A 55919-nucleotide genomic window follows, 5' to 3' on the forward strand; every position below is an offset into this window, starting at 1 on the left:
GTGCGGTGGCAGTGGGGGATTGTGGCAAATGCGCGCGCATTCGCCAGGCGCGTTCGCAATTGTCAACGCGCGCATAGCGATTCCGCGCGCCCCTGGCAAACGCGCGCGCGTTCGCGAAGACTGCTGGGCGGACAACACTGGGCCGCAACGAGGCGATCAGAATCCGCAGGTCTCCTCGGACTTACCTCCGGCGCACTCGCTGTCGACACTGCTGTGAAGCCCGGCCTGATCGACATTCGCGGCGGCGACGCATCGTTCGCGCCGCCTTCGAGCTCTGACCGTCGCAGCCTTCACCGAACTTGTCGGTGGGTTCGTGTTTCATGACGATCCATGAACAAGGTCCTGCGTGCGACGCTCGTCAGTGCGGTCGTCATCACCACCGTCATCGGAATTGCGTCCTTCGTGCTCAGTTTCGCTGCACTGTGGGATCTGGCCACGATGGCAGGTGTCCCACGCTCGCTGTCCTGGCTGTGGCCAGTGATCGTCGACGGCACCATCCTGCAGGCCACGATCTCCGTCATCGCGCTGGCCCAATTCGAGGATCAACGCAGTGGTCGACGCTTCTTCTGGGGTGTGTTGATCACGGCAGCTCTGGTGAGTATCGGCGCAAATGCCATGCACGCCTTCATCTCCGACGCCGGCACACTGCATCCGGCCTTGTCGGCAGCGATCGCGACCGTCGCGCCGGTCAGCTTGTTGGCCGCAACCCACGGACTCGGCATCCTCGTCCGAATACCGGCGGAACTGCCGAAGTTCACAGACGAAGAACCCGCCCCCGAAGAGGTGGCAATCGCGGTCCCGAAAGCCGAACCCGTGACACCAGCGCCCGAATTCCCCACCCCCGAGATACCGACCCCTGCGCAGATGGCGCGCACCGAGCCGGTCCGCACAGACCCGATCCGAACCGAGCCGGTCCGCACCGAACACCGCCCGCCGGAATCCCCGGTCACCTCGGTGCGCACGGTCGAGCCACTCGACGAGGTCGATCGCTGGATTCTCGACGAGGAACGGGTGGACGATCTCTATCCCGTCGACGCCCCGTGACGCCCGGTGGCACCATCGAAGGATGAGTACACACTTGCCGAGATCCGTCGTTCCCGAGAAGCCGAAGCCGGGCCAGGAGTCCGTCTGGGATTACCCCCGTCCGCCCAAGCTCGAAGCCTCGAATCGTTCCCTCGTCGTTCGGCTCGGCGGCCAGGTGATCGCCCGCACCACTGCCGCTTACCGCGTGCTCGAGACGAGCCATCCGCCCACCTGGTACATCTCGCCTGCAGACGTCGTTCCGGGCGCGCTGACCCCCTCGGCGGCGCGCTCGACGCACTGCGAGTGGAAAGGCGCAGCGACGTACTGGGACGTCCACGGCGGAGACGCTGTCGCAGAGGCTGCCGGGTGGAGCTACGAGAACCCCACCCCTCGGTTCGCCGAGATCGCGGGTTACCTGGCGTTCTCGCCCAGCCGCCTCGAATGCGAGATCGACGGCGAAGCGGTCCGACCACAGGAAGGCGGGTTCTACGAGGGCTGGATCACCGACGACGTCGTCGGTCCGTTCAAGGGAATCCCGGGCTCCTACGGGTGGTGACGCCCTAACCGACCGGCAACTCGGCGCGGGGGATGATCTGAATCGAACTCGCCGCGCCGGGGTCGCTGCCGGTCACCAGCACGTCGCCGTTCCGCGGATCGACCGCCACCGAGTTGGCCTGCGTCACCGTCGGAACATCGCCCAGGATTCGCGGAGCTGCGGGATCGGATACATCGACCACCCGCAGTACGTTCGACGCGGTCAGCGTCACGAACAGCAACCGACGTTCGAGATCCACGGCGAGCCCGTACGGGTTACCCGGTGCGTCGATCGATGCGATCTGACGAATGCCGCCGGCATCGTCGACCGACGCGAGCAGGACCGCACCACCGTCGGTGTCGGCGAACCCGGCCACCGTCTGATTCACCGTCACCGCGTGGGTGAGCTTGACGCCGATCGGAGCCTGCGACACCTCCTGCTGCGTCGCGCCGTCGTAGACCCACACACCGTTGCCCTGCACGTCCGCGACGGCCGCGAACGGACCGAGAGCGGCAGCACCACCGGGCTGGACAGGGCCCGGCGGTAGCTCCGACACGATCGCCCCGTCGCGCAGGAAGATCACTCCGCCACCCATCTCGTTGGTGGCCACGACGGTGCCGTCGGAGGTCTGCACCGCATCGTGTGGCTGACGACCGACACCGGTGGCCGTCGACAGAATCGCGCCGTCGGCGAGCGAGATCTCGAGCAGCTCGTCACTGCCCTCGAGCGGAACCAACACCGGGCCGTCGGGACCGGCCAGTGAAAGATGTCGCGGCGCACCCGTCGTCGAGACCATCTGGCGCACGGCACCGGTGGCCGCGTCGAACAGCACCACGCCGTCGGGCTCCCGCACCCCGGCAGCAGCGATCCCGGACGATCCCACCGCGACACCTTCGGGAGCACCCGCAAGAGGAACGACGGTACCGATCGGGTCGGCCGCATCCGGGGCCTGTGCGGGCTCGGCCGCCGGAGTGGCTGCCTCAGTGGTCGGTTCGGTCGAGGATTCGGCCGCAGAGCAACCGGCGACGAGCAGGCAGACAGTGGCCGCCGCGACCAGGCGCGCCCTCATCGGCGGTACTGCTCGAAGTGCAGGGCGTCGTCCAGTGGACGGCGGCTACGCCAACCGAAGCGTTCCAAATCGGGTACCTCCTGAAACGATTGGACCGGACCGACGCACAGCCAGGCGATCGGGCGGACCGGTGCGGGGATGTCGAGCAGTTCGGTCAGGTACGCCTCGTCGTAGAACGAGACCCAGCCGACGCCGACGTTCTCGGCTATCGCTGCGAGCCAGAGGTTTTCGATGGCGAGGACGGCGGAGAACAGTCCGGTGTCGTCGACGGTGTCGCGACCGAGGACGTGCCGACCTCCACGGTCGGGATCGTAGGTGACCACCACCCCGGTTCCGCTGGTCTCGATTCCCTCGATTCTGATGGGGTCGAACGTCTTTCGTCGTTCGGCGTCGAGCTTGTCCGCAAAATCCTGTCGGCAGCCGGCCACGTGGGCCGCGAATGCGCTCAGAGTATCGGGCTTACGGACGACCACGAAGTCCCAGGGCTGGGTGTTGCCCACGCTCGGGGCTTGATGCGCCGCTCCGAGGATTCGTCGCAGAACCTCGTCGTCGACGACGGTTCCGTCGAACTCGGCGCGGACGTCGCGGCGAGATCGAATCGCGGCATACACCGACAGGGCTGCTTCGGTCATGATATCCGTTCTCCTGTAGCAGTATTCAGATGCGCGTTCAGTTCGGCGACGAGGGTAGGGAGTCGGTCTGCCGAGGTGGGGCGGCCGAGGTGGTAACCCTGCGCTCGTCCGCACCGTAGTTCGCGCAACGCCGTCATCGTCACCTCGTCCTCCACTCCCTCTGCCGTCACCGACAATCCCAGCGTACGGGCGAGCTCGACTGTCGATCGCACGATGGCGGCATGCGCCGGGTTGTGCGCCATGCCGCCGATGAACGTGCGATCGATTTTCAGCTCCTGTACCGGCAATCGCTCGATGTAGGCGAGCGAGCTGTAACCGGTTCCGTAATCGTCGATGGCGACCTGCACGCCCATCGCATGCAGTATCGACAGCGTCTCGGTCGCGCCGATCGGGTCGGTCATCGCCGAGGTCTCGGTCACCTCGACGGTCAATCGGCGCGGTGGACAATCGAATTCCTTCAGCGCTGTACACACTTGGTCGATGAGGGTGTCGTCGAACAGGTTTCGGGTCGAGATGTTGACGGCGATGCTCAGCTCGAGCCCATCGGTCATCCACTTCCTTCGTTGGGCGAGGGCCTGGGTGAGGACGTAGCTCGTCAACGGCCGGATCAGTCCGGTGCGTTCGGCGGTGGGCAGGAATGTGCTGGGGGACAGGACGGTGCCGTTCGGATGATGCCACCGCAGCAGTGCTTCCACGCCGACGACGGTCATCGTCGTGAGGTCGATCTGCGGCTGATAGTGCAGTTGCAGTTGATCCGTCTCCAGTGCCGTGGTGAGTTCGCCGAGCATGATGAGCTGCTCGCTCTTGTCCCGGTCCATCGACCGGTCGTAGTACGCGACGCGAGACTGGGCGGCTTTCGCGGCCTGGACGGCGAGGTCGGCGCGCTGTACGAGGCGATCGGGTGTCGTTTCGTCCTCACCGTCGCCGAGAGAATTCGACGCGACTCCGACGCTCGCTTCGATCAGCAGGGTCATGTTCCCCACCTCGAAGGGCGTGGCGAACAGGAGCTGAATCCGGTGCGCCAACGCGGCCGGATCCATCGACTCCGATGCTCCACACAGGGCGAACTCGTCACCGGCCAAGCGCGCCAACAGAATCGAGTCGTCGGCGACGCCTCGCAGTCGCTCGGCGACCACCACGAGGACCTGGTCGCCGAGGCCGCGTCCGAAGGTGTCGTTGATCTCCTTGAATCGGTCGATGTCGACGGTGAGCAAGGTCGACTCACCCGCATTGCCCCAGAGTCGATGCTCGAGGGCGCGTAGGTTGGCCAGTCCGGTGAGGTGATCGGTATCGGCGACGGCACGAAGCTGGACGGTCTGAGTGTGCAACAACCGCAGCAGATCGGTGATGCGGAGCATCACCAGGACCACCAGAGCGAGAGCACAGAGCAGCACCGCCCATCCCCACTGGGCGATCGGCTCGTCGCGAACGACCTCGATGAACATCACGATCGGCGCAGTCAGGGTGGCCGCGGTCAGCACGACGACCGTGGGAGTGGTGAACGACGCCATCAGGTGGGCGTCGGATTCGATGTTCGGGTTGGTGATGCGCCGCATGGACGGGTGAAGGGCGGCGACCCCGATGAGGACGTAGGACATGATCCATCCGACGTCGAACACAGACCTGTCGGACGAGGAATCGGAGACGATCGCGAAGTTGTTCACGGTGTCGGTGACCACTAGCAGCGCTACGGCCACGGTGAGGAGCCGGTAGGACAGGGTCCGCCACTGCCGTGAGCCGACGAAGTGGGCCAGCAGTCCCAGCAGAAAGATGTCCATCGCGGGGTACGCGACGTCGACCAGGCCTGCGGTTCCGGAGATGCCGCCTCCGCCGAGCGACGGCTGCACGGCGAACACCCAGGTGAGCAGTCCGAACGCAACCATGATGATGGCGCTGTTTGCCACGTGGCCGCGTTCGCTCGGTCGCCACTTGTGGCGAGCGAGAAGGAACAGGCCGAAACCGTAGACCGGATAGCCGACGAGGTAGATCGCGTCCGCCGGCGACGGGTAGGGGACACTGCCCTGGGTGATGTGGATCCACTCGTAGACGATGTCGCCGATCACCCACAGGGCGGTGCCCATGGCGATGGCCAGCCAGGCCGAACGGTTGCGGGGCCGGTGCATCCTGGTGCCGACGACGGTGGCGGCAACGGCGGAGGCTCCGACGAGTGCGAAGACCGACTGGCCCCAGACGGTGGTCGGGACGACGAAGTAAGCGGCGCAGCCGACTGCGCCGAGCGCTGCGTACCACCGCCACCAGGCCGTCACGATTTTCTCCAGCCGTTCACGCCGATCCGACGGCTTCAACAATGTCACACGGACGTGATGTAGGTCACCTGCGCTGCGCGTCCAGTGACAGAAGTATGCCTCAGCGCTACGCTCGGTAAGCGGTACGAAACTGTTTCGATTCGATAAGGCGGCACAGATGAGCGTCGACGCCCCACGTCGGTCGAGGGTGAGTGTGGAGCGCGAGGGCGAATTTCTCGACGCCGCACTACTGTGCCTCGGCGAGGTCGGTTACGACTCGCTGTCGATGGACCTGGTTGCCGAGCGAGCGCAGTGCAGCAAGGCCACCCTCTACCGGAGATGGTCGAGCAAGGCCGAGATGGTGGTCGCGGCCATCGAATCGGTCGGCCCGCCCCCGTTCGTCGGCATCGATACGGGAGACCTTCGCGGAGATCTGCTCGAGTTGATGAATCGGGTGTCCGAGGGGGCAGAGCACGATCAACGTTTCGCCGCGGCGATCCACCACGCGGTGATGGTCGACGAACAGTTGGCGGCAGCGGTGCGGAGAACGTTCCTCGAACCCGAGGCCAGATTCCTCGAGTCGGTCGTCGTGCGCGCGGTGCAGCGGGGGGAATTGTCGAGCAGGCCGAGATCGGCAGACTTTCTGCAGTACATGGTGTTCAGCGCAATCATGACTGGCCCATTGACCGACGCCAAGCCTTTGGATTCGGAATACCGAACGCGAATAATCGACGAAGTAATTCTGCCGTCACTTCGCTCGACGACCGATTGACGACGTTTGTACGGAATGCGCACGTAATCGATTGCCCCGCAACATAATTGAAAAATTCGACCGACCGACGTCCGAGTGGGACGCCGGGTCGTGTGCGTTCGAAATTCGATCGCTGCCAGCGAATGAACGGCTGAATTGGCAGGAAACTGCCAGCTTCTGAGGTGGAATTTCCGTCGCAGCTGTCTCTAGGGTTAACGGCATCCGAACAAACGGTAAACAGCATCGGTTGCGGATGTCGGCGCGCGGGTCACGTGCTCCCGGTGACCGGTGCGGAATTCGACTCGACTCGATCGGAATGCAATGAATTTCAACATTCAAGACCTGAGCGGAACGTTCTCGACGTTCGACATCGTGGTGTCCCTGACACTGTCGTTCGTCCTGTCGGCGATCATCGGCTGGGTCTACCGACTCACCCACAAGAACGTGTCGTACAGCCAGTCCTACGTACAGACCCTCGTCACGGTAGGCATGGTCATCAGCTTGATCATGCTGGTCGTCGGATCGAACGTGGCACGTGCTTTCGCGCTCGTCGGCGCGCTGTCCGTCGTCCGATTCCGCAACGCCATCAAGGAAACTCGCGACGTCGGGTTCATCTTCCTCGTGATGGCGATCGGCATGGCCACGGGGACTCGCTTCTACGTACTGGCGATTGCGGCCACGTTTGCGATCTGCCTGGTGATGGTGGTGATGAGCAAGTTCAACTGGTTCAAACTCGATGTCCAGCGCCAGGTCGTCAAGGTGCAAGTGCCGCCCGACGCCGACTACACCGATCTCGTCGAAGACGTACTGATCAAGTACTGCAAGGAGTTCGAGCTGGTCAGTACCGAATCGGTGCGATCGGGTGCATTGACCGAGCTCTATTACACGGCCCAACTCAGATCCGGCAAGAAACCCGGCGAGTTGATCGCTGCTCTCAGTGAGGTCAACACAGGGCAACGGGTCTCGGTACTCACCGGATACGACCAGACGGACATCTGATCGTGACCGACCCGAACACGAACTTTCCCTCGGCCCCGACAACCCTGCGAAGGAGGCTCGTCCACCGAGTACCGCGGACGGTGCGGCAGCACTGGAAAATTGCTGCCACCCTGCTGGTGTTCGTCGTGGTGATGGCGACCGTGTTCGGGTCGACCCGGATCCGCCCGTACATCACCGGTGATGCAACCGTGATCGCCTCCGAGATCACCGAGAACGTCCAGGGCACGGTCGATCTGTTCGATCCCACTGTGTCGCACTCCATTTCGATCGACGTTGACGTCGGCGACTACCAGACACTGAAGGACTCCTTCCAGAACGAAGGGGTCAAGGAGTCGGTACCCGCAGACATCACCATCGACGGAACCCTGATCGCCGACGTCGGTATCAGGTTGAAGGGCAATTCCACGCTGGCCACTCTCAGCAGCGACGACGGCTCGATGCCCGGGCGCGGCGGAGGTACTGCCGGGACATCCGGTCGACCAGCACCTGCAGACGGTGCAGCCATGCCCGAGGGTGCAGCCATGCCGGAAGGTGGGGCCATGCCGGAGGGTGCGGCCATGCTGGAAGGTGGGGCCATGCCCGGCGGTGCTGGGATGAATATGTTCGGGGAGCCGCTCAGTTTCGATGCGCCCGAGGATCTTCCGTTTCTGATCGACTTCGCGGAGTATTCCGAGGGGCGGGCCTATCAGGGTCACACGACGCTGTCGCTTCGGCCGTATACGCCCGCTTTGAACGAGTCGGTGTCTCTTGCGATCACCGAGGCCTCGGGTCAGGCGACCCAGGACTTCACCTACACCACGTATTCGGTGAACGACTCGGCCGAGACGACGCGGCTGGTCGTCGTCGCTCCCGACGACGACTACGCCAACTCCCTGGAGGACGGCGACGGGGTGCTGTACAAGGTCGGTGCCGAAGCCAGTTTCACGTACGAGGGAGACGATCAGACGACGTACGCCGAGCAGTACACCCAGATCAACGCTCTCGGCACCGCGGACCTGCAACCGATCATCACGCTGTTGAAGTGGCTCGACGGTGCCGATCAGGCCGAGTTCGATGCGCATCTGGCCGACTATGTCGATGTCGACTCACTGGCGAATTACCTTGCCCTGCAGAACTTGCTGGGCAACGGCGACGACATGGGCGGCCCGGGAAAGAACTTCTACCTGTACTACGACCTGGACTCGAAGACGTTCTCGGTCGTGTCGTGGGATCTGAATCTGGCTCTGAACTCAGATTCCACCGCCGGTGCGAACGACGCGGTGTCGATGATGCCCGGTGGCGGCGGGGCAGGTGGCGGCGGGATGCCGCAGATGCCCGAGGGGTTCACACCGCCGGAGGGAATGGAGATTCCGGAAGGCGGGGGGATGCCCGAGGGCGGCCCGATGTTGGGTAATTCGCTCAAGGACATGTTCCTGGACTCGACCGAATTCACCGACGAGTACGACGCTGCCTTCCGCACCATCTACGACGAGCTGTGGGCGAGCGGCCGAGTGCTCGACATCGTCGACGAGGTCACCGCATCCATTCCGACGTCGGCGGCGCTCACTCGGGAGGAGATCGACGCCGAGGCTGCGGAATTGAAGTCACGGCTGCAGATTCGCACCGATGCACTCGCCGACGATCCTGTCGTGACGGGATCGTCGTGATGTCTCGGCGGTCAGCGCAGGGTCAGGGTGTCTGCCGGGGAAACTTCGCGGCGAGGATCGCGCAGCGGCAAGCCGTTGATCAGGACCATTCCCTCCATCACGAAGGAGGCGGCCTGCGACAGCGTGCGCGCAGTGCCGGTGGCGACCAGCAACTCGGGAACAGAAGTTCGACCGTTCATGAACCGATGCTGCTCCCGCGCGGTGACCGCCGACGCTCGATCTCGTGGCGGGTAGGCGACGGTCGGATGAACACTCGGAGACGACGCGTGGGCATGATTCTCGCGGGGTGCGGGGTCCTCGCGTCGTGTTCTGCAACCGAGCTCGCGGCTGTCGAACCCACGACCGCAACAGCACCGTTCGAAATTTGGTGCACCCCCACCGACTCGGGCCTGTCCGAGTTGTCGGGCCTGGCGTGGAGGGGCGACACCGGCTACGCCATCGGAGACCGCGGCAGCGACGATCGGCTGGCGGTGCTCGACCGTGCCTGCGAGGTGACCGGGTGGGTCGACGTCGGAGTCGAGACGGTCGACGTCGAGGACATGGCCGTCGACAGCGCGGGGATCGTGTGGCTCGCCGACACCGGTGACAACGACAGCGACCGGGAGAGCGTCACGTTGATCGGCGTCGACGTGGCCACCGACCGGCGCACCTCGATCACGATGCGCTACCTCGACGGCGCACACGACGTCGAGGCGTTCGCTCTGACGCCCACCGGGCAACCGGTGCTGATCACCAAGGTCTCGGGCGGTGCGGCCGCGTCGATCTACAGCAGTGACGAAACCATCGACACCACAACGACATCCATCGATCTGGTCCGTTCCGGAACGGTGTCTGCGACTGCGCCGGACGGGTCGAGCAGACCGATCACCGGTGCAGCCGTCGATGCCGACGCCACAGTGGGGGCACTGCGAACCAAGAAGGATCTGTTCGTCTTCGAAATCGCCGACGGTGATGTGCCCGCGGCATTCTCGGGCGCTCCCGCCCGTGTTGTCGAGGGACCCGATCAACCACAGGGGGAGGCCGTCGCCTACACCGACGCGGGTGAACTGCTGCTCGCGTCCGAGGCCGACGGAGCCACCGAACTACCCCCGATCGTGTTCGCGGAGCCGAACTGAACGCGGCGTCGCCCGACCATGCACACCCACCGAAGGAAGGTTCGATCCATGAATCTGTTCGACAAATTTCGACCCAAGGCCGCTTTGGAGAAGCAGGGTGCGTCGCCGGAGGACCTCAACACCGAGCCCACCGGTTACCAGCAGACCGCCAGCAAGCTGCACTCGTTCAATCGGTACGAGATCAAGTATTTCGTTGCCGAGGCCGACGTCGCTCAGGTCCGTGAAGAACTGACGGCACGGATGGACACCGACCCGTTCTCGCCCAAGGGTGGCTACCCGGTCACCTCGCTGTACTACGACACCACCGATCTGCGGTTCTACTGGGAGAAGATCGAGGGCCTGAAGTTCAGGCGCAAGGTGCGGGTACGGCTGTACGGGGCGCCGTCCGAGTGCACCGACGACACGCCGGTGCAGATCGAGATCAAGCAGCGCGTCAACAGGGTCACCCAGAAGCGCCGAATCTCGTTGCCCTACGACGTTTCTCAGCGGTGGCTCAACGGCCGCGAGGAGATAGAATGCGATCCCAGTCAACGCCCGTTCGTCAACGAGGTCAGCACGTTGATCGCCAATCTGGATCTGCGTCCGATGGTCACCACCGGTTATCTGCGCGAGGCGTACATCGGTCGTGAGGCCGACCTCGGTCTACGGGTGACGATCGATCACAAGGTGCACGGTCGGGATCGCGACTTCCGATTCGATTCCGGTGCCCAGAACCGCTTCATCATCCCGCCCAAGCTCGCGATCCTGGAGATCAAGGCCAACGAACGAGTGCCGTACTGGGTGACCGACATGACGGCACGGATGAACATGTCCGTCATCCGAGTCTCGAAGTACTGCCAGTCGATCGAGGCGTTCGAGATGGCACCTCGATCACGCGCCGGTGCGCCCGAACTGGTCCTGCCCGCCGATGCCGACCACCGCGTGCCGTCGGATCTGCTCGAGCCCTACGCCGGCGCTCGCCGGTAGCCGCACCCTTCAGGAGACGAAAGATGTTCGCACGCTTCAAACCCAAGTCCGTTCTGTTCTACGACCTGTTCAACTCCTCGGCTCAGCTGTTGGCCACCGGAGCGAAGACGTTGACCGAACTGCTCGAATCCGCACCGGAAATCGATGCGGTGGCGCGGCGCATGGTCGATCTCGAGCACGAAGCCGACAGCGTCACCCACGATCTGTTCCGCACCTTGAACTCGAGCTTCATCACCCCGTTCGATCGCACCGACATCTACGTCCTCGGCTCGAGCCTCGACGACGTGATGGACCACATGGAAGCGGCGACACATCTGCTCTCGCTGTACCGAATCGACGAACTGACCCCGCACATGCACGACATGATCGACATCCTCGACCGGTCGGCCAAGGTCACGGCGGATGCAATGCCGAGGCTGGCGTCGATGAAGGATCTCGAGCGCTACTGGATCGAGATCAACGAGCTCGAGAACCGGGCCGATCATGCCTATCGGACTTTTCTGGCGGATCTGTTCGACGGTCGATTCGACGCATTGACCGTGATGAAGCTCAAGGGAGTGGGCGACGAACTCGAAGATGCCGCAGACGCTTTCGAGACGGTAGCGCACGTCATCGAATCCATCGTGCTGAAAGAGACGTGAGTGCGCGGTGGTAGCACTGGTTCTGGTCATCACCCTCGCGATGGCGTTCACCTTCACCAACGGCTTTCACGATTCGGCCAATGCCATCGCGACGTCGGTGTCCACTCGCGCACTCACCCTGCGGACGGCGCTCGTCATGGCCGCGGTGGGGAATCTGCTCGGTTCCTTCTTCGGTGCGAAGGTCGCGTCGACGGTGGGGGAGGGAATCATCGCCCTCGACGTCGGATCCGACGCGTTGCTCGTGGTCGGGTGCGCCCTGGTCGGTGCCATCGGCTGGAATCTGATCACCTGGTGGTACGGGTTGCCGTCCTCGTCCTCGCACGCGTTGGTCGGCGGCATGGTGGGAGCTGCACTGGCCGGCGGAATGACGGTGCTGTGGGGAGGCGTCGCGACCAAGGTGATCCTCCCGATGATCGTTTCTCCTGCAGTCGGTTTCGTGCTCGGAAGCGCCGCGATGGTGGCCATTCTGTGGATGTTCCGACGATCGTCTCCCAGTGCCACCAGCCGCGGATTCCGCCGGGCACAGACGTGCTCGGCAGCGGCCATGGCTTTCGGACACGGCATGCAGGATGCAGCGAAGACGATGGGCATCGTGGTGCTGGCGTTGGTCGTATCGGGCAATCAGGCCGACTACACGATTCCTCTGTGGTGCTACTTCCTCACCGCGACGGTGCTGGCGGTCGGAACGGCGACCGGTGGGATGCGGATCATGCGCACCCTCGGCCGCAAGATCATCGAACTCGACCCACCCCAGGGGTTCGCCGCGGAGGCGACGGCGTCGTCCGTGCTGTACGTGGCATCGATCGGACTGGGAGCGCCGGTGTCGACCACCCACGTCATCTCGTCGGCGATCATGGGCGTCGGGGCAACCAAGCGTACGACGGCCGTGCGCTGGGGGACGGCGGGAAACATGCTCGCAGCGTGGGTGACGACGCTGCCCGCGGCCGCTGCCGTCGCCGCACTGACCTACGTGGTAGCGGGGGTGATTCTGTGAAGCGGGGAGCGGGTCGGATATCGATGGGCGCTGCACTCTGCCTGATGGCACTGAGCGCAGGCTGCAGTTACGAGATGACGTCGACCGAGACCGGCACCGGCATCTCGCGTGACGTGCAGGAGGCCAGGGACGGATTTCTCGAAACTCCGGGAATGAGCGAACTGTTCGACGACCTGTACGGGCAGGGCATCGGCACCACCGTCAACGAGGTGTTCGCACTGGGCATCTACATTCCGGGTTTCTGCGAGACCCGCGCTCAGCAGGGGCTCACCGAAGAGGAGGCCGTCGCCGAGGTGACCGATTCGCTCGGTGCTACCTACGAGAAGGGGACCGGCGAGCCCTGGGCCGAGCCGATAGTGCAGGCCGCGGAGGACCACGTCTGCGAGTGAGCGGGCCGAGGGTGTCGGTGGCCTGTGCGAGCATGGAACGGTGGAGTCCACCGGTAGACCCGTGGCGAGCATCATGCACGCCGACCTGGACTCCTTCTATGCCTCGGTGGAGCAGCGGGACGATCCGCGGCTGCGCGGCAAGCCGGTGATCGTCGGCGGGGGAGTGGTGCTGGCCGCCAGCTACGAGGCCAAGGCCTTCGGGGTGCGCACGGCGATGAGCGGCGGGCAGGCACGCGCGGTCTGCCCGCAGGCCATCGTGGTGCCGCCGCGTATGGATGCCTACTCGCAGGCGAGCAAGGACGTGTTCGACGTCTTCCACGACACCACCCCGCTGGTGGAGGGCATCTCCATCGACGAGGCATTCCTCGACGTCGGCGGGCTGCAGAAGATCGCGGGCAGTGCCACCGAGATCGGACAGCGCCTGCGGCAGGACGTCGCCGAGCAGGTGGGGCTGCCCATCACCGTCGGGATCGCCACCACCAAGTTCCTGGCCAAGGTTGCCAGCGCCTTCGCCAAGCCCGACGGCCTGCTGCTGGTACCGCCCGGCGGCGAACTCGAATTCCTGCACCCGCTGAACATCGAAAGACTTTGGGGCGTAGGAAAAGTGACCGCCGAGAAGCTGCACGTTCTGGACATCAGAACGGTCGGCGACATCGCGGCCTACGGCGAGCGGTCGTTGGCCTCGGTACTCGGCAAGGGTGCGGGTGCCCACCTGTACGCGCTGGCCATGGGCCGGGATCCACGACGCGTCCAGCCCGGTAAGTCGCGCAGTTCCATCGGTGCGCAGCGGGCACTCGGTCGCGGCAGGCACGACGCGGCCGAGGTGGAGGCATCGTTGATCGGGCTCGTCGATCGCGTCACGCACCGTATGCGCGCCGCGCAGCGAACCGGCCGAACCGTCGTGTTGCGCTTGCGCTTTGCCGATTTCACCCGGGCGACGAGGTCGCACACGCTCGATCGAGCGACCGCCGACACCCGCGACATTCTCGACGCCGCACTCGAATTGCTGCACGACGCGGCGCCGCTGATCGCGGAGAAGGGCATCACGTTGGTGGGGGTCACCGTGTCGAGCATCGACAGGGGCGGTGCGGAGCAATTGGAGCTGCAGTTCGACCCGCCGCAGGTACGGACACCGCCGGAGGCCTCGGCCCTGGACCGGGCGCTCGACGGGGTGCACAAGAAGTTCGGCTCGACGTCGCTCACTCGTGGGGTGTTGCTCGGCCGTGATCCGGGGATCTCGGTTCCGCTGCTACCCGACTGACTACTGCCGTACTGTGGGTTTTACCCGAAAGCCTGTGGGCATCATGGTCAGTCGCTCCTGGACCTTCAGTCGGTACGACGGGTCGGCCTGCAGGTCGAAGCGCTGCAGAATGGTTCCGAGCACCAGAACGGCCTCGTGGATGGCGAATTGCCGTCCGATGCAGGCGCGTTCACCGGTGCCGAAAGGCTTGTACACGTGAGCGGGCCGGGCCTTGATGCGATCGGGCAAGAAGTTGTCGGGATCGAACTCGTGCGGGCGGTCACCCCACACAGGATCGCGATGCAGCGCTGTGGCGAGCACGATCGCCCAGTCGCCGGCCGCCATGGCGTAGCCGTCGCCGACGACGGTGTCGGCACGTGCCCCGCGGCCGAACGCCGGGACAGTGGGCCACAGGCGCAGTGATTCGTCGAGGACGCGTCGGACATATCGCAGCTTGGGAACCTGGCCGAACTGGGGCTTGCCGGTACCCCAGACCTCGTCGACCTCGGCGCGGGCGCGCTCGAACACCTCGGGGTGCGTCGCCAGGTAGTACAGCGCAAAAGAGAGTGCACCGGAGGTGGTCTCGTGACCGGCGATCAGGAATGTCAGGATCTGGCAGCCGATGTTGGCTTCGCTCAGTGCATTCGGATTGTCGGCCTCACGCGCGGCGTCCATCATGATCTGGAGCAGGTCGCTGAAGTCTTCGGTGGATCGGCGCCTGGTCCTGACGACATCTGCGAGGACGTCTGCCAGGTACTGCTTGTTGTCCGCGTACCGGCGATCCGAGCGGGCGAACAGAGGCTTGGCGAACGCGGGAACCTTCAGCAACGCCCGCCGCTGGTTGTACGTCAGCGCACCGACCATGGCCGAGACGAACGGATGCGGCTCGGCACGCGCGAACGAGCCGAAGCTGTAGCTGAATCCGGTCCGGCCGATGGTCTCGAGCGTCAACGTCGTCATGTCGGCCGATACATCGGTCGGTGACGCGTTGCGAGAGAGGGACTCCCAATGCTCGATCAGGTCGTCGGCGACGTCGACCATGATCTCGTGGTACCCGCGCATGGCCCCTGCGGTGAACGCCGGGCGCAGAAGATCATGGGCGCGTTGCCAATTCGGTTCGTGGTTGTAGGCGGTGAACAGCCCGTCGGCTCCGATGTCCCGTAGATTCTCGACGCCCGGGGGCAAGAACTTCTCGAAGCGCTTCTCGTCGCACAGCTCACCCACCACGTCGGCACCGGCGGCGAAGACGAATCGTCGGCCGAGGATGTGCCGCTCGAACAGCGGGCCGAGCGTGCGGGCCATCGCGGTCGAATCCTGGACGGGGGTGCGGGGATCGACGCCGACGACGTCGCCGAGCACGGGGAGTCGGTGCGGGGGATGGGGCAGGGAGCCGCCTCGTACCGCGAACTGTGTCGACATCGCCACTCCATAGTCTCGGGACCGGCCCTTGTTGAACCGTGTCAAATAGTGACCGTACTCACTGTTGAACCGGTGTCAAGTAAGGTTCGAGGCCCATGACCACACCGCGCAAGCGCATGACGCCGGCACTGCGGCGTGCGCAGCTGATCGAGATCGGCTCGGCACTGTTCGCCGAGCGGCCGTACGAGGACGTCTGGATCGAGGAGGTCGCAGACCTCGCCGGCGTGTCACGCGGATTGATGTATCACTACTTCCCGTCCAAGCGGGAGTTCTTCGTCGAGATCGTCCGCGCCGAATCGGAGCGCAACCTCGGTCTGACCGCGCCGGACACCTCGTTGCCGGTGTTCGAGCAGATCGCCGCAGGCCTCGACGCGTACATCTCGTACACCGACGAACATGCGCACGGCGTCCGCGCGGTCAATCGCGGCACGTTGCTGGGGGATCCTCTGATCAACGAGATCCTCACGCGCGAGTTCGACGTCCAGCAGCAGCGGATCCTCGCCGCGCTGCCGACGACGCTGCAGGACGACGAGACGGTACGCACCGCGCTGCGCGGCTGGATCGCCTTCGTGCGAGCTGTGTGTCTGGACTGGGTGGAGCGCAGAACCCTCGACCGAGAGCAGGTACGCGCGTTGTGTCTACGGGCGTTGTCGGGTCTTCTCGAGGTGTGAGATGCGGGGCTATCGTCGAGCTATGTGCCGAAACATCACCACCTTACGAGGGTTGGAACCGCACGCCACCGACGCCGAGATCGAAGCGGCCGCGCGTCAGTACGTCCGCAAGATCAGCGGTGTACAGAAGACGTCCGACGCCACCCGCGATGCCTTCGAGCTGGCCGTCGCCGAGGTGACGGCGACGACGCACCGACTCCTCGATGCGCTTCCCGAGCGGCGTCAGCCACCGCCGACGGTGCCGCCGCTGCGGCGTCCGGAAGTGCAGGCGCGGATTGCGGCGGCGGGAGTGGAGCCTGCGGAACGACCCAAATCAGCGGCGAACACCGGGTCCTAACGGGTGCTGTCCGGCGGCACCGCGGGTAGGCCTTCGCTCACGCGGAGTTTCTCGGCCATCGAGCTGAGCAGATTCTGCGATTCCTCGGACAGGTCGAATGCCCGAGCGGACAGGCGGCGCAGACCGTAGCCCTTCAGTTGGGTGAGCAGTTCGAGATCGTGGTCGACCTTCGTCGCATAGATGTTGTCGAAGAAGTAGTCGGGCTTGACCTTGAAGAACGCGGCCAGCGCCGCGACGGTGTCCGCGGACGGATTGGCGCGCTGTCCCGAGCGCAATTGCGAGATGTAGGGCTTGGAGATCTGGTGTCCGCGCGAGGCGAGAGCGTCGGCGACCTCGGCATTGGTGTGTGGCTTGCGTCCGGGTGGGTGGATCGTGGCGAACAGATGGTTCAGACGTGCGGCGAAATCAGCGGACATCGGGGATGTGTGTGCCTTCCTGATACAGCCGCTGCCCACCCGGGCAGATCGGTCCGCCGCGGACCGAACCGGCTCATAGTAGCCGCTGCCGCGAATCCCGCGAACCATGGCTGACCTGCAGAAATCCGTCAGAAAATCGTACTGATCGGTTTCATGCGTCGGTGGACGTAGCGGGGCGAGCCCGGGCAGTGGGGTGCCCGGAGTGTGGGAACGAACGAATGGTTTTCCGCAGAATCGGACGCGTGATTCGAGCCCCGGTGGCAGACTGTCTTGCCAGGCGAAGGGGGTGGAGATGACCGATCGTCGACGGCGAACGTTCGATTCACGAGACGGTGACGCGGAGGTGGTCGAGCCGCTGCTGCGCGCCGTGCTGTCCTACGCGCCGCGGGACGAATCGCGCCTGCCCCACCCCTCCGAGGGAATCACGCTCCGGGCCGAGGACGGCTCCGGGTTCGTTCGGCTCGCACTCACCATCGCAGACGATCTCGGCGCGGGCATCCCGGGGCCGTTCGGGTCCCGATTCTACGAATGCGGATCGTTCGAAGTCATTGTTCCGCAACGAGATCCCCGCGACGGCGCGCTGTTGATGATCCACCTGCTCGATGCCCGAGCGCCCCACAGATTCGAGTTCGCCACGTCCATGCCGCCCCAGTGGAGCCTGCGGCTCGAGCGCGACGGCTCGGTGTCGGTACTCGACGATCTCGGCGATGCAGTGATATTCATCGGCCGCCCATGGGCATTCGACTCCGACCTCTATCCGGTTTCGGTGCACTACACCATCGAGAACGGCCTCCTGGTGCAGAACATTCTCGCCACCGCGGACACCGGCTATCCCATCCTGATCGATCCCGACCCCGACGCGATCATCACCGGAGACGGCCGGCTCATCACCGAGACGTGGACTCCGCGACTGGTGGCCGGCGGAATCGTCGAGGATCTGCCGCCGAAATCGCTGTCCAGCTGATTGCCCTGCAGCGCAGACTGATTCAGAACGGATCGTGCTGAATGTGCTCCATCGGCGTGCCCACTTTGCGGAGGGCGTAGATCGTCGTTCGCACCATCGACGGAGACCCGCAGATCTGAATCTGCCGATCGGCCCACGAGCCGAACTGGGTCACCACCTTGCCCACCGCACCGTGCAGACGGTGATGCATTCCCCACGGCAGCTCGCGAGGCGTGCCCGAATACCACCACGGATTCTCGAGCTGCTCGGTCACCGGAACGATCGTCAACCACGGATTCGACAGCGACAGCTGCCACAACGTGTCCAGATCGTAGAGATCGCACGGATACGTTCCGCTGACGAACAGATGCACCCGCGGATTGTTGCTGCGCTGCGCCATCTCCATGACCTGCGCACGCAGCGGAGCCAGACCGGTGCCTCCCGCGATCATCAACACGTCCTCGCCGATCGCGCGATCGACATGCATCCCGCCCAGCGGCGGACTGATCGACCAGCGATCACCCACCGCGGTCTCGGTGACCATCGCCGGTGACACCCAGCCCCCGGATACGCGTCGAACATGGAACTCGATCTCGCCGTACGGATTGCTGGGAATGGCAGGGGACAGATACCGCCACAGTTTGGGCCGCTGCGGAATCTGCACACTGACGTACTGCCCGGGGAAGTACGGGATCTCGCCGTCCGTCTTCAACCGGACCACCGCGAGATCGTCGAGCACCCGCTGATGCTCGACGACGGTGGCACTCCAGAACGGCGGCAGTTCGTCGTCGTCGGCGGCGACGGCCATCGCATCGCTCACCACGGTCAGTGCGTCGTTCCAGGCCGTCTCGACCTCTTCGGTCCATACCTCGTTGCCTGCGAAGGTGCGGAACGCGCTGATCAGAGCCGAACTACCCGCACGGAAGTGCGCGCCGGTGATTCCGTGCTTGCGGTGGTCCCGGCCGAGCTGCTCGAGGAACGGTTCGACGCGGTCGGGATCGTCGAGATGCTCGAAGACGTAGCCGAGTGCCATGACGAAGTGTTCACGCAGGGCATCCATCGAGGCGGGAAACAGAGCCCGGAAGTCGGGGTGCTGGGCGAAGAGATGGCCGTAGAAGGACCGGGACAGCCGCGCCGGACCGTCCTGAGCGGCCACGACGGATTTGAATCCGGTACGGACCAGGGAGATCGTGCGCGCGTCGAGCATCGATCCACCTCCACCCCACCGAATCACTGCTGTCGACCGTCACCAAAGTAGACCGGTCGAGGATATCGCGCACGTCGCAGAATGTGGAGAAATCCAAGGTTGAGCGGAACAGACTCAACTTCGCTATGGTTGTACCGAGCGACAGTCTTCGCAGAACCCAGTCGAAAGAAGGTGACCGGTGGACAGTTTCACTCCCACCACGAAGTCGCAGGCAGCACTCTCCGCTGCTCTGCAGGCCGCATCCGCGGCCGGTAACCCGGATATCCGTCCGGCACATTTGTTGGTGGCGTTGCTCGATCAGACCGACGGCATCGCCACTCCCTTGCTGAAGGCCGTCGGCGTCGACCCCGCAACGGTGCGTCGAGAAGCGCAGAGCCTCGTCGACCGGCTGCCCTCGGCAACCGGTTCGACCACCACTCCGCAACTCGGCCGTGAAACCCTCGCCGCGATCACCGCAGCGCAGCACCTGGCCACCGAACTCGACGACGAGTACGTCTCGACCGAGCATCTGATGGTCGGCCTGGCGACCGGCAACGACGACGTCGCCAAGCTGCTGACCGGCCACGGAGCCGGACCCAACGAGCTGCGCGACGCCTTCCAAGCCGTCCGGGGCAGCGCTCGGGTCACCAGCGCCGATCCGGAGAACACCTACCAGGCGCTGGAGAAGTACAGCACCGACCTGACCGCGCTGGCCCGGGAAGGCAAGCTCGATCCCGTCATCGGGCGCGATACCGAGATCCGGCGCGTCGTACAGGTTCTCTCCCGACGCACCAAGAACAACCCGGTGCTCATCGGTGAGCCCGGCGTCGGCAAGACGGCCATCGTCGAAGGACTGGCCCAGCGCGTCATCGCAGGCGATGTTCCGGAGAGCCTGCGCGGCAAGACCGTCGTGTCTCTCGATCTCGGTTCGATGGTCGCGGGCGCGAAGTTCCGCGGTGAGTTCGAGGAACGGCTCAAGGCCGTGCTCGACGACATCAAGAACTCCGCCGGTCAGGTGATCACGTTCATCGACGAGCTGCACACCATCGTCGGAGCCGGCGCGACCGGCGAATCGGCGATGGACGCGGGCAACATGATCAAGCCGATGCTCGCCCGCGGCGAACTGCGCCTCGTCGGTGCGACGACCCTCGAGGAGTACCGCAAGTACATCGAGAAGGACGCCGCTCTCGAACGACGCTTCCAGCAGGTCTACGTCGGTGAGCCGTCGGTCGAGGACACCGTCGGCATTTTGCGTGGACTCAAGGAACGCTACGAGGTGCACCACGGCGTCCGGATCACGGACTCCGCCCTGGTCGCCGCCGCAACCCTGAGCGACCGGTACATCACCGCCAGGTTCCTGCCGGACAAGGCCATCGACCTCGTCGACGAGGCCGCGTCCCGTCTGCGCATGGAGATCGATTCACGCCCCGTCGAGATCGACGAGGTCGAACGTGCGGTCCGTCGCCTCGAAATCGAGGAGATGGCACTGGCGAAGGAGACCGACGACGCGTCGAAGGCTCGACTCGACAAGCTCCGCCAGGAACTCGCCGACCTCCAGGAGAAGTTGGCCGGGCTCAGCACCCGCTGGCAGAACGAGAAGAACGCCATCGACTCGGTACGGGCACTGAAGGAGGAGCTCGAGAACCTGCGCGGCGAATCCGATCGCGCCGAACGCGACGGCGATCTGGGCAAGGCCGCCGAGCTGCGCTACGGACGCATCCCGACCCTCGAGAAGGAGCTCGCAGCCAAGACCGAGGACTCGCCAGCCCAGGGTGACGTGATGCTCAAGGAGGAAGTGGGCCCGGACGACGTCGCCGACGTCGTCGCAGCCTGGACCGGAATTCCGGCCGGCCGGATGCTCGAAGGCGAGACCGCGAAGCTGCTCCGCATGGAAGACGAGCTCGGCAAGCGAGTCGTCGGACAGAAGGACGCAGTACAAGCGGTGTCCGACGCCGTCCGACGCTCCCGCGCCGGAGTGGCCGATCCCAACCGTCCGACGGGATCGTTCCTGTTCCTCGGACCCACCGGCGTCGGCAAGACCGAGCTGGCGAAAGCGTTGGCGGAGTTCCTGTTCGACGACGAACGCGCGATGGTCCGCATCGACATGAGCGAGTACAGCGAGAAGCACGCCGTCGCTCGGTTGGTCGGCGCGCCTCCCGGTTACGTCGGCTACGAGGCCGGCGGCCAGCTGACCGAAGCCGTGCGCAGGCGTCCGTACACGGTGGTGCTCTTCGACGAGGTCGAGAAGGCGCACCCCGACGTGTTCGACATCCTGCTCGCAGTGTTGGACGAAGGCCGACTCACCGACGGCCAGGGCCGGACCGTCGACTTCCGCAACACGATCCTGATCCTCACCTCCAACCTCGGTGCCGGCGGTACCAAGGAGCAGGTGATGGACGCGGTGCGGCGCTCGTTCAAGCCCGAGTTCGTCAACCGCCTCGACGACGTCGTGGTGTTCGACGCCTTGTCCGAGGACCAGCTCGAGTCGATCGTCGACATTCAGCTCGGCTTCCTCGCCAAGCGTCTGGCGGCTCGTCGCCTGACGTTGGAGGTGTCCTCACCGGCCAAGTTGTGGCTCGCAGCCCGTGGCTACGACCCGCTGTACGGCGCGCGTCCGCTCCGCAGGCTGATCCAGCAGGCCATCGGCGATCAACTGGCGAAGCTCCTTCTCGCCGGCGACGTCCACGACGGCGACGTGGTGTCGGTCAACTCGAGCCCGGACGGCGAACGCCTGATCCTGGGCTAGCGGCGGCCCCGCTCCGCAACAGGCCCACCCGAGCACTGCTCGGGTGGGCCTGTTTTGTGCCGTCAACCGGGAAGTGCCGGGTAGGTACGCTCGTGGAATGACGAATCCGGACGACCCACGGTCACCTCGGGAGCGCGATCAGGACGCAGCACCCCAGGCGGAGCCATCCGAGCCGACCCAGGACTACGGTCGGCCGTACCCCGGAGCCCAGCAGTATCCCGACGGCGCTCACCCCACCGAGGCATATCCGACCCAGGCGTACCAGAACCCGGCGTACCAGAACCCGGCCTATCAGGATCCGACTCGGCAGAATCCGGCCCAGCAGAACCCCGATCCCCAGGCCTATCCGCCGGGGTATCAGCCCACGCAGGCATTTCCGCCGTACGACCCCGAGCAGCAGGCGGCGGCGAATCAGGCCTACGGCCAGACCCAGCAGTACGGTCAGGCACCGCAGTACGGTCCGGGATACGGCCAGGCCCCGGGGTACGAGACTGCGCAGTACGGCCAGCCACAGCAGTACGGCAACACTCAGCAATTCGGCCACACCCAGCAGTTCGGGCAGCCGCCGGAGTACGGCGCTCCGCCTCCCGGCGATGATCCGAACGCCGCCGATTCCGGCAGCAAGGGGCCACGACCGTGGGTTCTGGCGCTGATCGGACTCGTCGTACTCGCCATCGTCGTGGTGTTCGGGATTTCCTTCCTGAGCGGGGGATCAGACGAGTCGACCACCGCTTCTGCGCCGTCGACGTCGATCCGACCGCCCACCTCGAGTGCACCCACGAGCACGCCGCAGCCCACCGAATCGGGCACCGCCACCACGCCCGAGCTGATCCCGGGAGGAATTCCCGAGATTCTCGGTCAGCTGGGATCGTCGGTGGGAACGATCAGCGCCAACGACGGTTCGACTCTGACGCTCGACGGACTCGACGGCGCTCCGGTGACGGTGCAGACCACACCCCAGACCCAGATAATCTCGTTGTCCGGTAGCGATCTGGCGTCGCTGACGGTCGGTGCTTTCGTCGTGGTGCAGGGCGAGGCCGTCGAGGACGGAACGATTCGCGCGAACGTCATCATCGAAACGCCCAGTCTGGGTGGATAAGCAACCCGAGCAGTCGTAGGGACCGTTCACAGGACCCGGCGGTGGTGGGCGATGAAGGTGTGGATGTCGATTAAGGTGGTTCGCGATGACGGCAATGTGGTTCGGCCTTGCGGCAATTGCACTGATGGGTGCAGTGGCGCTGCTCTACATCGACAGGTCCAAGCGAGATCGGTCCGGACGTGTCCGGCAGATGTGGGCCAAGGCGCAGGGGTACGAGTATCGACCGCACGATCGAGAACTGGTCACTCGGTTCTCTCGCGCTGCTCTGTCCAAGCCCGAGTTCGACGTGGCTCTGGGAGTGGTGACCGGTGTTCGGCGCGGTGAGGAGTTCGTTCTCTTCGACGTCGAGGAGACGGGCACAATCGTGGCCGTGCAGCGTTCGGTCGGTTCCGATGTCGACATCGACCTGCGGCCCCGCTCGACGCCGCCGCCGCGCGATGAGGACATGGAACTGCTCGGTTCCATCGGGCCGCGCGTGGTGTTCGCCACCGACGTCGATATCGCTCGCCGTGTCTGCGACCAGCGGATGGCCGCGTTCACCGAGTCCATTCCGGCGAATCTGCAGTTGCTGTGGAGCGAGAAGGACTGGACGCTGGGGTCCCTGCCGCTGAACAGTTCGGGTCGCGATTGGGATGCCGCGATCGACGCGGTCGCACGACTGTCGGGCATGTTGCACGTGCTGCCCCCGGTTCGCGGAAGTGCCGTCTACGGCGCTCGCCCCGGCGATCCCGGCCGCGATCGAAGCGATCCGGGTAGGCCACTGGTCCATGAGCCACATAATCAGCAAGCGGACGTGCCGCACGATCCCCAGCCTCGGGTGGCGGAACCCCGAATCCAGGCGGTGCGAAGCCCGGAGCCACGTGTTGCCGAGCCGAGAACGCCTGCGCCCAAGACACCCGAGCCTCGGATTCGGCCTCCTCGGATAGCCGAGCCCCGTACCCAGGAGCCCCGTACCCCGGAGCCCCGTACCCGAGATCCTCGTACTTCCGAGCCGCGTCCGCAGGAACCCGGACGTAGGCCGCGTCCGCCGCGGCCCGATGCGGCCGGTCCGCAGGCTGCGCGTTCGGCGAATCCGTCGCGTCCGGTGCCGCGTCCGCCTGCGTCGCGTCCGATTCCTTTCGACTCGGAGCGCCGACGCAACCAGCCCTGACGAAAGTTCGGGCGTGTTTACAGGCGCAGGTGCGCTTACGCGGCTAAATTCGTACCTCGTGACGGTTTCCTCGGGTGTTGTCGTGGCAGTGGTGGTCCTGGTCGCGGTTGTCGTGGTCGGTTACGTGCTGATCGCGCTGCGTCGACTCGGTCGGTACAGCGAGCAGACGGAGCAGAGTCTGCGACTGGTCGAGGTCGAACTGGATCGGCGTCACGAGCAGCTGGGCCCGTTCCTCGCGGCCGCGGAGGCCACCGGGCTGTCCGGTGATCTGTTGCGTCAGCTCGGCGGTGCACGGTCGTGGTCCAAGGCCGTGCGCGATCGCAGCCTGGGTCTGCAGGCGCAGGCCGCTGCCGAGAATGCGTTGTCCGCCGCGTTTCATGCTGTGCTCGCCGACGCCGATGCGCGTCAGAATGCGTTGGGCAATTGGGCTTTTCAGGGTCCGGCCGGAGAACTGAACGTCACCGAGCGTCGTATCGCAGGCGCGGTGCGCGTGTACAACGACAACGCGTACCGGTTGTCGCAGGCGGTCGGCACGTTCCCGTCCTCGCTCGTCGCCAGGTCTCGCTCGTTGACCGCACCGGAACCGTTCGTGGAGACCAAGGAATTGCTCGACGAACAGCAGTCGGCCCACATCGCTGCCTAGTGGCAGGAACGGCTCGAGATCCAGCATCGGAGCCGCCGGGAGCGGTCGCGTGAGTCGGTGGGTAAGTTCGTACCGACCTATCGAAGATCCGTGGTGCGACGAGAGGAATCCGAACATGGCCGAGAGTGCCGCGAATTCGGACCGGCAGGAACTGGCCGATTTGGTGAAAGAGCTTGCCGTCGTGCATGGGAAGGTCACGTTGTCGTCGGGCAAGGAAGCCGACTACTACGTGGATCTGCGTCGCGCGACCCTGCATCACCGGGCAGGTGCGTTGATCGGTTCGCTGATGCGTGATCTGGTTGCCGATTGGGATTTCGTCTCGGTCGGCGGCTTGACGATGGGCGCAGATCCGGTGGCGATGTCGATCATGCACGCCCAGGGACGGCCGATCGACGCGTTCGTGGTGCGCAAGGCAGCGAAGGCGCACGGCATGCAGCGTCAGATCGAAGGTCCGGACATCGTCGGCAAACGTGTTCTGGTGGTGGAGGATACGACGACGACCGGAAATTCTCCGCTCACTGCCGTGCAGGCTCTGCGAGACGCAGGCGCGACGGTCGTCGGAGTGGCCACGGTGGTCGACCGGGCGACCGGGGCGGACGAGGTCATCGCCGCCGAGGGACTCGAGTATCGATCCCTGCTCGGCTTGGCTGACCTCGGCCTGTAATCCCGGTCCCGAAAGGGCTTGTCAGCGAACCAGTTGCGCGACGACGACGAAGTTGTCGTCGGTGGGTTCGCCGCCTTGGACGTCGCAGTTCGCCAGGATCAATCGTCCGGGCACCGAGCGTCGGAGTTCGTTGTCGGCCAACAGCGACCCCTTCGGTAGGGGTCCGACCGATTCGACCGCGTATTCCAGAGTGCCGCTCGCGGTGCGCAACGCGACGGTGTCGCCGGGCATCACCACGCGCAGCGCCTTGAACGGCGCATCACGCTTCGAATAGTTGTGTCCGGCAACCACTACCGTTTGTTCGGTGGAGGTTCCCGGCATGCCGCTCTCGGCCCACCATGCAGGTAGCTCGTCGACCGGGTTGAGTACCTGGCCACTGTCGCCGCCGCGGTAGAGCGGATCGGGATGGATGGGGCTGCTCAGATAGGTCGTGCCGTCCGAGGACCTGAGTTCGATGTGTTCCGGCTGAGCGGGAGCGACATCGCTCGCCGGTGCCGCCACGGAGATCTGTGACTGCACCGGCGAGCGATCCGGCGCGGCGACACCGACTTCGTCACTCGCACAACCTGATACGAGCAGAACGAAGGTCAGGGTCGCCGTCCACAACCAGCGGGTACTACGAGGTGGCATCGGTGGAGCTGCGGCGACGCAGGTAGAACGCTCCGCCTGCAGCCGCGACGACGACCACGCCGACTCCGGCGAGAATCACCGGGGTGTTCGACGAGCTGTCCGATGCGCCCGACGCCTCGTCGGAGGAGTCGCCGAGAGCGAGATCGACCGGCGGCAGATCGCCGGCAACACTGACGACACCGTTCTCGTCGGTGGTGAAGTAGTCCGCGACCGTGAACGAACCGTCCTCGTTCTTGACGCCCACCAGGGAGACTCCGGTCTTGTCGACGACGACGGTGTTCTCGTCGACCTCGGTGACCGGAACGTCCTCGCGGACGGTGTTTCCGAGATTGATCGTCCACTCGAACTTCGGTCCGCTGGCAGCCAATTCGGCGGCTGCGGCCTTCAGATCGGCTTCGGCTTTGGCCTTCTCGTCGGAGTTGGCCTTTGCTGCCGTCGCTTCGTCCTGTGCGGTCTTCAGCGCGGTCGCGGCCTCGGTGGCCTTGGTCTTGGCTGCTGCGGCTGCCTCGGTCTTGAGCTGCAGATCCGCGTCGGCGGCCGTGGCGGCTGCGTTGGCATCGGTCACCGCCTGTGCGGCGTCGGCGGCCGCGGCCTCCAACTCGGCGATATCGGCGTCCGACGGCGCGGCGTCGAGTGCAGCCTGAGCTGCGGTGGCCGCGTCGGCCTTGGCTTCGGCGTCGGCCTTGGCAGCATCGGCTGCCGTCCGGGCGTCGGCTGCGGCCTTCTCGGATTCGGTTTCCTCACCTGCTGCGGCCTCGGCTGCAGCTTCGAGGTTCAAAGCGTTCTGCTCGGCCATCGCGGCCACGGCAGCGGCCGTCTGCGCTTCGACGTGCAGTGCCAGCGACTTCGCTGCGGTCGCGGCTGCGGCCCTGGTGGCCGCAGCGATCTTGGCGAGGTTGAGACTCTTGAACGACTCCTGCAGTGCCGCGACGGAATCCTCGACGGCCTTGGTCGACGCATCTGCCTCGACCTTGGCGCTTGCTGCCAGTTCGGCCTTGGCGTTCGCATCGGCGCGAGCTGCCTCGGCTTCTGCGGTGGCCTCGGGATCGCCCGATACCGCTGCGGCCTCGAGCTGGACGGCAAGCTCCTCGGCTGCGGTCGCGTCGGCTGCGGCCTGGTCCGCTGCAGCGTTGGCCTCGTCGGCGGTGGTCTTCAGCTCGGCAGCGTCGTTCTTGGCTGCGGTGACCGCAGCACTGGCGGCCGTGCTGGCGACCACAGCGGCCTTGGCCTCTGCGGCGGCCGTCTTGGCCTTGACGTCGGCCTCGGCGGCGGCAACCTCTGCCTTGGTGGCGTCGGTGCTCGCGGTGGCCTCGGCGGCCTTGGCGGTCTCGAGCCGCACCTGGGCGGCAGTGGTGGCTTCCACCGCTGCCTTGCTCTCGGCCTCGGCGTCGGCGATCGCCTGCTTCTCGGCGTCGGACAGCTGCGGGATGATGTCCAGGTTGACCGTCGCGGTGCCGTCGTCGTTGAAGACGACGCCACCGGTCACCTGCGGCAGTGGGCGGATGGCCGACGGGACCTCGGGGGCCGGCACTGCCGCTGCGGCGGCAGCTGCGGCGTCTTCAGGGGTGACGGCCGGAGCAGTCGCTTCGATCTGCCCGTCGACGGTGGCCGATCCTTCGACGGTTGCGCCCTCTTCCGCGGTGGGAGCGCCGGATTCGGTGCCTTCTTCGGTGGCGGGCTGTTCGACGGAGGAGCTTTCGGGTGTCTGCTCCTGCGCACTGGCAATTCCCGGTGCGGCGATGGAGAGGGACAGTGCCATGGCGGCCCCGGCAGCGGCGAGGCGCGCCTTCTTGGACCTGGCGATCGACTTCTGCGACATGGAGATTGTGGCCCTTCGGTCAGTGGCAGCATCGTGCTGCACGCACCCGCCCTCCCACGCGGAACGGGTGTAGTTGGTGAGTCACACGAACAACCGTGTTGACGTGACCGTAAACCAACCGGCCGGTCTCGGGAACCGTTCAGGGCTTTACCTGAGAATTGGTTATGAAAGTGTTACTGATGGGACGTATGTGACGAGAGAGATTTGCGACATGAAACGGCGGTCGAGATGCGTACATCTCGACCGCCGCGAAAACCCCGTCGGGCGAACGTATTTCAGTCGCCGACCGTCACCGCACGGGCCTCGTCGATGCTGTGAGGTGCGGGTTCGTGATCGTCGACGTGAGCGAGCACCTTCCGGCCGGTTGCCAACACGACGATGGCCAGAGCAGTGCAGGCGGCACCCACCCAGAACGGGACGTGCATGTTCGACTCGCCGAGTTTGCCGGCCAGGTAGGGAGCCGCGGCCCCGCCGGTGAAGCGAACGAAACTGTAGGCCGCCGATGCCGTCGAACGCTCGACCGGTGCCGAGATCATCACGGTCTCGGTGATCAGCGTGTTGTTGACGCCGAGGAACAACCCGGCCACGACGGTTCCCACGATGAGGACGATTTTGTTCTCGGTGAACATCGCCATGACGGCCAGGTCGACGGCGAACAGCAGCAGCGCGAGCATCATCATGTTCAGCGTTCCGAAGGCCCGCTGCAGCTTCGGCGCGATGAACACCGACGCCACGGCCAGGCACAGGCCCCAGCCGAAGAAGATGAAGCCGATGGAGTAGGTGCCCATGTCCAACGGGAAGGGGGTGTAGGCGAGAAGGGTGAAGAATCCGTAATTGTAGAGCAGCGCGGTGATGCCGACAGTGAGCAGACCGCGGTGACGAAGCGCGCGAAACGGATCGAGGATCGACGTGGTGCGGGCGGGCTTCGGGGTGTCCGGGAGCATGACGATGAGAAGGATGAACGCGACGGCCATCAGTGCGGCGACGCCGAAGAACGGTCCGCGCCAGCTGAACCCGCCGAGAACTCCACCGACGAGAGGGCCGGTCGCGATACCGATACCGAGTGCTGCCTCGTAGAGGATGATCGCGCGAGCGACACCTCCCGATGCGGCACCGACGATGGTCGACAGCGCCGTCGCGATGAACAGGGCGTTGCCCAGCCCCCAGCCTGCGCGGAATCCGATGATCTCGCCGACCGATCCGGACGTGCCTGCCAAGGCTGCGAAGACGACGATGATCGCCAGTCCCACCAGCAGCGTGCGCTTGGGGCCGAAGCGACTCGACACCACTCCGGTGATCAGCATCGCGATGCCGGTGACGAGCATGTAGCTGGTGAACAGCAGTGACACCTGCGACGGCGAGGCGTCGAGCTGTTCACCGATGGGCTTGAGGATGGGGTCCACGAGACCGATACCCATGAAGGCGATGACGCTGGCGAATGCAACTGCCCATACTGCGCGAGGTTGCTTCAGCAGGCTGTCGGTTGAGGTGCTGGTGGTCACGAAAGAGTTCCTCTCGTTTCGTGATCGACGGGCTCGAGGATGCTGCGAAGCTCGCTCAAGCCGTCGGTCAGTTTCTGGATCTGTTCTGGGTCGCGGTCGGACAGGTACGGCAGAAGTCCGTCGACGAGGTGGCGTCGACCTTCGGCGAGCCATCGGTGGCCGGCCTCGGTCATCTCGATGAGAACGGCACGCGAATCGTCGGGGTCGGGTCGCCTGGTGACGAGATCGGCGTTGCTCAACTTGGCGAGCAGCGCCGTTGCCGAGGGTTGGGAACAGCGGTCCAGCTCTGCGAAGGTGCTGATGCGCAGGGGCTGGTACTCCTCGAGCAACGACAGGGCCCGCATCCACGCCCTCGGCCATTCGTCGCTGCCGAACCGTGCGGCCAATCGGACGAAGCGCGATGAGCTGGTGACCAGCTGCGAGAGGAGATCTCGGATGTCTTCGTCTGAGTGACTCACCGATTTATTGTTACATACACTAACTATCTATCGCAAAGCGCGCTCGAGCCCAGGGAGATGGACGAGCTCGGATCAGTGTCGCCGCAGCAGATCGGCGATCTCGCGGTCCCACTCGGCGTCCCGTCGACCGTCGTAGCGGAAGCGCATCAGTTGGTAGGCGCCGATGAGAACGGATGCCACGAGCACCCAGCTGCCGATGGCGTTGAAAATGGATGCGGCGACGACATCCGACGAGGTCAGGGGGCGCATACTCAGATCGCCGCTGTTGTCGACCCAGATCTGCGTGGTGGTCCCGGCAGGCGATCCGGTGTCGACGCTGACGCGTCCGGTGTGCTCGACGCCTCGGTAGACCCAGCGTGAGTCGACGGCAGTTGCGGCTGCGCCGGATGCGCCGAGCTCGGTGGATACGGCGGGCACGGATTCCGCAACGGCCGTCGTGGTCGCGGTGACCTGGTGAATCGAATTCTTCTGGTCTTCGAGTCGCTGCTGTTGGTCGGAGTGGGCGGTGGCACCGATCCACAGCGACACCGGAACCATGAGTATCAGCAGTGTGGTCACCCAGCGCTTGATGCGCGCCTGACGAACGTCGCAGTCGCGGAGCAAAGGGTTGGGATTGCCGGCGAAGGCGGATCGTCCCGAACTGTCCTGCCCGGTGAGTTTGCGGCGCATGATGGTCCCCACTACCTCGATATGATCCGACCGACCTCTCCACGATGGCGACGCGACCTGCGAGTATCAAGCGATAGGGGTCAGCGTCACATGTGACTTGCGCTGTGACGAGATTGTCGGTGGAGGTCTGCGATGGTTGTCGGTCGGGTTCGGCGGGCTCGTGCAGCCGCGCTGGTGGCGGGTGCGGTGACCGTGGTCGGTGCGGCGGCGGGGTCGATGCCCGTGCAGCGTATGGCCAAGCCTCTGATCGTCCCGGCGCTGGCGAGCGGGCTCGATCCGGCGCGAGATCGGGTGCTCCTGGCGGGTCTTGCGGCGGCCACGGTCGGCGATGTTCTGTTGATCGACCCCGACGACGATTCCGCTCTGGAATGGGGCGCGCGTGCGTTCGCGGTGATGCAGGGCAGTTATACGTATCTGCTGCTCCGTCGGGGTGCGCGTCCGACGCTGCTCGACGCCGCTCCGCGATACGCCGGATGGGCAGTCGCATCGACGCTTCTGGCCAGGCGGCAGCCCGCGGTGGCGTCGACCCTGGCCGGCTACGGTGCGGTGCTCGCGACCACGTCGACCCTGTCTGCGCGTTCGGTCTCGCGCGGCGGCGATCGCAGGCTGATCATCGGCGGTCTTCTGTTCACCGTCTCCGACGCGCTGATCGTGTTCAGACGGCTCTTTCTGACCGAGGACCGTCGGCGGCGCGCCGCGGAAGCGGTCATCCTCTCGACCTATGTGGCGGCGCAGGTCCTACTCGTCGAGGCCCTGGCTTCGAGGTAGAAGCAGTACCCGCTCGCGGTGGGCAGGGTCGACGCGAACGGCGATGACGGTGCCCGGCTCGAATCGTGAGCTGTCCGAACGTGGGATGTCGTAGACGATCTTGCCGAAGTAGCTGCCCGAGCCCGGCACGGTGAATTCGAGATCCAACTCGGCGGTGTCGTCGTCGATCCGGCGGATGGCATCGACCGTCGCCCACCCCTCCACGCCGTGTTCGATCAGTTCCTTCTGCTCACGTGTGGGGCGTCCGGCGATCAGCATGGCCAGTCCGAGAACTGCGCCGAATCCGGCGACCAGGGCTGCCAACTGATACGGAAGCGTTCCCGGTGGGGTGCGGTCCCTCAACCAACCGATCCAGATCGCCAGCACAAGGGCGTAGCCGATCGTCACGACGACGACGGATCGCACGATTCTCGCGTTGTTCACTTCGGTGCTCCTACGCCGCCGAAAGCGGCCGTTGGATATTCGACGATAGGGGGTTACCGGTAAGTAGGGTTACATGTACGGTGATCGATGTGACTCGACCAACTGTCTTCATCTCAGGCGCAGCTGCCGGTATCGGCCGCGCGACGGCCCTCAAGTTCGCCGCCAGTGGCTACCTCGTCGGTGCCTACGACATCGACGAGACCGGCTTGGCATCGCTCGGCAAGGAAGCTGCCTCGCTCAGCGGCCGTGTGGTCACCGGCATCTTGGATGTAACCAACTCCGACCAGTGGGAAACCCGGTTGAAGGAGTTCGTCTCCGAGGGCGACGGTCGACTCGACATTCTGATCAACAACGCCGGAATCCTCGCCGCGGGCGCTTTCGAGGACATGCCGCTTTCGGTGCACCGCCGTCAGATCGACATCAACGTCAACGGGGTCGTCTACGGCACCCTCGCGGCTTTCCCGTACCTCAAGGACACGGCAGGCGCGCAGGTCGTCAACCTGTGTTCGGCGTCGGCCATCTACGGTCAGCCCGAGTTGGTGACGTACGGCGCAACCAAGTTCGCGGTACGCGGCATCACCGAGGCGTTGGATCTCGAGTGGAGCAAGTACGACATCTCCGTCAAGGCCATGTGGCCGCTGTTCGTCCAGACTGCGATGACCCAGGGCGTGTCGACGGGCACCACGAGTTCGTTGGGTGTCCGGCTCACCGTCAAAGACGTGTCCGACGCGATCTTCGACGCGACCCGTCCCGTCAAGCGCCGGTTGCACAAGGTGCATTTCCCGGTCGGCTTGCCGTCCAAGGCGCTCTCGCTCGGCTCGCGCTTCTCGCCCGCGTGGCTCACCCGCGAGGTCAACCGGCGCCTGAGCCACACCTAGAACTCGTCGCCGAACGATGCCGGCCCTGACGCCGGTATCGTCGGTCTTTCGAGCAATCGGTGTCGAAAGGTGGGTCGGGGTTTCTTCATGCTGAGTACGTGGGGTTCGAGTAGGTTGCGTTCGAGCAGGGCAAGGCGAATGGGTCGGTTACGAGCCTTGTCGGTGGGAATCGGGGCCGCGGCGCTCGTTCTCGCCGGTTGCAGCAGTGAGTCCGCTGCCCAGCCTCCGCCGCAGCCGTCGACCACCACTCTCGCGCCGACGACGACAACGGCAACCACCACTCCTGCACCGGTGACGACGACGGAAGAAGCGCTCCCGCCGCCCCCGCCTCCGGTCGAGCCGCCGCCCACCGCAGAACCGCAGACGACGTACGCCGCCATCGGCGGCGCGTTCTACTTCAGTTCCCCCGACGGTCTGTTCCAGTGCGGAATCGTGCCGCTGTCGAACCGCACCGAGGCCGGGTGTCAGGGCACCACCACTCCGGTGCCGCCGCGTCCGGAGGACTGCATGATCAACTGGGGCAACGGTATTCGAGTCACCAATCAAGGGCCGGCTGCCTTCATGTGCTCCGGCGGCGTGGTCTACACCTCGGGTGGGGAAACGATCGATCCACCGCTCGCGGTCGGGGCGACCATCGCCGAGAACGGATTCACCTGCACGTCCGCCGAGAACGGCATCTCGTGCGTCGACGATGCGACCGGACACGGATTCCGCATAGCACCGGACAGCAACGAAATCTATTGAGCAGCGACAGCACTCCTCCGTCGGACGACGCCGGCCCCACCGAGTGGGGCGAGAACCCCAACGGCGTCGGACCGTGGTCCGACACCCACGCCGAACCACCACCCGACGACCCACGGTTGGACCCGGAACTGCTCGCAGACGGTGACCGCCGCAACGTCGTCGACGCCTACCGCTACTGGCGGCGCGAGGCCATCGTCGCCGATATCGACACCCGACGGCATTCGCTGCACGTCGCCATCGAGAACTTCACCAACGACGCCAACATCGGGACGGTGGTGCGCACTGCGAACGCCTTCGCCGCCCAGGCGGTGCACATTGTCGGGCGACGTCGGTGGAACCGCCGCGGTGCCATGGTCACCGACCGCTACCAGCACATCCACCACCACGACACGGTGGAAGCGCTGATGGCGTTCGCCGCGGAGCAAGGCCTCGTCGTCGTGGCCGTCGACAACACCCCGGGGTCGGTACCGATCGAGACGGCGGAGTTGCCGCGCGACTGCCTGCTGCTCTTCGGACAAGAGGGACCGGGCGTCACCGACACTGCCCGCGCATCGGCGTCGATGACAGTATCGATCGCCCAGTTCGGTTCCACCCGCAGTATCAATGCCGGGGTTGCCGCGGGAATTGCCATGCACTCGTGGATTCGGCGGCATGCCGACATCGATACTGCGTGGTGACACCACAGCGGGTTCCGGAACGGTTTCGGGGCGGTTTCCGGGGCGGGATGTAACGAATCTGCAACGGTAGTGGCAGGATTGCAGGTATGCAGGAGTTGTGGTCGCAGCGTGCGGACGCCGCGGAGGGGGCCGTCGTCGCGCGGCACATGCGTCGGCTCTGGGGGCTACCGGGCACGACATTGGGAGTCGTCGCCTGGCCACCGGTCCGGAAGGAACGGATGTTCCTGCGCTGGCACTACTGGTGGCAGGCCCACCTGCTCGACTGCGCGGTCGACGCCGCAGATCGCGACCTCACCCCCAAGCGCCGTCGGCGACTGAACAAGATCACCCGAGCGCACCGAACCCGCAACGTCAGCGGGTGGACCAACAACTACTACGACGACATGGCGTGGCTCGGGTTGGCGCTCGAACGGGCGCAGCGGAAGCACTTCGTCGGCAATCGCGGTGGCATCCAGCAGATCGAGATGGAATTGTTCGACGCCTGGGCTCCGGCCGAGGGCGGCGGCATTCCGTGGCGCAAGAAGTCCGACTTCTACAACGCACCCGCCAACGGTCCGGCCGCGATCTTGTTGGCGCGCACCGGTCGGCTGTGGCGTGCCCAGGAGATGGCCGACTGGATGGACCACACCCTCAGGGACGAGCGCACGGGGCTGATTCTCGACGGAATGCATTCCACTCGCGCACTCGTCGACGCCGGCAAACCCGGTGAGATGGAACGCGCCGTGTACAGCTACTGCCAGGGCGTCACGTTGGGCCTCGAGACCGAACTCGCAGTTCGGCTCGGCGAACCCAGGCACGCGCAGCGAGTCCACGCTCTGGTCGACGCAGTCGACAACCACCTGACCCGCAACCTCGTCATCACCGGCGGCGGTGGGGGAGACGGCGGCCTGTTCAACCCGATCCTCGCGCGGTACCTGGCGATGGTCGCGGTGAAGCTGCCCGGGGACTCCGACGCCGACGACCGGGCTCGCGAACTCGCAGCTGCGATCGTGCTGAACTCGGCCGAAGCAGCGTGGGAGAACCGCCTCGAAGTGGAAGACAACCCGCTGTTCGGAGCCGACTGGACCCGCGAAGCCCGATTCCCTGGACAAGGTCTGCACATCGCCAGCTTCACCGAAGGAACGGTCCGACCGTCCGACGTACCCGAGCGAGACCTGTCGGTCCAACTGGGCGGATGGATGCTCATGGAAGCCGCATACCGCGTCGCAGCTGCAGGTTTCTGAGTCGCTACTCCACGACCTCTTCGACCTCGATGGTCTCTTCGGGGCGTGCCATTTCCTTGCGGTACTGCCAGATGCCGAGTCCGGTTCCGACGACCAGCAGCACGACCATGCCGATGAGGACGGCGGGCATCAGCCACGGGATTCCGTCGATGAACGAGCCGAAGTAGAACCCGATCAGCAACAGCACCGGAGCCCAGATGATGGCACCGAGCGTGCTGGCGATCGTGTACTTGCGGTGATCCATCTTCGCGGCACCGGCGACGAGCGGACACAGGGTGCGCACCCAGGGGATCCATCGCGCGACCAGCACCGCCCAGAATCCGTGCTTCTCGAGCAGGAGATTGACCTTGTGCAGATTCTTGGTGTTGAGGTATTCACCGTTCTTGCGGGCCACCAGCGTCGAACCCGTGCGGTGACCGATCGAGTACCCCACCTGATTGCCGGCGATGGCGGCGACCATCGCACCGAGCGACAGCGCCCAGATGTGACCGGTGCCCGACGCGTGGGTCGCCATCACGATTCCTGCCGTGATCAGCATCGAATCTCCCGGCAGGAACAATCCGATGATCACCGCGCATTCGATGAACACGAAAGTCATGACGATGATCCACACGACGAGGGGGCCTGCTGTCTCCAGCGGACCGAAACTGCCGACGGCCTGAACGGAGACGGTCGGAAGCGCAGTGGTAATCGACGACATGGACTCGATCACTTTCGGAAGATCTCGATCAGGACTTGGTGTCCGGGGCGTCTGCCTCGATCATGTCGGTGGCCTCCCCGAGCGGAGTCTTGCGGGCCTTGATCATGCGCTTGCCGACCTCGATGACGATGGGCAGTACGGAGACGGCGACGATGATCAGGAAGATGATGTCGACGTGGTCGCGGATGAACGCGATCTGCCCGAGCAGGTAACCGAGGGTGGTCACACCCGCGCCCCAGAGCACGCCGCCGACGACGTTGTAGGTGAGAAACAGTGAGTACTTCATGTGCGACGCACCCGCGACGACCGGTGCGAACGTACGCACGATCGGCACGAAGCGCGCCAGGATGATGGTGATCGGACCGTGCTTCTCGAAGAATATGTGCGATTCGTCGATGTACTTCTTCTTGAAGAAGCGCGAATCGTTGCTCTTGAAGAGGGCTGCGCCGCCCTTCGTGCCGATCAGATAGCCGACCTGATCACCGAGGATTGCCGCAATCGGAATCAGGATCACCAGAGTCCAGATGGACGCGAACGGCTCGATCTCGGTGGACTTCGACGCTGCGATCAACCCGGCCGTGAAGAGGAGAGAATCGCCTGGGAGCAGCGGAAAGAGCAGCCCGGACTCGATGAACACAACCAGCAGCAGCCCGATCAGCACCCAGTGACCGAAGGAGTTGAGCAGGTTCACGGGGTCGAGAAATCCAGGTAACAACGCCAGATTGGTCGTCACCGATTCCGAGGTAGCTAGAAGACTCACCGCGCCCACACTACCGGCCTGAACCGGGAAGTCCCTCAGTAGTTGGTGTCGCCCGGCTGTGAACACGCTGCCCTGTTCGATCTCCCGCGTAATGACCTCAGCGATGTGGGTACGCACGACACCGGGCCCGGAGGTTGCCATACTGCACAGGACACAACCGAACTTTTCAATGGAGGAATGACGCCGTGCCTATCGCAACTCCCGAGGTCTACGCCGAGATGCTGGGCCGGGCGAAGGAACACAAGTTCGCCTTTCCGGCAATCAACTGTGTGGGTTCCGAGTCCATCAACGCCGCCATCAAGGGCTTCGCCGACGCGGGTAGCGACGGCATCATTCAGTTCTCGACCGGTGGAGCCGAGTTCGGCTCGGGACTGGGCATCAAGGACATGGTCGTCGGCGCTGTGGCGCTCGCCGAGTTCGCGCACGTGATCGCCGCCAAGTACGACGTCACCATCGCTCTGCACACCGACCACTGCCCCAAGGACAAGCTGGACACCTACGTTCGGCCGCTCATCGCGATCTCGCAGGAGCGCGTCGACGCAGGCAAGAACCCGCTGTTCCAGTCGCACATGTGGGACGGCTCGGCCATCCCGATCGACGAGAACCTCGAGATCGCCAAGGACCTGCTCGCCCGCGCGGCGGCAGCGAACATCATTCTCGAGGTCGAGATCGGTGTCGTCGGCGGCGAGGAAGACGGCGTCGAGGCGGAGATCAACGACAAGCTCTACACCTCCAACGAGGACTTCCTCAAGACCGTCGAGGCCCTCGGCGCAGGCGACGCGGGCTCGCGCTACCTGCTGGCGGCGACGTTCGGCAACGTGCACGGCGTCTACAAGCCGGGCAACGTCAAGCTCAAGCCGTCGGTGCTGGCGGACGGCCAGAAGGTCGCGTCGGAGAAGCTGGGCCTGGCATCGGGTTCCAAGCCGTTCGACTTCGTCTTCCACGGCGGATCTGGATCGGCGAAGAGCGAGATCGAAGAGGCTCTCGAGTACGGCGTGGTGAAGATGAACGTCGACACCGACACCCAGTACGCGTTCAGCCGTCCCATCGCCGGACACTTCTTCTCCAACTACGACGGCGTTCTGAAGGTCGACGGCGAGGTCGGCAACAAGAAGGCCTACGACCCGCGCAGCTACCTCAAGAAGGCAGAGGCCGGCATGACCGCCCGCGTCGTCGAGGCCTGCAACGACCTCAAGTCCGCCGGACGCAGCGTGAGTGCCGGCTAGAGCGGGCAAGCCCGCACGTGCGCGGAAACTCGTATCAGGCCACGAGGTAGGAGTGGAGCCTGCGGAACGACCCGCAGGCTCCGCCGCGCACATGCAGCGTCAGCTGCACACCTTCCACTGATCGCCCTCGAGGCGCAGGTCGAAGGTGCGCGGCGATCGATCGTTCGGATTGGCCTCGGTGTGCGCGATGACCTGGGCGATCGCGGTGGTGTCGTCGCCGACCTGGATGGCGTCGATGCTGTCGAGGGTCGGGATGTTGCCCTGCTCGGCCGAGACGCGGTGGACATCGGTGAATTCCGCGTCCGGGATGTCTCGGTAGAACGTCGCGAGGTCACCGCACGAGGTACTGCGCAGCGTGGCGAGGTCGCCGTCGGCCAATGCGCGGGTGAACGACTCGACGGTCGTTCTGATCCGGGCCTCCGGGGAGTCGTCGACGCTCGTGCGGTCGATCAGAAGATACGCACCGGCGGCGACTGCCGCGACCACGACAACTACAGCCACCAGCGCCGCCCACCACTTCTTCCGACTCGGTTTGCCGGGTTCGGTCGGCGGGGGTCCGACGCGCTGGGGACCGACCTGCTTCGGTCTCGGTTGCCGCGGCTCGATCTTCCTCGGCCCGACCGGCTGCGGCACGGCGGCTGGCGATTTCTTCTCTGCTGCAACATCTTTCGCCGGCGCGCCGGACGAGTTTCGCGGCGGGATACGACGCGGGGCTGCAGTCGGCTTCGCGACCGGCTTCGATTCCGCTGCTGCCGGTTCCTCGGCTGGGGCGGTGGCGATCTTCTCGGTCGGAGGGTCGGCGGGCTCGTCGATCTGCTTCTTCTTGCCCAGGTCGATCTTCTCGGTGGCTGCGTCGGCCTCGGAGGGCGCCTTCTTCTTCTCGTCCGGCATGCGTTCTCCCTCGTTCACCGAATTCATCCGAGAACTCGGAGGTTCTCGATTTCGTCAGCTGGCAGCCTATCGACCGGGTGTGCCGCTCGCCGCGAGCGCCACCGGGGGTGTTCGGACACGATTCGGTGACGTAAGGGCACAATGAGCGCCATGACTTCTTTCGGTGATCTGCTCGGACCCCAACCCACACTGTTGCCCGGAGACGACGAGGCCGAATCCGCGCTGCTGAACCACGAAGCGCCCGAGGCCGTCGCGGCGGCGCATCCGACGGCGTCCATCGCGTGGGCCTACCTGGCCGAGGCCGCCCTCGAGTCCGGTGCCACCATCACGGCGTACGCCTATGCTCGTACCGGTTACCACCGAGGTCTGGACCAGTTGCGTCGTAACGGATGGAAGGGATTCGGGCCGGTCCCGTACAGCCATGAGCCCAACCGAGGATTCCTCCGATGCGTCGCAGTCCTCGCCAAAGCGGCCCGCGACATCAACGAGCACGACGAGTACGCCCGCTGCCTCGACCTCCTCGAAGACTGTGACCCCAAGGCAGCAGAAGCGCTCGGCCTGGGCTGACCGGGCCCGCGCCAGCCGGGTGCGCGGCCGAACCCGAGTGAAATCGGGCAGCGCTCGGCTGAAGTTGTCGCTGCTGCCCATCATTCAGTGCGCGTTGGCGGCAGGTGTGGCGTGGTTCGTCGCGACGGACATCGTCGGTCACGAGAGCCCGTTCTTCGCGCCGATCGCCGCTGTAGTCTCACTGGGCGTCTCGCTCGGTGCGCGGGTGCGCCGATCGGCCGAGCTCGTCGTCGGAGTGACGGTGGGCATCGGCATCGGAGATCTGCTGATCTCACTGATCGGCAGCGGTCCGTGGCAGATCGCTCTTGTCGTGGTGTTGGCGATGTCGGCTGCGGTGTTCCTCGACGGCGGCCCGATCATCGCGATGCAGGCCGGATCGTCCGCCGTGCTGGTCGCGACACTCATTCCACCCGGCAACATGGGTGGCCCCAACCGCATGGTCGACGCGTTGGTCGGCGGCCTGGTGGGCATCGCGATCGTGGCGTTGATCCCGACGCATCCGGTGTGGCGGGCCCGTAAGGATGCGGCGAGCGTGTTGGCGACGGCTGCGAGTGTGTTGCAGAAGGTGGCCGACGGTTTGGTGGCGAACGATCCCAAGCCGATCGAGGAGGCGTTGCGCAAGGCGCGTGCGACGCAGTCCGGTATCGATGCTCTGCGGACCGACCTCAAGGGCGGCCGGGAGATCGCGCGAATTTCTCCGATGTACTGGAATCACCGCAATCGTCTTGCGGCGCTCGCGGCTACGGCCGATCCCATCGACAACGCCGTCCGCAATATTCGGGTGCTCGCGCGCCGGTCGCTGACGTTGGTGCGCGACGACGAGATTCTCGATCCGCGTGTCGTCGACGAGGTGGAGAAGTTGGCGCATGCGGTGGAGGTGTTGCGGCAGATGATCCTCGCCGATCCGGGACAGAAGCCCGACGCGGCAGAAGCGGCGCGAGTGTTGAGGTCGGTTGCGGCCGGTGCCAAGCCGGAGTTGATCTCGAACGCCGGTCTGTCGGCGACGGTGGTGTTGGCGCAGTTGCGATCGATCATCGTCGACCTGCTGCAGGTCGCCGGGCTCAAGCGTATTTCTGCCTTGGCGACACTTCCGCCGACGGTGGACCATCCGCACGTCCCGCCGGAGTTGTGACCCGAGCACACCATTGCATATATGCGTATGTACGCATATGGTGACTTCCGGAAGTCGACATCGGTCACCAGGGGGAGTCATGGGCGCGGGTCACGGGCACAGCCACGGCGTGGGCGGTCACTCGCCTGCAGGTGCGGGGCCGCCCAGGTCTCGGGTGCGCAAGATGGTCGTTGCGCTGGCGATCCTGGTGGTGTTCCTCGTCGTCGAGGCAACCGTCGCCTTGGCTATCGGGTCGCTCGGCCTGCTTGCCGACGCCGGCCACATGCTCACCGATGTGCTCGGCATGTCGATGGGTCTGATTGCGTTGATGCTCGCTCGCAAGGGAAGTGCCGCAGCGGCAAGAACATTCGGCTGGCATCGGGCAGAGGTGTTGACCGCCATCGCAAATGCGGTTCTGTTGCTCGGTGTTGCGGCATTCATCATGTACGAGGCGATTTCACGCATCGGCGACGCTCCTGAAATCCCCGGCGTACCACTGATTCTCACCGCGACGGCCGGTCTCGCGGCCAACATTGTCGTGATGCTGCTCATTCGCGGCGACGCCAAGGATTCCCTGGCCGTCCGCGGTGCGTACATGGAGGTTCTGGCCGATGCGGTCGGTAGTGTCGGCGTGCTCGTGGCCGGCGTGCTGATGGTCGTGTTCGGGTGGACGTGGGCGGACATCGTCGTCGGCGTCCTGATCTCGCTGTGGGTCATTCCGCGTGCGATCAAGCTCGCCGGGTCGGCGCTGCGCATCCTCACCCAGGCGAGCCCGGCAAATGTCGACGTCGACGCGCTGACCGGCGACCTGAGTGCGCTACCGGGCGTGACGGGGGTGCACGACCTGCACGTGTGGACGCTCACCACCGGAATGGATGTGGCCACGGTGCACCTCGAGTGCGAGGGGTCGTCGTCGATGGTGCTCGATCGTGCCAAGTCGCTGCTGTCCGGCTACGGCCTCGACCACGCCACGGTGCAGGTCGAACCCGCCGCGCACGGCCGAACCTGCAAGGAAGAGCTCACCTGGTGACGGTGTGTACGTCGGAGCCGGGACGCCACACGTCGATCTGCATGTGATCGTCCACCAGCGAGGTCAGTACGACCTCGGTGATGTCGAGATCGAACACGTGATAGGGCACCAGCTCGCCCGGCGCGGCGTCGAATATCGGTTGCAGCACAGCAGGATCGGTGATTTCGACGGCACGCCCGCCGATCTTCGCGTCCCCGCCCTCCATCGAATGGTGACCCGGATTGCTGTGCAGCGCGAACCGTCCGTCGCGCTGCAGATCTCGAGCTTTGACGGCACCGAGCATCGAGCCGAGACGCAGTACGCCGCTGTCGTCGAACTCGACCTCGGTTCCGCTGACGCGCGGTGAGCCGTCCACCCGGAGCGTCGCGAGTACATGGTGCTTGTGGGCGGTGAATCTGGCGCGCACCGCCGATGCCAGGCTCGGTGCTGCCGTCGAGAAGTCGTTCCACGTCGTCATGGGGAAATTATGCGACCGACCACCGACACACTCGGGAAAGTCTGCACAGAACCTGCCTGCATCGACGCAACACCGTCGATCGCGCTCGATACTGTGCACTTCTGCCCGCTGCTCCTGGATGAACCAGCCGTCACAGCCAGAATCGCATCAGGTAGTTGCCGTTGCCTGCGAAGAACTCGGGAACACCGGACAGCCCGAACAGGGTGTAGATCGCACCGAAGAACACGGAGTTGACTGCTGGCACGAACAGCAACGCGACGAGAACGAGGATTCCGTAGCCCTTGAACTGGTTCAGCGATGCACGGGTGGCGGGCGAGAGCGAGGGCTCGAGTGCGGCGTAGCCGTCGAGTCCGGGTACCGGAATCAGGTTCAGGATCGTGGCCATGATCTGCAGGAACGCCAGGAAGCTGAGCCCGTACCAGAAGGCCTGATGAGTGCCGTCGGTACCGAAACTGCGAATGACGATCAGGAGTGCCACGGCGACAACGGCATTGGCGAAGGGGCCGGCGAGGGCGATGCGCCGCTGCGTGGACGCCGAGAACTGGCCGGTCCGCAGGTACACGGCCCCGCCCGGAAGTCCGATTCCGCCGATCGCGATGAACACCACCGGCAGGACGATCGAGAGCAGCGGGTGAGTGTACTTCAGCGGGTTGAGCGTCAGATAGCCGCGGAGTTCGACCTCTCGGTCGCCGGCGCGGAATGCGGTGAATGCGTGACCGAATTCGTGCAGGCACACCGAGGCGATCCAGCCGGCCAATACCAGAACGAACACTCCGAGGCGCGCGGTGAACGACGTGACGTCCTCGGCCGTCCACGCGAGTGCGCCGCCCACTCCCGCGATTGCGAGAACGGCAACGAACACCGGGCTCGGCAGAACGGGACTGCGGTGCAGCGGAACGGTCATCGGACCAGTAGCCACTCTTCGTGGTGACGATAGAACGTAGACCGCTTCACCGTTCTGTCGCCGGCGATGCCGTCGCGCATCAGGTCTGCGGCGGGGGAGCCGAGCTGCATCGCCCGTCCGCTCACCCAGCGGCGAGGCAGAAATCGTCGACGGCTGATCACTCGCGCGCGCAGCCCCGGCAGTTCCGGGGTCGGTGCCACCTCGACGCCGGGTACGACTCCGGAGAACAACCGAGTGTCGTCGACGTACGCCTCGCCCTCGAGTTCCGCGCCGCCGGCACCGCCGAGGAGCGCCCGACCGACAACGGCCTTGCCTGCGTCGTCGCGAATGAGGGGTGTGCTCGACGCCTTGCCCGTCAGTGCCACCTTTGCGGCACGGGATCCGGTTCCGAGCTTGTAGATGTGGGCGGCGTCGGTTGCGGTCTCCGGTACGAACGCGACTTCGACGTGCAGACGATCGGTGCGCATCAATCGGGTCAGTACGGCTGCCAGGGACGCGTCGCTGCCCAGGACGATGATGCGGGGGGCCGGTGCGGATTCGATGTCGGAGAAGATCGCGCTGCAGTCGTCGTCTGTCGGTACTGCATCGGCGGTGCGCAGTGGGACGTCGGTCAGCGTGATCGGCAACGGCGGATTTCCGCAGTGCAGAACGAACGGTGTCACGGCGCTCCTAGATCTTCGTCGAACCCTCGAACGACCATAGTGCCCTCGTTTCGGCTCCACCGTAGCGGCATGCGGGCCAGCTCACCGCCTCGGCTAGACTGTTCCCCCGGCCACTGTCGCGCCTGCGGCAAATGGTGACGGCTGCGTTCGATCGAGCAGTATTTGCAGCGCGTCCTCGCACGAAAGCAACGTAGGAGAGCACATGCCGGCGATAGTCCTGATCGGCGCCCAGTGGGGCGACGAGGGCAAAGGCAAAGCCACCGACCTGTTCGGCGAACGCCTTCAGTGGGTCGTTCGCTACCAGGGCGGCAACAACGCCGGTCACACCGTCGTCCTTCCGAACGGCGACAAGTTCGCGTTGCACCTGATCCCGTCGGGAATTCTCACGCCCGGCGTGAAGAACGTCATCGGCAACGGCGTCGTCGTGGACCCGGGTGTGCTGCTCACCGAGCTCGAAGGCCTCGAGAAGCGTGACGTCGATACCACGAACCTGCTGCTCAGTGCCGATGCGCACCTGATCATGCCGTACCACGTCGCCATCGACAAGGTGACCGAACGCTTCCTCGGTGCCAAGAAGATCGGAACCACCGGCCGCGGTATCGGGCCCTGCTATCAGGACAAGATCGCTCGCGTCGGCGTCCGCGCAGCCGATGTGCTGGACGAGAAGATCCTGACCCAAAAGGTCGAGGCCGCACTGGAATTCAAGAACCAGGTGCTCTCGAAGATCTACAACCGGCGGGCGCTGGACTCACAGCAGGTGGTCGACGAGGTGCTCGAGCAGGCCGAGGGCTTCAAGCACCGCATCACCGACACCAGGTTGCAGCTGAACCTCGCACTCGAGCGCGGCGAGACCATCTTGCTCGAGGGGTCGCAGGGCACCCTGCTCGACGTCGACCACGGCACCTATCCTTACGTCACGTCCTCGAACCCGACTGCGGGCGGCGCATCGGTCGGTTCCGGCATCGGCCCCAACAAGATCGGGACCGTCCTCGGCATCCTGAAGGCGTACACGACGCGTGTCGGCTCGGGACCGTTCCCGACGGAGTTGTTCGACAATTACGGTGAGTACTTGGCCAAGCAGGGCGGCGAGGTGGGCGTCACCACCGGGCGTGCTCGACGCACCGGCTGGTTCGACGCCGTCATCGCGCGATACGCCACCCGCGTCAACGGCATCACCGATTACTTCCTGACCAAGCTCGACGTGCTCTCCAGCCTGGACACGGTGCCCATCTGTGTCGCGTACGACGTCGACGGCGTCCGGCACGACGAAATGCCGATGACGCAGACCGGTTTCCATCACGCCAAGCCGATCTACGAAGAGATGCCCGGTTGGTGGGAAGACATCTCCGGTGCCCGCACGTTCGAGGAACTGCCGATCAACGCACAGAACTACGTGCTGCGTCTCGAAGAGCTCTCGGGTGCGTACATGTCGTGCATCGGAGTCGGGCCGGGTCGCGACGAAACCATCGTTCGCCGCGACATTCTGCGGTAGGCAACCACTGCGAAATTCAGGCCCCGAGGCGTAATGCCTCGGGGCTTTTTCGTGCCCGGATGCGCCGTCGATTGTCGACTCCGCACATCGGGCAGAAACAGCGGAGCGGGTAGCAAAAATGAGGACGAAATCGTTTCGTCCGCTGTAATCGGACGCGCGACCTGGGGTGATCCGCCGCAAGGTGGCAGTTTTCGTAATTCGAGTAGCTTTACATGGCGAGATCATGTGTAAACCAAAAGTATGAAAAATGCGGCCGAACATTCCCTCGGACTTTTACCTTCACTTGGGTAACGGCCTAGGAGGTCGTTCCGAAACAATGGGCATCGCACCAGTTGCGGAGGCCTCTTCGGATGGCCGACCGACCCACATCCGGGTCACCTCCCCCTCCGGCCTCACGAACAGGGCCACCGAAGAAAGCGACAACGAATGAACAAGGCAACCAAAGGCGCCATAGCCGCGGGGGCGGCAGCTGTACTGCTGCTCGGCGGTTTGGGCTCCTATGCGCTGTGGCAGGACACCGAAACGGTGACCGGAGGCGAGATCAACTCCGGCGAACTCTATTTCGATCCGGTCGCAAATACTGCGAACTGGACAGAGACGACGTCCGGGACGGTAATCGGAACCGACCCCTCTGGCTTCCTCATCGTGCCGGGCGACGTGCTTGAATACACGACCGACTACAACGTCACCTGGGCTGGAAACAATCTTCTTGCAAGCATCACCGCCGACTTCGCCGACGTTACGGGTGATGCCGAGCTTGAAGCGGCTTTGGCCGGTGCAACGGTGTCAGTCAACGGTGGCCCGAACGTGCCGAACGGCGATCCGGTGAGCCTGCCGCTCGGGGCTACATCGCCAACTCTCATCACTGTCGCTGTCACGATCCCGTTCGATATCGATACCGGCGGACTCATCGCGCAAGATGAGAGCGTCAGCCTCGCTGACATCACCCTCACGCTCGACCAGGTTCGTCCCTGACCGGTAGCAGTGACGAACAAGCACGGTCGTTATTGGGCGCTCGCAGCCGCGTCCGTCGCGGTGGTGGTCTTCGGATCAGCACAGTCGACGGGCGCGCTGTGGCGTGACGAGCAGATCGTTGCAGGCGGGACCATCAACTCCGGCACCTTGGACATCAAGGTCGGCCCGAACGGAGCAGAAGTGAACGATTACGTTCTCACTGCACTCGGCGCGGCAGACCTCGGACCGAACGGTTTCTCGCAGGCACCGCTGTCGATTCGGAACTCCGGCAACGTACCGTTCAACTTTCGGCTGCAGGGAACGACCGCGACGGGAACGGTCCCCCTTGTCTTGACTGCGACAACTGTTGCGGCCGAGGAGAATTGCCCGGCCGCAGGTACGCCGACGGGTCCGACGACGCAGTTGTACACCGGAAATGCCAGTGGTGCGCAAGCTCCGGTGCCACCGGCAGCAAGACTGTTGGCCGCAGGTGCTCGCGAAGTGTGGTGCTTTCGGCTCGCCGTCGGTTCCACTCCACCGCAGAGCGCGTCGTCGACGGTGACGTTCTCGTTCAGGGCGGACCAGACGTGAATGCCGACGACGACACGGACGTGATCGAAACCGTCACGGACGTATCCGAGGAGAACCGGACCGGTGTCTGGTGGTGGGTGAGCCGGATCGCGTCGTACACGCTTCTGGCGGCGATGTTGTTCGTCCTCGGGGTGACCGTCGTCATTCCGAAAGTCACCGGTTCGACGCCGTACACGATTCTCACCAGCTCGATGAAGCCGACGTACCCACCGGGAAGCCTGGTGGTGGTCAAGCCCGCCGACGCAGCCGAGCTCGAGGTAGGCACGCCGATCACCTACCAAATCCGTTCGGGCGAGCCCGAAGTGGTGACTCACCGCATCGTGGCGACCCGGCAGAGCGGACGGGGTATCACCACCTATGTCACTCGCGGGGACAACAACGGATCCGACGACGAGAACCCGGTGCAGATCGGGCAGATTCGCGGAAAAGTCTGGTACTCGGTGCCGTACATGGGCTACGTCAACAATTGGCTCAACGGTGAACAGCGAAAGATCACAGTGACTGTCATCGTCATCGGCTTGGCCGGGTATGCACTGTTCATGTTCGTCGGGGCAGGTGTCGATCGCTACCGCAGCCGAAAGGAGGAGTCGGATTGAGGCACAGTACTTTTGTCGCCTGCACGGCCGTCTTCGCCGGCGTCGCAGTCGTGTTGTTCCTCGGTGCCGGATCCACCCGAGCGCAAACGATCAAGTACAGCGACGACGGGAGGGAGTGGGCGTCGACTCTTCGAAGTGCATTCTTCGACAACGATATTCGGTGGGTTCCCGGCGACTCGCGTGAATCGCAGTTCCACGTGTTCAACGACACCGATCGGGACGGACGTCTCTGGCTGACCTTCGACAGCGACAACCCGGCGTTCCTTCGAGCCCTGAGCGTCTCCATCGGCGGCGGCGAGTTGGCCGAATCGTGCGCGTGGATCGACCTCGAGGCCGGGGAGAAGAAGCGCGTCGACGCGGAGGTCTCGATGGCCGATTCAGCCGGAAGCGACACTCGAACCTCCATCGCACGAATCGATCTGATCGTGCAGTGGGACAACAGCAACAACGCCGAGTGCCCGGAATTCTCGGGCGCGCGGACGGATACGGAAGGGGCGCAGCCCTGATGTCGCGTCACAGTGGCACCGCCGGTGAAAGGTCGGTCCTCCGCCGAATGGGCTTTGCGCTCATCAGCGCGCGCGCCCGAGCCATCATGTCGATCGGTGTTGTCCTCGGCCTCGGTGCCGTGGGAACCCTTGCCGCATGGTCGGATACGGCGACCGCGACGTCGGGTGTGTTCACAACGGGTCGGCTGGACATCAAGGTCGGAAGTCCTGCCATCGACAACAACCCGCCGGCGTTCACCACGACGCTGGCCAATCCTGCGATCTGGCCGGGGGATACCGTCGCGGCCGGGCTTCTGGTGACCAACGACGTCGGTTCGGTCGCCAATTCCTACACCATTTCTGTTCTGGCCAGCAATGCCACTCTCGGTAATCTTCTCAACTCTTCGGTGCACTCCGGCCCGCCTGTGTCCGGCGTGTGTAGTGGAAGCCCGATCAGCACGGTGACGGGACTCGGAACATCGAAGGTCTTCCCCGGTCTCAATCGGTCACTGATTGCGCGGCCGACAGAGGCCGTTATCGCTGGGCAGACCGACCAATTGTGCATCAGCGTGACCATGCCGGCCGGGACAGCTCAGCCCAATCCCGTTGCCACCGGCACCATCACGTACACCATCACCGCGACTTCGACGTAGATCATGTCCGCTACCCACGCCGCCTCCGCTGACCGCACCCGATCTCGCCCGCGCCTGTTTCGCGAAATTGCTTTGACCGTCGGCGCTGTTGCCGGGCTCGTCTGTGTGCTGTTTGCGCTCGCGGCCGTGTTCTTCGGTATCACCCCCTTGGTCTTCCGTTCTGGGTCCATGGCCCCCGCCATCGACACCGGCGCTCTGGCGCTGAGCAAGACGACTCCGGTCGCGGACATCGAAGTCGGCGACATCGTCAAGGTCACCAACGCGTCGGGGGCGGGAATCACCCACCGCGTGGTCGAGATCGGGGCCGTCGGAACCGATAGCGCGCAGCTGTTCCTTCAGGGTGACGCGAACGCTGAGCCCGATGCCGAGAGTTACGTGGTGTCAGAGGCCGATCGCGTGTTCTTCAGCGTCGGGAAACTCGGTTACGCGGTCAGCTGGCTCAGCGGCCCGGTCGCAGTGTTCATCGGTGGCATCGCCGTCGGCGCACTTCTCATGACTGCGTTCGGTTTTCGTAGGCCCAGCGTGGAGTCCGATGCAGAGTCCACTGCGAAGCCCGACGACGATCGACTGCAGGAATCGCGCAGTGGGCGGCACAGTGCCCACGGACGTGGGCCGTCGACCCTCGGGGTGGTGCTCACGTTGGCGACCATCTCGGCCGTGGGTATCGGTGCCTCGAACACTCCGACAACCCTTGCTGCGGGACAAGATACGGCGACGGCCCTCAGCGGCACCATCACCACGGCGTTGCCTCTTCCGGTGCCACAATCGGTAGACTGCAACAATCGCAGCGGCCTGATAAATGTGATCGGTAATTACGTCACCATGTCGTGGGCGTCCGCCGGTACAGGTTTCACGTACAGGTGGACGATCACCAGGGTGACGCAGAACGGGCAAGCTGATCGGACCGAGAACGTGTCGGGCACTTCCGTCGACATTTCCAACGGGCTCTTGTTGGGCACGAGGACGGGAACGTGGCTCTTCACAGTGCAGACAGTGTCCGGCACCAGGCTGTCCGCGCCGAGTGCCGGCTTTACGTTGGACATGGCATCGACGACGTCTACGTTGAATCTCCTTCCCAGCGTTCGGTGCGGCTCCGCGGTAGCCGCCGGCATCTCTGCTCGCAGTGCCCCCTTGGCAGTAGAGCCCGAGACCACCGAACCCGCGCCGACGGTGACGTCTATCGTTCCGGAGTCGACACTCGCACCGGCCCCAACAACGACGGATCCGTCGCTCACCGAGGAGTCCCCGGCTCCGCCGCCGGTCGAAGTTCCGGCAACAACGACAACCGTCCCGCCGACAACGACAACAACGACCGTCCCACCGCCGACCACAACCACTCCGCCTGCTCCCGCGGTTCTGTCGGCCCCGGTGACCTCGCCGTCGGGTGCGTCGACTGCCCAGGTCGTCGACATCGACGGCGTTCCGACGTTGCAGATCGTCGACGCCATCGGAGCAGTCCAGTACAGCGCTCCCGCCACGTCCAGTGAGGCATACGGCTATGGCGTGAACTGGTCGGCGGGAGACCAGCTGTGGCTGCTCGGTCCCGATCAGTTGGTTCGTCTCGACAGCAGCGGCGGTTCGTGGTCTCGAACGGTGATAGATCCGACGGCGACGGATCTCGTTCCGGCCGATATTCTCGAGCTCCTGAACTAGCCCATTTCACATATATGTCTTATTCGTCAGGCGCCGCCGCTGTTCGACGTGGATAATTGTCGCCAGGTCGGGCGACGAAAGGTCGAGTAATGACTGAAAATTACAATGGGTTGGAAGTTTTCAGCTACCAATTCGATCGCTTCGCATACGAACATCCTTGGATCGGCGCTCAGGCCGGTGAATTCATGCTCGGCCCCGAGGGTGGGGGAATGCTCGAATTCACCCATGCGACCGTGTTCGCTCTCCCCGAAGGTGGCGCGCACGAAGTGCACGGCCCGATCCTCGACTGGTATCTCGGCCACGGGGGACCCTATGGCGCACTTGGCTATCCGATCAGCAACGAGCGTCCGACGCCTACCGGATCCGGTCGCTACAACTTGTTTCAGCGCGGAGCTATCGGGTGGTTGCCGGATGTAGGTGCATTCACCATCGGCGGTCGGAGCGAGGAATCCGATGTCAGTCCGGGACCGGAAGCCGTGTTGGTGTCCGCGGTCGATGAACCTATCCCGGCATTCGGCATTTCTGCCTGAAACCCGTTCTTGCTCCCTGTTTCGGGCGATTTATTCGGTCGAGTAGTTTCATCTGGTCCGGCAGCAATTCAGAACAATCTCGGCTCGTCGAATCCCGGTACACCCTCGATGCCGAGTATCTTTTGTTTGGTATTCGTACCACCCGGTGCCGAAAAGCCGCCGACTTCCGTACCGGCACCGAGCACTCGATGGCACGGGACGATGATCGGTACAGGGTTGCGTCCCAGTGCACCGCCTACGGCCTGCGCTGCGCCGGGGTGGCCGAGACGGCGGGCAATGTCGCCGTATGTGAGTGTCGCGCCCCGGGGAATCCCACTGCATACGGTGTACACCGCGGCGTCGAACTCGGAGACGTCCAGCACCAGCGGAATCGGGCTCATGTCGACAGTACGTCCATCGAGCAGGGCGACAATTCGCTCGATCGCGTCGGCCGCGAGAGCGTCGACGGGTCGTTCCGCTGCACCGAAGCCGGCCAGGTAGTCCAACATCGCCTCGTCCGATGGTTCGGGGAGGGCGACCGCGACCACTCCGTCGTCGGTCCAGGCGATGCCGCAACGGCCGATGGCGGTGTCGAAGAGCGTGCTGCTCGGCATCGGTCCAGTATTCACCTGACCTCAGTCGGCAGTCCAGTGAAAAGCTCAATGGACTTGAAAGTCGAAGACCAGTGGGCGAATACTGGTGGGCATGGCTTCAAGAGTCCTCAATGCAGCGTCACTGGCCCGTGATCTCGGCAGCTGGCGCGGCGACGCGTCCTCGGACGGATCCGGCAGGCGCAAGGCGTCGCGTCCGACGTATCGGGCGTTGGCCGACGGCGTTCGACTTCTCATTCACGACGGTCGCATTCCGCTCGGTGTCGGTCTGCCCAGTGAGCGTGATCTGTCGGCGGCTCTCGATCTCAGTCGTACCACCATCACGTCCTCGTATTCGGTCCTGCGCGACGAGGGCTATCTGATCAGCAGGCAGGGATCACGAAGTACCGTCGCCCTGCCCGCAGCGCCCACCCCCAATGGATTGCTGATCCAGTCGACGACGCCGTCGGGTCCGGTGGTGGACATGTCTCACGCGGCGATGGCAGCGGCGGACGGCACCATGACCGCGGCGTACGAGTCTGCGCTACAGGCACTTCCGACGTATCTGCCGACGCACGGCATGGAACCCATCGGTCTGGCGGTGCTGCGGGAGGCCATCGCGCAACGCTTCGTCGAGCGTGGCCTGCCGACGACGGCCGATCAGATCATGGTGACTTCCGGTGCGCAGCAGGCAGTCCGGCTGTTGCTGGGCACGTTGACCTCGCCCGGTGATCGAGTGCTGATCGACCATCCGACCTATCCCAACGCGCTCGAAGCCATCAGGCGAGTCGGTGCCCGTCCCGTGCCGGTGCCGGTGCGTCCGGCCGACGGCGACTGGGATCTCGACGGGATCCGCAGTGCCGCACGGCAAACTGCCGCCAAGGTGGCGTATCTCATTCCGGACTTCCACAACCCGACCGGCCAGGTGCTGGGTGCCGAGGGCCGAGCGGAGCTCGCCCGCATCACCCGTGACACGCGCATGACGCTCATCGTCGACGAGACCATGGTGGACCTGTGGCTCGACGCCCCACCACCCCCACCGGTCGCGTCGTTCGGGCGGGTCTCGGGGTCCGATATCGTCACGATCGGATCGGCATCCAAGTCGTTCTGGGGTGGTCTGCGCATCGGATGGATCAGGGCGCATCCGTCGCTCGTCTCGCAGCTGGCGGGCTCGCGGGCAGCACACGACCTCGGCACGTCGATCATGGATCAGTTGGCGTCCTCGTTCCTGCTGCAGGACGCGGAACCGGCGCTCGAGCTCCGTCGGTCGCAGCTGCGTGAGCGTCGAGATGTGCTCGAAGATGCTCTGGCCGAACATCTTCCGGACTGGCGCTACCGCCGCTCCGAGGGCGGCATGTCGCTGTGGTTGCAGCTGCCTGCACCGGTGTCGAGTGCGCTCGCTGCCACCGCTCCCGCCTTCGGCGCAGTGCTGGCCGCGGGACCGAGGTTCGGCGTCGAGGGTGCCTTCGAGCGCTACCTCAGGCTGCCGTACACCCGTGAGCCGCAAGAGCTTCGGGCCGCGGTGATGGCGACGGCGGCGGCGTATCGAGCACTGGCCCCGAGCGCCGAATCGGAACAACCGGCGCTGGTCTTCTGACCGCGAACTCGAAGTTACGGACGGAAATCAGCCGAAATCCGTCCACAACTTCGAGTTCGACGCGCAATCAGCTCCAGACCGAGCCGATGTCGGTTGCGGTGGAGGGCGGTGGCGTCGGGACTCCGTTTTCGGTGCGGGAGAACCGCGGTGCCGGACGGTGCTGGGTGACGCCGCCGATGTCGATGAGCGAGTCGCGATCCTTCATGTGCGGGTGATTCGGTGCCTCGGCGAAGGTGAGGACCGGTGACACACAGGCGTCGGTGCCGTCGAAGATCGCGGCCCACTCGTCGCGGGTCTTGGACAGGAACGTCGCGGTGAACTTCTCGCGCAGCTCGGGCCATCGCGACTTGTCCATCTGCGGCGGCAGGTCCGCATCGGCGAGGCCCAATCCGGTGAGCAACTGAGCGTAGAACTGTGGCTCGAGCGAGCCGACTGCCATGTACTGGCCGTCGGAGGTCTCGTAGGTGTCGTAGAACGGCGCGCCGGTGTCGAGCAGGTTGGTGCCACGGTCGTCGCTCCAGGCTCCGACGCCACGCCACGACCAGATCATGTGCGAGAGTGCCGCGGTGCCGTCGACCATCGCTGCGTCGACCACCTGGCCCTGCCCGGAGCTCTGGCGCTCGTAGAGCGCCGCCATGATGCCGAAGACGAGAAACATCGAGCCGCCGCCGAAGTCGCCGACCATGTTCAGTGGCGGCACGGGCCGCTCGCCCTCGCGGCCGATCGCGTTGAGCACACCGGTGACGGAGATGTAGTTGATGTCGTGGCCGGCGGTCTGCGACCAGGGGCCTTCCTGACCCCAGCCGGTCATCCGGCCGTAGACCAGACGCGGGTTGCGGGCCAGGGCGTCGTGGGGTCCGAGGCCGAGGCGTTCGGTGACGCCGGGGCGGAACCCTTCGATCAGTACGTCTGCGCGCTCGATCAGGCCGAGGACCTTCTCGATGTCGGCGGGATCCTTGAGGTTCGCCTCGACGATGGTGCGGCTGCGCAGCTGATGGTCGTCCGGGGACACCTGGCCTGCGCGTTGGACGCGTACGACGTCTGCGCCGAGGTCGGCCAGCAGCAGCGCGGCGTGCGGGCCGGGCCCGATGCCCGCGAGTTCGACGACGCGGAGCCCTGTCAGCGGTCCACCAGTGTTCGACACGTTGTTGCCTCGTTCCGACTCGTCAGCTGCGAATGTGAATGGAGACTAACTTGTACTAGGTCGTCCAACTGATCGGGGTGTGGATAATAGGGCTGTGACTGCCCCAGATCCCGTCCGCATCGGTACTCCGCTCACTCCCGGGGCCACCCGGGTGATGTTGCTCGGCTCTGGTGAGCTGGGCAAAGAGGTGATCATCGCGTTCCAGCGCCTCGGCGTCGAGGTGATTGCCGTCGATCGCTACGACAACGCCCCTGGTCACCAGGTTGCCCATCACGCGTTCACCATCGACATGAGCAACCCCGAAGAACTACTGGCGCTGATCGATTCGCAGCAGCCGGACTTCGTGGTGCCGGAGATCGAGGCCATCGCCACCGATGCCCTGGCCGAGGTGGAAGCGCGGGGCCGGACGGTGGTGATCCCGACGGCTCGCGCGACTCAGCTGACCATGAATCGTGAGGGCATCAGACGTCTCGCGGCCGAGGAGCTCGGGCTGCCGACGTCCCCCTATGCGTTCGCCGATTCACTGGAAGACGTGCGAGAAGCGCTGTCCACCATCGGTTTTCCCGCGGTCATCAAGCCCGTCATGTCGTCTTCTGGCAAGGGGCAGTCCGTCGTTCGCAGCGAGGCCGATGTCGAGGCGGCGTGGGAGTACGCGCTGAAGGGCGGCCGCGTCGACCTCGGTCGTGTCATCGTCGAGGGATTCGTCGATTTCGACTACGAGATAACGCTTCTCACCGTCCGAGCAGCGAACGGAACCTCGTTCTGCGAGCCGATCGGGCACCTGCAGGAATCCGGCGACTACATCGAATCCTGGCAACCCCAGCCGATGTCCGACGCGGCCCTCAACGGTGCGCGCGATGTTGCCGAGCGGATCACGACGGCCCTGGGTGGGCGCGGGTTGTTCGGCGTCGAACTGTTCGTGCAGGGCGACAACGTGTATTTCTCCGAGGTCAGTCCGCGGCCACACGATACGGGCCTGGTAACGCTGCGGACGCAACGGTTCTCGGAGTTCGAGCTGCATGCCCGGGCAGTTCTGGGTCTGCCGATCGACACGACGCTGCTCTCGCCCGGTGCGTCTGCGGTCATCTACGGCGGCGTCGATGCGGAGGGCATTCACTTCGACGGCGTCGCCGACGCGTTGGCGGTTCCCGAGACCGACCTTCGTCTGTTCGGCAAGCCGACGAGCTTCGTCCGGCGTCGGATGGGAGTGGCGGTGTCGACGGCGTCGGATATCGACACCGCACGGAGCCGGGCACGCCAGGCAGCGGGCAAGGTTCGTCCCGTCGTCTGACCCGACACAGGGCACACTGAGCTCATGAGCGCGCTCGGAGAAGTCCTAGTCGGCCTGGTGATTCTGGTCGGCCTCGTCGGTATCGTCGTCCCGATTCTGCCGGGCACCATCCTGATCTTCGGGGCCGTCGCAGTGTGGGCGTGGGTCACCGGCGGAGCCGCAGCGTGGACAGTTTTCGCGATCGCGACGGTGCTGCTGGTGATCAGCGGCGTCGTGAAATACACCTGGCCCGGGCGGCGCATGCGGGAGGCGGGTGTGCCGACGCGATCGCTGATGATCGGCGGACTGCTCGGCATCGTCGGATTCTTCGTCATCCCCGTCCTCGGCCTGTTCATCGGCTTCATCGCCGGCGTCTACGTGGCGGAAGTGCCCAGGCATCGAAACCATTCCGAGGCATGGAGATCCACCGTGCACGCCACCAAGGCCGCTGGTCTGTCCATTCTGGTGGAACTGTTCGGTGCCCTGCTCGCCTCGGCGGTGTGGCTCGGCGGAGCGCTACTCGTCTAAGGGACGCGATACCAAGCCCGGGCGTTGCCGTCGAGCACCGCCGGGAGATCGCCGCCGACGGCGTGAGAAATGATGTCGATGTCGTTCGCCGAGAACGGGCGTGGGGCGCGGGTGCCCGGTAGATCGGTGCCGAACATCAACGCCGCGGGATTGACCCGGTGAATCTGCTGCAGGGTGTCGGCGATATCGAGATCGACCCGGCCGAATCCCGTTGCTTTGACGCGTACTCCGCGGTCGA

General features: G+C 64.9%; 61 protein-coding genes (1 of these 61 running past the window's edge). 39 read left to right on the forward strand and 22 right to left on the reverse strand.

Going from position 1 to position 55919, the window contains the following annotated elements; genetic code table 11:
* The first annotated feature begins 330 nt into the window (after positions 1-330).
* Positions 331-1044, forward strand: a complete 714-nt coding sequence (locus CH283_RS00840) for a DUF2637 domain-containing protein (RefSeq protein ID WP_068053794.1) — start codon at positions 331-333, stop codon at positions 1042-1044.
* Positions 1045-1066: 22 nt separating this feature from the next.
* Complete coding sequence (locus tag CH283_RS00845; RefSeq protein WP_094640932.1) at positions 1067-1579, forward strand: DUF427 domain-containing protein; 513 nt, start codon at positions 1067-1069, stop codon at positions 1577-1579.
* Positions 1580-1583: 4 nt separating this feature from the next.
* Here the strand turns inward: CH283_RS00845 and CH283_RS00850 are convergent, their stop codons facing one another.
* From CH283_RS00850 to CH283_RS00860, 3 genes are read right to left on the reverse strand one after another with little or no spacing between them, the layout of a single operon-like run.
* Complete coding sequence (locus CH283_RS00850) at positions 1584-2627, reverse strand: hypothetical protein (protein WP_094640933.1); 1044 nt, start codon at positions 2625-2627, stop codon at positions 1584-1586.
* Positions 2624-3244, reverse strand: coding sequence for a 5,6-dimethylbenzimidazole synthase (bluB, locus tag CH283_RS00855; protein ID WP_176460442.1), 621 nt, complete (start codon positions 3242-3244; stop codon positions 2624-2626). Before bluB ends, CH283_RS00850 begins: the two co-directional genes overlap by 4 nt.
* 11 nt (positions 3245-3255) lie before the next feature.
* Positions 3256-5526 (reverse strand): putative bifunctional diguanylate cyclase/phosphodiesterase, encoded by a 2271-nt coding sequence (locus CH283_RS00860; protein ID WP_094640934.1) that lies wholly within the window; start codon positions 5524-5526, stop codon positions 3256-3258.
* A 157-nt stretch (positions 5527-5683) separates the two neighbouring features.
* On the opposite strand from CH283_RS00860, the gene CH283_RS00865 reads away from it, so the two are divergent.
* The 3 genes from CH283_RS00865 to CH283_RS00875 all read left to right on the forward strand — a co-directional run bounded on the left by CH283_RS00865 (position 5684) and on the right by CH283_RS00875 (position 8901).
* Positions 5684-6277 (forward strand): TetR/AcrR family transcriptional regulator, encoded by a 594-nt coding sequence (locus CH283_RS00865; RefSeq protein ID WP_068053805.1) that lies wholly within the window; start codon positions 5684-5686, stop codon positions 6275-6277.
* Positions 6278-6577: 300 nt separating this feature from the next.
* The gene (locus tag CH283_RS00870; RefSeq protein WP_068053808.1) at positions 6578-7255 is read left to right on the forward strand and encodes a DUF4956 domain-containing protein; all 678 of its coding nucleotides are present in this window, start codon (positions 6578-6580) and stop codon (positions 7253-7255) included.
* Positions 7256-7299: 44 nt separating this feature from the next.
* Positions 7300-8901: a CotH kinase family protein gene (locus tag CH283_RS00875; RefSeq protein ID WP_094641410.1), complete on the forward strand. Its 1602-nt coding sequence runs from the start codon at positions 7300-7302 to the stop codon at positions 8899-8901.
* Positions 8902-8912: 11 nt separating this feature from the next.
* Here CH283_RS00875 and CH283_RS28145 read toward each other — a convergent pair whose 3' ends face one another.
* Positions 8913-9080, reverse strand: a complete 168-nt coding sequence (locus CH283_RS28145; protein ID WP_176460421.1) for a S4 domain-containing protein — start codon at positions 9078-9080, stop codon at positions 8913-8915.
* 66 nt (positions 9081-9146) lie between these two features.
* Here CH283_RS28145 and CH283_RS00880 point away from each other — a divergent pair, with 66 nt between their 5' ends.
* The 6 genes from CH283_RS00880 (at position 9147) to dinB (ending at position 14267) form a co-directional block, all read left to right on the forward strand.
* The gene (locus tag CH283_RS00880; RefSeq protein WP_141215323.1) at positions 9147-10016 is read left to right on the forward strand and encodes a hypothetical protein; all 870 of its coding nucleotides are present in this window, start codon (positions 9147-9149) and stop codon (positions 10014-10016) included.
* A gap of 48 nt (positions 10017-10064) precedes the next feature.
* Positions 10065-10982, forward strand: coding sequence for a polyphosphate polymerase domain-containing protein (locus tag CH283_RS00885; RefSeq protein ID WP_068053816.1), 918 nt, complete (start codon positions 10065-10067; stop codon positions 10980-10982).
* Positions 10983-11005: 23 nt separating this feature from the next.
* A complete protein-coding gene (locus CH283_RS00890; RefSeq protein WP_094640936.1) occupies positions 11006-11623 on the forward strand; it encodes a DUF47 domain-containing protein in 618 nt (205 codons plus the stop codon).
* 7 nt (positions 11624-11630) lie between these two features.
* The gene (locus CH283_RS00895; protein ID WP_094640937.1) at positions 11631-12617 is read left to right on the forward strand and encodes an inorganic phosphate transporter; all 987 of its coding nucleotides are present in this window, start codon (positions 11631-11633) and stop codon (positions 12615-12617) included.
* Positions 12618-12661: 44 nt separating this feature from the next.
* The gene (locus tag CH283_RS00900) at positions 12662-13006 is read left to right on the forward strand and encodes a hypothetical protein (protein ID WP_094640938.1); all 345 of its coding nucleotides are present in this window, start codon (positions 12662-12664) and stop codon (positions 13004-13006) included.
* A 73-nt stretch (positions 13007-13079) separates the two neighbouring features.
* On the forward strand, positions 13080-14267 hold the full coding sequence (gene dinB / locus CH283_RS00905; protein ID WP_176460440.1) for a DNA polymerase IV: 1188 nt from the start codon (positions 13080-13082) through the stop codon (positions 14265-14267).
* Here the strand turns inward: dinB and CH283_RS00910 are convergent, their stop codons facing one another.
* Positions 14268-15665 carry a cytochrome P450 gene (locus CH283_RS00910; protein ID WP_094640940.1) on the reverse strand — a complete coding sequence of 466 codons (1398 nt, stop codon included), beginning with the start codon at positions 15663-15665 and terminating at the stop codon, positions 14268-14270. It lies immediately after the preceding gene.
* A 95-nt stretch (positions 15666-15760) separates the two neighbouring features.
* Between CH283_RS00910 and CH283_RS00915 the strand changes: the two genes are divergently transcribed.
* Positions 15761-16336 (forward strand): TetR/AcrR family transcriptional regulator, encoded by a 576-nt coding sequence (locus CH283_RS00915; protein ID WP_094640941.1) that lies wholly within the window; start codon positions 15761-15763, stop codon positions 16334-16336.
* Between the two features lie 22 nt (positions 16337-16358).
* Positions 16359-16673 (forward strand): DUF2277 domain-containing protein, encoded by a 315-nt coding sequence (locus CH283_RS00920; protein ID WP_094640942.1) that lies wholly within the window; start codon positions 16359-16361, stop codon positions 16671-16673.
* Here the strand turns inward: CH283_RS00920 and CH283_RS00925 are convergent.
* A complete protein-coding gene (locus CH283_RS00925) occupies positions 16670-17089 on the reverse strand; it encodes a helix-turn-helix domain-containing protein (RefSeq protein ID WP_068053936.1) in 420 nt (139 codons plus the stop codon). The two genes, CH283_RS00920 and CH283_RS00925, sit on opposite strands and share 4 nt — an antisense overlap.
* Positions 17090-17381: 292 nt before the next feature.
* Between CH283_RS00925 and CH283_RS00930 the strand changes: the two genes are divergently transcribed.
* Positions 17382-18053: a hypothetical protein gene (locus tag CH283_RS00930; protein ID WP_141215322.1), complete on the forward strand. Its 672-nt coding sequence runs from the start codon at positions 17382-17384 to the stop codon at positions 18051-18053.
* A 22-nt stretch (positions 18054-18075) separates the two neighbouring features.
* Here CH283_RS00930 and CH283_RS00935 read toward each other — a convergent pair whose 3' ends face one another.
* On the reverse strand, positions 18076-19239 hold the full coding sequence (locus tag CH283_RS00935; protein ID WP_094640944.1) for a globin domain-containing protein: 1164 nt from the start codon (positions 19237-19239) through the stop codon (positions 18076-18078).
* A gap of 178 nt (positions 19240-19417) precedes the next feature.
* Here CH283_RS00935 and clpB point away from each other — a divergent pair, with 178 nt between their 5' ends.
* From clpB to pyrE, 5 genes are all read left to right on the forward strand, one after another.
* Positions 19418-21964 carry an ATP-dependent chaperone ClpB gene (clpB, locus tag CH283_RS00940; protein WP_068053854.1) on the forward strand — a complete coding sequence of 849 codons (2547 nt, stop codon included), beginning with the start codon at positions 19418-19420 and terminating at the stop codon, positions 21962-21964.
* A gap of 97 nt (positions 21965-22061) precedes the next feature.
* Positions 22062-23063 (forward strand): DUF5666 domain-containing protein, encoded by a 1002-nt coding sequence (locus CH283_RS00945; RefSeq protein ID WP_094640945.1) that lies wholly within the window; start codon positions 22062-22064, stop codon positions 23061-23063.
* Between the two features lie 85 nt (positions 23064-23148).
* Positions 23149-24213, forward strand: a complete 1065-nt coding sequence (locus CH283_RS00950) for a hypothetical protein (RefSeq protein WP_068053860.1) — start codon at positions 23149-23151, stop codon at positions 24211-24213.
* A gap of 58 nt (positions 24214-24271) precedes the next feature.
* A complete protein-coding gene (locus CH283_RS00955) occupies positions 24272-24856 on the forward strand; it encodes a LemA family protein (protein ID WP_231893984.1) in 585 nt (194 codons plus the stop codon).
* Between the two features lie 115 nt (positions 24857-24971).
* Positions 24972-25520, forward strand: coding sequence for an orotate phosphoribosyltransferase (gene pyrE / locus CH283_RS00960; RefSeq protein WP_068053867.1), 549 nt, complete (start codon positions 24972-24974; stop codon positions 25518-25520).
* 21 nt (positions 25521-25541) lie between these two features.
* On the opposite strand, the gene CH283_RS00965 is transcribed toward pyrE, so the two are convergent.
* The 5 genes from CH283_RS00965 to CH283_RS00985 form a co-directional block, all read right to left on the reverse strand.
* Positions 25542-26150 carry a class F sortase gene (locus CH283_RS00965; RefSeq protein ID WP_068053874.1) on the reverse strand — a complete coding sequence of 203 codons (609 nt, stop codon included), beginning with the start codon at positions 26148-26150 and terminating at the stop codon, positions 25542-25544.
* Positions 26137-27969, reverse strand: a complete 1833-nt coding sequence (locus CH283_RS00970; protein ID WP_094640947.1) for a hypothetical protein — start codon at positions 27967-27969, stop codon at positions 26137-26139. Before CH283_RS00970 ends, CH283_RS00965 begins: the two co-directional genes overlap by 14 nt.
* 275 nt (positions 27970-28244) lie before the next feature.
* Positions 28245-29471, reverse strand: coding sequence for an MFS transporter (locus tag CH283_RS00975; RefSeq protein WP_068053880.1), 1227 nt, complete (start codon positions 29469-29471; stop codon positions 28245-28247).
* Positions 29468-29929 (reverse strand): MarR family winged helix-turn-helix transcriptional regulator, encoded by a 462-nt coding sequence (locus CH283_RS00980; RefSeq protein ID WP_068053883.1) that lies wholly within the window; start codon positions 29927-29929, stop codon positions 29468-29470. Before CH283_RS00980 ends, CH283_RS00975 begins: the two co-directional genes overlap by 4 nt.
* Before the next feature lie 72 nt (positions 29930-30001).
* Positions 30002-30598 (reverse strand): Rv1733c family protein, encoded by a 597-nt coding sequence (locus tag CH283_RS00985; protein ID WP_094640948.1) that lies wholly within the window; start codon positions 30596-30598, stop codon positions 30002-30004.
* A gap of 132 nt (positions 30599-30730) precedes the next feature.
* On the opposite strand from CH283_RS00985, the gene CH283_RS00990 reads away from it, so the two are divergent.
* A complete protein-coding gene (locus CH283_RS00990) occupies positions 30731-31366 on the forward strand; it encodes a lysoplasmalogenase family protein (protein ID WP_094640949.1) in 636 nt (211 codons plus the stop codon).
* On the opposite strand, the gene CH283_RS00995 is transcribed toward CH283_RS00990, so the two are convergent.
* Complete coding sequence (locus tag CH283_RS00995) at positions 31337-31789, reverse strand: hypothetical protein (protein WP_094640950.1); 453 nt, start codon at positions 31787-31789, stop codon at positions 31337-31339. The two genes, CH283_RS00990 and CH283_RS00995, sit on opposite strands and share 30 nt — an antisense overlap.
* 89 nt (positions 31790-31878) lie before the next feature.
* On the opposite strand from CH283_RS00995, the gene CH283_RS01000 reads away from it, so the two are divergent.
* The 4 genes from CH283_RS01000 to CH283_RS01020 all read left to right on the forward strand — a co-directional run bounded on the left by CH283_RS01000 (position 31879) and on the right by CH283_RS01020 (position 35311).
* Entirely contained in the window at positions 31879-32667 is a 789-nt protein-coding gene (locus CH283_RS01000; protein ID WP_068053942.1) for an SDR family oxidoreductase, read from the forward strand.
* 138 nt (positions 32668-32805) lie between these two features.
* Positions 32806-33411 (forward strand): DUF6636 domain-containing protein, encoded by a 606-nt coding sequence (locus CH283_RS01010; RefSeq protein ID WP_176460420.1) that lies wholly within the window; start codon positions 32806-32808, stop codon positions 33409-33411.
* A complete protein-coding gene (locus tag CH283_RS01015; RefSeq protein ID WP_094640953.1) occupies positions 33408-34088 on the forward strand; it encodes a TrmH family RNA methyltransferase in 681 nt (226 codons plus the stop codon). The genes CH283_RS01010 and CH283_RS01015 overlap by 4 nt, the downstream gene beginning before the upstream one ends.
* 86 nt (positions 34089-34174) lie before the next feature.
* Complete coding sequence (locus CH283_RS01020; protein ID WP_094640954.1) at positions 34175-35311, forward strand: glycoside hydrolase family 76 protein; 1137 nt, start codon at positions 34175-34177, stop codon at positions 35309-35311.
* A gap of 4 nt (positions 35312-35315) precedes the next feature.
* On the opposite strand, the gene CH283_RS01025 is transcribed toward CH283_RS01020, so the two are convergent.
* Positions 35316-36011 (reverse strand): DedA family protein, encoded by a 696-nt coding sequence (locus CH283_RS01025; RefSeq protein ID WP_094641412.1) that lies wholly within the window; start codon positions 36009-36011, stop codon positions 35316-35318.
* A 28-nt stretch (positions 36012-36039) separates the two neighbouring features.
* A complete protein-coding gene (locus CH283_RS01030) occupies positions 36040-36780 on the reverse strand; it encodes a VTT domain-containing protein (protein WP_373454826.1) in 741 nt (246 codons plus the stop codon).
* Between the two features lie 176 nt (positions 36781-36956).
* Between CH283_RS01030 and fbaA the strand changes: the two genes are divergently transcribed.
* A complete protein-coding gene (gene fbaA / locus CH283_RS01035) occupies positions 36957-37997 on the forward strand; it encodes a class II fructose-bisphosphate aldolase (protein ID WP_068053901.1) in 1041 nt (346 codons plus the stop codon).
* A gap of 99 nt (positions 37998-38096) precedes the next feature.
* Here the strand turns inward: fbaA and CH283_RS01040 are convergent, their stop codons facing one another.
* Complete coding sequence (locus CH283_RS01040) at positions 38097-38888, reverse strand: Rv0361 family membrane protein (RefSeq protein WP_255183035.1); 792 nt, start codon at positions 38886-38888, stop codon at positions 38097-38099.
* A 150-nt stretch (positions 38889-39038) separates the two neighbouring features.
* Between CH283_RS01040 and CH283_RS01045 the strand changes: the two genes are divergently transcribed.
* The 3 genes from CH283_RS01045 to CH283_RS01055 all read left to right on the forward strand — a co-directional run bounded on the left by CH283_RS01045 (position 39039) and on the right by CH283_RS01055 (position 41596).
* Positions 39039-39455, forward strand: a complete 417-nt coding sequence (locus tag CH283_RS01045) for a DUF3151 domain-containing protein (RefSeq protein ID WP_068053907.1) — start codon at positions 39039-39041, stop codon at positions 39453-39455.
* Positions 39456-39492: 37 nt separating this feature from the next.
* The gene (locus CH283_RS01050; protein WP_094640956.1) at positions 39493-40587 is read left to right on the forward strand and encodes an FUSC family protein; all 1095 of its coding nucleotides are present in this window, start codon (positions 39493-39495) and stop codon (positions 40585-40587) included.
* Between the two features lie 79 nt (positions 40588-40666).
* Complete coding sequence (locus CH283_RS01055) at positions 40667-41596, forward strand: cation diffusion facilitator family transporter (RefSeq protein WP_094640957.1); 930 nt, start codon at positions 40667-40669, stop codon at positions 41594-41596.
* On the opposite strand, the gene CH283_RS01060 is transcribed toward CH283_RS01055, so the two are convergent.
* The 3 genes from CH283_RS01060 to CH283_RS01070 form a co-directional block, all read right to left on the reverse strand.
* Positions 41586-42053, reverse strand: a complete 468-nt coding sequence (locus CH283_RS01060) for a pyridoxamine 5'-phosphate oxidase family protein (RefSeq protein WP_068053912.1) — start codon at positions 42051-42053, stop codon at positions 41586-41588. The genes CH283_RS01055 and CH283_RS01060 overlap by 11 nt on opposite strands.
* A 130-nt stretch (positions 42054-42183) precedes the next feature.
* Positions 42184-42957: a site-2 protease family protein gene (locus tag CH283_RS01065; protein ID WP_094640958.1), complete on the reverse strand. Its 774-nt coding sequence runs from the start codon at positions 42955-42957 to the stop codon at positions 42184-42186.
* On the reverse strand, positions 42954-43619 hold the full coding sequence (locus CH283_RS01070; protein ID WP_068053919.1) for a hypothetical protein: 666 nt from the start codon (positions 43617-43619) through the stop codon (positions 42954-42956). Before CH283_RS01070 ends, CH283_RS01065 begins: the two co-directional genes overlap by 4 nt.
* 202 nt (positions 43620-43821) lie before the next feature.
* Between CH283_RS01070 and CH283_RS01075 the strand changes: the two genes are divergently transcribed.
* The 8 genes from CH283_RS01075 (at position 43822) to CH283_RS01110 (ending at position 50573) form a co-directional block, all read left to right on the forward strand.
* Complete coding sequence (locus CH283_RS01075; protein ID WP_094640959.1) at positions 43822-45111, forward strand: adenylosuccinate synthase; 1290 nt, start codon at positions 43822-43824, stop codon at positions 45109-45111.
* Positions 45112-45537: 426 nt separating this feature from the next.
* A complete protein-coding gene (locus CH283_RS01080) occupies positions 45538-46086 on the forward strand; it encodes an alternate-type signal peptide domain-containing protein (protein WP_094640960.1) in 549 nt (182 codons plus the stop codon).
* Positions 46087-46095: 9 nt separating this feature from the next.
* Positions 46096-46656, forward strand: a complete 561-nt coding sequence (locus tag CH283_RS01085) for a hypothetical protein (protein ID WP_094640961.1) — start codon at positions 46096-46098, stop codon at positions 46654-46656.
* Complete coding sequence (locus CH283_RS01090) at positions 46653-47252, forward strand: signal peptidase I (protein WP_094640962.1); 600 nt, start codon at positions 46653-46655, stop codon at positions 47250-47252. Before CH283_RS01085 ends, CH283_RS01090 begins: the two co-directional genes overlap by 4 nt.
* The gene (locus CH283_RS01095) at positions 47249-47758 is read left to right on the forward strand and encodes a hypothetical protein (RefSeq protein WP_094640963.1); all 510 of its coding nucleotides are present in this window, start codon (positions 47249-47251) and stop codon (positions 47756-47758) included. The genes CH283_RS01090 and CH283_RS01095 overlap by 4 nt, the downstream gene beginning before the upstream one ends.
* Positions 47758-48390: a SipW-dependent-type signal peptide-containing protein gene (locus CH283_RS01100; protein ID WP_094640964.1), complete on the forward strand. Its 633-nt coding sequence runs from the start codon at positions 47758-47760 to the stop codon at positions 48388-48390. Before CH283_RS01095 ends, CH283_RS01100 begins: the two co-directional genes overlap by 1 nt.
* 3 nt (positions 48391-48393) lie before the next feature.
* A complete protein-coding gene (locus tag CH283_RS01105) occupies positions 48394-50043 on the forward strand; it encodes a hypothetical protein (protein ID WP_094640965.1) in 1650 nt (549 codons plus the stop codon).
* Between the two features lie 89 nt (positions 50044-50132).
* Positions 50133-50573 (forward strand): LGFP repeat-containing protein, encoded by a 441-nt coding sequence (locus CH283_RS01110; RefSeq protein ID WP_094640966.1) that lies wholly within the window; start codon positions 50133-50135, stop codon positions 50571-50573.
* Between the two features lie 68 nt (positions 50574-50641).
* On the opposite strand, the gene CH283_RS01115 is transcribed toward CH283_RS01110, so the two are convergent.
* The gene (locus tag CH283_RS01115; RefSeq protein WP_094640967.1) at positions 50642-51166 is read right to left on the reverse strand and encodes a methylated-DNA--[protein]-cysteine S-methyltransferase; all 525 of its coding nucleotides are present in this window, start codon (positions 51164-51166) and stop codon (positions 50642-50644) included.
* 91 nt (positions 51167-51257) lie between these two features.
* On the opposite strand from CH283_RS01115, the gene yczR reads away from it, so the two are divergent.
* On the forward strand, positions 51258-52739 hold the full coding sequence (gene yczR / locus CH283_RS01120) for a MocR-like transcription factor YczR (protein ID WP_068053970.1): 1482 nt from the start codon (positions 51258-51260) through the stop codon (positions 52737-52739).
* A gap of 67 nt (positions 52740-52806) precedes the next feature.
* Here the strand turns inward: yczR and CH283_RS01125 are convergent, their stop codons facing one another.
* The gene (locus CH283_RS01125) at positions 52807-53883 is read right to left on the reverse strand and encodes a CaiB/BaiF CoA transferase family protein (protein ID WP_094640968.1); all 1077 of its coding nucleotides are present in this window, start codon (positions 53881-53883) and stop codon (positions 52807-52809) included.
* Between the two features lie 94 nt (positions 53884-53977).
* On the opposite strand from CH283_RS01125, the gene purT reads away from it, so the two are divergent.
* Both purT and CH283_RS01135 read left to right on the forward strand, forming a co-directional pair.
* The gene (purT, locus tag CH283_RS01130; RefSeq protein ID WP_094640969.1) at positions 53978-55174 is read left to right on the forward strand and encodes a formate-dependent phosphoribosylglycinamide formyltransferase; all 1197 of its coding nucleotides are present in this window, start codon (positions 53978-53980) and stop codon (positions 55172-55174) included.
* A 24-nt stretch (positions 55175-55198) separates the two neighbouring features.
* On the forward strand, positions 55199-55681 hold the full coding sequence (locus CH283_RS01135) for a DUF456 domain-containing protein (protein WP_094640970.1): 483 nt from the start codon (positions 55199-55201) through the stop codon (positions 55679-55681).
* Here the strand turns inward: CH283_RS01135 and CH283_RS01140 are convergent.
* Positions 55678-55919, reverse strand: the end of a protein-coding gene (locus CH283_RS01140) for an amidohydrolase family protein (protein ID WP_068053980.1). It continues 505 nt past the right edge of the window; 242 of the gene's 747 nt are visible here — the last part of the coding sequence; its start codon lies off the right edge, out of view; the stop codon is at positions 55678-55680. The two genes, CH283_RS01135 and CH283_RS01140, sit on opposite strands and share 4 nt — an antisense overlap.

It is taken from the genome of Rhodococcus sp. 05-2254-2 (genome assembly GCF_002259095.1).
Lineage (GTDB): Bacteria > Actinomycetota > Actinomycetes > Mycobacteriales > Mycobacteriaceae > Rhodococcoides.

Coding starts and splice junctions, on each gene's coding strand:
- CH283_RS00990 (WP_094640949.1), top strand. CDS start 30,731: ATGGTTGTCGGTCGGGTTCGGCGGGCTCGTGCAGCCGCGCTGGTGGCG.
- CH283_RS00970 (WP_094640947.1), bottom strand. CDS start 27,969: ATGTCGCAGAAGTCGATCGCCAGGTCCAAGAAGGCGCGCCTCGCCGCT.
- dinB (WP_176460440.1), top strand. CDS start 13,080: ATGCACGCCGACCTGGACTCCTTCTATGCCTCGGTGGAGCAGCGGGAC.
- CH283_RS00910 (WP_094640940.1), bottom strand. CDS start 15,665: ATGTCGACACAGTTCGCGGTACGAGGCGGCTCCCTGCCCCATCCCCCG.
- CH283_RS00925 (WP_068053936.1), bottom strand. CDS start 17,089: ATGTCCGCTGATTTCGCCGCACGTCTGAACCATCTGTTCGCCACGATC.
- CH283_RS00915 (WP_094640941.1), top strand. CDS start 15,761: ATGACCACACCGCGCAAGCGCATGACGCCGGCACTGCGGCGTGCGCAG.
- CH283_RS00930 (WP_141215322.1), top strand. CDS start 17,382: ATGACCGATCGTCGACGGCGAACGTTCGATTCACGAGACGGTGACGCG.
- CH283_RS00840 (WP_068053794.1), top strand. CDS start 331: ATGAACAAGGTCCTGCGTGCGACGCTCGTCAGTGCGGTCGTCATCACC.
- CH283_RS01135 (WP_094640970.1), top strand. CDS start 55,199: ATGAGCGCGCTCGGAGAAGTCCTAGTCGGCCTGGTGATTCTGGTCGGC.
- CH283_RS00965 (WP_068053874.1), bottom strand. CDS start 26,150: ATGCCACCTCGTAGTACCCGCTGGTTGTGGACGGCGACCCTGACCTTC.
- CH283_RS00935 (WP_094640944.1), bottom strand. CDS start 19,239: ATGCTCGACGCGCGCACGATCTCCCTGGTCCGTACCGGATTCAAATCC.
- CH283_RS00950 (WP_068053860.1), top strand. CDS start 23,149: ATGACGGCAATGTGGTTCGGCCTTGCGGCAATTGCACTGATGGGTGCA.
- CH283_RS01055 (WP_094640957.1), top strand. CDS start 40,667: ATGGGCGCGGGTCACGGGCACAGCCACGGCGTGGGCGGTCACTCGCCT.
- CH283_RS01010 (WP_176460420.1), top strand. CDS start 32,806: ATGGGTCGGTTACGAGCCTTGTCGGTGGGAATCGGGGCCGCGGCGCTC.
- pyrE (WP_068053867.1), top strand. CDS start 24,972: ATGGCCGAGAGTGCCGCGAATTCGGACCGGCAGGAACTGGCCGATTTG.
- CH283_RS01110 (WP_094640966.1), top strand. CDS start 50,133: ATGACTGAAAATTACAATGGGTTGGAAGTTTTCAGCTACCAATTCGAT.
- CH283_RS01115 (WP_094640967.1), bottom strand. CDS start 51,166: ATGCCGAGCAGCACGCTCTTCGACACCGCCATCGGCCGTTGCGGCATC.
- CH283_RS00985 (WP_094640948.1), bottom strand. CDS start 30,598: ATGCGCCGCAAACTCACCGGGCAGGACAGTTCGGGACGATCCGCCTTC.
- CH283_RS01065 (WP_094640958.1), bottom strand. CDS start 42,957: ATGACCGTTCCGCTGCACCGCAGTCCCGTTCTGCCGAGCCCGGTGTTC.
- CH283_RS00845 (WP_094640932.1), top strand. CDS start 1,067: ATGAGTACACACTTGCCGAGATCCGTCGTTCCCGAGAAGCCGAAGCCG.
- CH283_RS01025 (WP_094641412.1), bottom strand. CDS start 36,011: ATGTCGTCGATTACCACTGCGCTTCCGACCGTCTCCGTTCAGGCCGTC.
- CH283_RS00870 (WP_068053808.1), top strand. CDS start 6,578: ATGAATTTCAACATTCAAGACCTGAGCGGAACGTTCTCGACGTTCGAC.
- CH283_RS01080 (WP_094640960.1), top strand. CDS start 45,538: ATGAACAAGGCAACCAAAGGCGCCATAGCCGCGGGGGCGGCAGCTGTA.
- CH283_RS01100 (WP_094640964.1), top strand. CDS start 47,758: ATGTCGCGTCACAGTGGCACCGCCGGTGAAAGGTCGGTCCTCCGCCGA.
- CH283_RS00890 (WP_094640936.1), top strand. CDS start 11,006: ATGTTCGCACGCTTCAAACCCAAGTCCGTTCTGTTCTACGACCTGTTC.
- CH283_RS28145 (WP_176460421.1), bottom strand. CDS start 9,080: ATGAACGGTCGAACTTCTGTTCCCGAGTTGCTGGTCGCCACCGGCACT.
- CH283_RS00945 (WP_094640945.1), top strand. CDS start 22,062: ATGACGAATCCGGACGACCCACGGTCACCTCGGGAGCGCGATCAGGAC.
- CH283_RS01060 (WP_068053912.1), bottom strand. CDS start 42,053: ATGACGACGTGGAACGACTTCTCGACGGCAGCACCGAGCCTGGCATCG.
- CH283_RS00880 (WP_141215323.1), top strand. CDS start 9,147: ATGAACACTCGGAGACGACGCGTGGGCATGATTCTCGCGGGGTGCGGG.
- CH283_RS01040 (WP_255183035.1), bottom strand. CDS start 38,888: ATGCCGGACGAGAAGAAGAAGGCGCCCTCCGAGGCCGACGCAGCCACC.
- CH283_RS01045 (WP_068053907.1), top strand. CDS start 39,039: ATGACTTCTTTCGGTGATCTGCTCGGACCCCAACCCACACTGTTGCCC.
- CH283_RS01105 (WP_094640965.1), top strand. CDS start 48,394: ATGTCCGCTACCCACGCCGCCTCCGCTGACCGCACCCGATCTCGCCCG.
- CH283_RS00920 (WP_094640942.1), top strand. CDS start 16,359: ATGTGCCGAAACATCACCACCTTACGAGGGTTGGAACCGCACGCCACC.
- CH283_RS00850 (WP_094640933.1), bottom strand. CDS start 2,627: ATGAGGGCGCGCCTGGTCGCGGCGGCCACTGTCTGCCTGCTCGTCGCC.
- CH283_RS00865 (WP_068053805.1), top strand. CDS start 5,684: ATGAGCGTCGACGCCCCACGTCGGTCGAGGGTGAGTGTGGAGCGCGAG.
- CH283_RS01020 (WP_094640954.1), top strand. CDS start 34,175: ATGCAGGAGTTGTGGTCGCAGCGTGCGGACGCCGCGGAGGGGGCCGTC.
- CH283_RS01075 (WP_094640959.1), top strand. CDS start 43,822: ATGCCGGCGATAGTCCTGATCGGCGCCCAGTGGGGCGACGAGGGCAAA.
- CH283_RS00885 (WP_068053816.1), top strand. CDS start 10,065: ATGAATCTGTTCGACAAATTTCGACCCAAGGCCGCTTTGGAGAAGCAG.
- CH283_RS00900 (WP_094640938.1), top strand. CDS start 12,662: ATGGCACTGAGCGCAGGCTGCAGTTACGAGATGACGTCGACCGAGACC.
- yczR (WP_068053970.1), top strand. CDS start 51,258: ATGGCTTCAAGAGTCCTCAATGCAGCGTCACTGGCCCGTGATCTCGGC.